The sequence below is a fragment of the Psychrobacter sp. Marseille-P5312 genome (assembly GCF_900291405.1).
Classification (GTDB): Bacteria; Pseudomonadota; Gammaproteobacteria; order Pseudomonadales; family Moraxellaceae; genus Psychrobacter; species Psychrobacter celer.
The window spans coordinates 1787816-1843725 of sequence record NZ_OLML01000001.1; the positions used below are offsets into that span (position 1 = coordinate 1787816).

At 46.6% G+C, this 55910-nt stretch carries 66 protein-coding genes, 1 tRNA gene and 1 pseudogene (2 of these 68 running past the window's edge); 57 read left to right on the forward strand and 11 right to left on the reverse strand.

Going from position 1 to position 55910, the window contains the following annotated elements; all coding sequences use genetic code 11:
• From trpA to C6W44_RS07685, 5 genes are all read left to right on the forward strand, one after another.
• Nucleotides 1-449 carry the 3' portion of a tryptophan synthase subunit alpha gene (trpA, locus tag C6W44_RS07665; RefSeq protein WP_105246560.1) on the forward strand. The gene continues 376 nt to the left of window position 1, outside the view, so only the last 449 of its 825 coding nucleotides appear in the window; its start codon lies beyond the left edge, outside the window; the stop codon is at nt 447-449.
• Nucleotides 450-766: 317 nt separating this feature from the next.
• Entirely contained in the window at nt 767-1744 is a 978-nt protein-coding gene (gene accD / locus C6W44_RS07670; RefSeq protein ID WP_198336862.1) for an acetyl-CoA carboxylase, carboxyltransferase subunit beta, read from the forward strand.
• A gap of 162 nt (nt 1745-1906) precedes the next feature.
• On the forward strand, nt 1907-3274 hold the full coding sequence (locus C6W44_RS07675) for a bifunctional folylpolyglutamate synthase/dihydrofolate synthase (RefSeq protein WP_105244898.1): 1368 nt from the start codon (nt 1907-1909) through the stop codon (nt 3272-3274).
• A 240-nt stretch (nt 3275-3514) separates the two neighbouring features.
• Entirely contained in the window at nt 3515-4735 is a 1221-nt protein-coding gene (locus C6W44_RS07680; protein WP_105244899.1) for a LysM peptidoglycan-binding domain-containing protein, read from the forward strand.
• A gap of 273 nt (nt 4736-5008) precedes the next feature.
• Nucleotides 5009-5539, forward strand: coding sequence for a DUF2726 domain-containing protein (locus tag C6W44_RS07685; RefSeq protein ID WP_105244900.1), 531 nt, complete (start codon nt 5009-5011; stop codon nt 5537-5539).
• Between the two features lie 54 nt (nt 5540-5593).
• On the opposite strand, the gene C6W44_RS07690 is transcribed toward C6W44_RS07685, so the two are convergent.
• The 5 genes from C6W44_RS07690 to gatC all read right to left on the reverse strand — a co-directional run bounded on the left by C6W44_RS07690 (nt 5594) and on the right by gatC (nt 10353).
• On the reverse strand, nt 5594-6538 hold the full coding sequence (locus C6W44_RS07690; protein WP_105244901.1) for a DUF1853 family protein: 945 nt from the start codon (nt 6536-6538) through the stop codon (nt 5594-5596).
• A 219-nt stretch (nt 6539-6757) separates the two neighbouring features.
• Nucleotides 6758-6834 (reverse strand) — tRNA-Pro (locus tag C6W44_RS07695).
• Between the two features lie 115 nt (nt 6835-6949).
• Complete coding sequence (gene gatB, locus C6W44_RS07700; protein WP_105244902.1) at nt 6950-8476, reverse strand: Asp-tRNA(Asn)/Glu-tRNA(Gln) amidotransferase subunit GatB; 1527 nt, start codon at nt 8474-8476, stop codon at nt 6950-6952.
• Nucleotides 8476-9972, reverse strand: coding sequence for an Asp-tRNA(Asn)/Glu-tRNA(Gln) amidotransferase subunit GatA (gene gatA, locus C6W44_RS07705; protein WP_105244903.1), 1497 nt, complete (start codon nt 9970-9972; stop codon nt 8476-8478). Before gatA ends, gatB begins: the two co-directional genes overlap by 1 nt.
• Before the next feature lie 66 nt (nt 9973-10038).
• Complete coding sequence (gene gatC, locus C6W44_RS07710; RefSeq protein WP_105244904.1) at nt 10039-10353, reverse strand: Asp-tRNA(Asn)/Glu-tRNA(Gln) amidotransferase subunit GatC; 315 nt, start codon at nt 10351-10353, stop codon at nt 10039-10041.
• Nucleotides 10354-10974: 621 nt separating this feature from the next.
• On the opposite strand from gatC, the gene C6W44_RS07715 reads away from it, so the two are divergent.
• The 33 genes from C6W44_RS07715 (at nt 10975) to rplQ (ending at nt 30997) form a co-directional block, all read left to right on the forward strand.
• Nucleotides 10975-12003 carry a rod shape-determining protein gene (locus C6W44_RS07715; RefSeq protein ID WP_083608617.1) on the forward strand — a complete coding sequence of 343 codons (1029 nt, stop codon included), beginning with the start codon at nt 10975-10977 and terminating at the stop codon, nt 12001-12003.
• A gap of 250 nt (nt 12004-12253) precedes the next feature.
• Nucleotides 12254-13108 carry a rod shape-determining protein MreC gene (gene mreC, locus C6W44_RS07720; RefSeq protein ID WP_105244905.1) on the forward strand — a complete coding sequence of 285 codons (855 nt, stop codon included), beginning with the start codon at nt 12254-12256 and terminating at the stop codon, nt 13106-13108.
• Nucleotides 13109-13182: 74 nt separating this feature from the next.
• On the forward strand, nt 13183-13668 hold the full coding sequence (gene mreD / locus C6W44_RS07725) for a rod shape-determining protein MreD (protein WP_105244906.1): 486 nt from the start codon (nt 13183-13185) through the stop codon (nt 13666-13668).
• A 198-nt stretch (nt 13669-13866) separates the two neighbouring features.
• Nucleotides 13867-14577: a Maf family protein gene (locus C6W44_RS07730; RefSeq protein ID WP_105244907.1), complete on the forward strand. Its 711-nt coding sequence runs from the start codon at nt 13867-13869 to the stop codon at nt 14575-14577.
• 154 nt (nt 14578-14731) lie between these two features.
• Entirely contained in the window at nt 14732-16375 is a 1644-nt protein-coding gene (locus C6W44_RS07735) for an Rne/Rng family ribonuclease (protein ID WP_105244908.1), read from the forward strand.
• Nucleotides 16376-16841: 466 nt separating this feature from the next.
• Nucleotides 16842-17153 carry a 30S ribosomal protein S10 gene (gene rpsJ / locus C6W44_RS07740; protein WP_010196670.1) on the forward strand — a complete coding sequence of 104 codons (312 nt, stop codon included), beginning with the start codon at nt 16842-16844 and terminating at the stop codon, nt 17151-17153.
• 47 nt (nt 17154-17200) lie between these two features.
• Nucleotides 17201-17839, forward strand: coding sequence for a 50S ribosomal protein L3 (rplC, locus tag C6W44_RS07745; protein ID WP_075102269.1), 639 nt, complete (start codon nt 17201-17203; stop codon nt 17837-17839).
• A gap of 14 nt (nt 17840-17853) precedes the next feature.
• The gene (rplD, locus tag C6W44_RS07750; RefSeq protein ID WP_075102270.1) at nt 17854-18456 is read left to right on the forward strand and encodes a 50S ribosomal protein L4; all 603 of its coding nucleotides are present in this window, start codon (nt 17854-17856) and stop codon (nt 18454-18456) included.
• Nucleotides 18453-18803 (forward strand): 50S ribosomal protein L23, encoded by a 351-nt coding sequence (gene rplW, locus C6W44_RS07755; protein WP_075102271.1) that lies wholly within the window; start codon nt 18453-18455, stop codon nt 18801-18803. Before rplD ends, rplW begins: the two co-directional genes overlap by 4 nt.
• An 11-nt stretch (nt 18804-18814) precedes the next feature.
• A complete protein-coding gene (rplB, locus tag C6W44_RS07760) occupies nt 18815-19645 on the forward strand; it encodes a 50S ribosomal protein L2 (RefSeq protein ID WP_100749084.1) in 831 nt (276 codons plus the stop codon).
• A gap of 12 nt (nt 19646-19657) precedes the next feature.
• The gene (gene rpsS, locus C6W44_RS07765) at nt 19658-19933 is read left to right on the forward strand and encodes a 30S ribosomal protein S19 (protein WP_058368265.1); all 276 of its coding nucleotides are present in this window, start codon (nt 19658-19660) and stop codon (nt 19931-19933) included.
• A 10-nt stretch (nt 19934-19943) separates the two neighbouring features.
• Entirely contained in the window at nt 19944-20273 is a 330-nt protein-coding gene (gene rplV, locus C6W44_RS07770) for a 50S ribosomal protein L22 (RefSeq protein ID WP_045446615.1), read from the forward strand.
• A gap of 3 nt (nt 20274-20276) precedes the next feature.
• Nucleotides 20277-20999 carry a 30S ribosomal protein S3 gene (rpsC, locus tag C6W44_RS07775; RefSeq protein ID WP_075102273.1) on the forward strand — a complete coding sequence of 241 codons (723 nt, stop codon included), beginning with the start codon at nt 20277-20279 and terminating at the stop codon, nt 20997-20999.
• Nucleotides 21000-21002: 3 nt separating this feature from the next.
• Nucleotides 21003-21416 (forward strand): 50S ribosomal protein L16, encoded by a 414-nt coding sequence (gene rplP / locus C6W44_RS07780; RefSeq protein WP_025644399.1) that lies wholly within the window; start codon nt 21003-21005, stop codon nt 21414-21416.
• Nucleotides 21416-21613, forward strand: a complete 198-nt coding sequence (gene rpmC, locus C6W44_RS07785) for a 50S ribosomal protein L29 (RefSeq protein WP_025644397.1) — start codon at nt 21416-21418, stop codon at nt 21611-21613. Before rplP ends, rpmC begins: the two co-directional genes overlap by 1 nt.
• Nucleotides 21610-21885, forward strand: coding sequence for a 30S ribosomal protein S17 (gene rpsQ, locus C6W44_RS07790; RefSeq protein WP_021813375.1), 276 nt, complete (start codon nt 21610-21612; stop codon nt 21883-21885). Before rpmC ends, rpsQ begins: the two co-directional genes overlap by 4 nt.
• A gap of 181 nt (nt 21886-22066) precedes the next feature.
• Nucleotides 22067-22435 carry a 50S ribosomal protein L14 gene (gene rplN / locus C6W44_RS07795; protein ID WP_010196702.1) on the forward strand — a complete coding sequence of 123 codons (369 nt, stop codon included), beginning with the start codon at nt 22067-22069 and terminating at the stop codon, nt 22433-22435.
• An 8-nt stretch (nt 22436-22443) separates the two neighbouring features.
• Nucleotides 22444-22761: a 50S ribosomal protein L24 gene (gene rplX, locus C6W44_RS07800; RefSeq protein ID WP_075102275.1), complete on the forward strand. Its 318-nt coding sequence runs from the start codon at nt 22444-22446 to the stop codon at nt 22759-22761.
• 21 nt (nt 22762-22782) lie between these two features.
• Entirely contained in the window at nt 22783-23319 is a 537-nt protein-coding gene (rplE, locus tag C6W44_RS07805; RefSeq protein WP_075102276.1) for a 50S ribosomal protein L5, read from the forward strand.
• 12 nt (nt 23320-23331) lie between these two features.
• Nucleotides 23332-23637, forward strand: a complete 306-nt coding sequence (rpsN, locus tag C6W44_RS07810; RefSeq protein WP_075102277.1) for a 30S ribosomal protein S14 — start codon at nt 23332-23334, stop codon at nt 23635-23637.
• An 11-nt stretch (nt 23638-23648) separates the two neighbouring features.
• Nucleotides 23649-24047, forward strand: coding sequence for a 30S ribosomal protein S8 (gene rpsH / locus C6W44_RS07815; protein ID WP_105244909.1), 399 nt, complete (start codon nt 23649-23651; stop codon nt 24045-24047).
• A gap of 220 nt (nt 24048-24267) precedes the next feature.
• Nucleotides 24268-24801, forward strand: coding sequence for a 50S ribosomal protein L6 (gene rplF, locus C6W44_RS07820; protein ID WP_105244910.1), 534 nt, complete (start codon nt 24268-24270; stop codon nt 24799-24801).
• Nucleotides 24802-24812: 11 nt separating this feature from the next.
• Nucleotides 24813-25163, forward strand: a complete 351-nt coding sequence (rplR, locus tag C6W44_RS07825) for a 50S ribosomal protein L18 (protein ID WP_075102280.1) — start codon at nt 24813-24815, stop codon at nt 25161-25163.
• 2 nt (nt 25164-25165) lie between these two features.
• Nucleotides 25166-25681, forward strand: a complete 516-nt coding sequence (gene rpsE / locus C6W44_RS07830) for a 30S ribosomal protein S5 (RefSeq protein ID WP_075102281.1) — start codon at nt 25166-25168, stop codon at nt 25679-25681.
• 20 nt (nt 25682-25701) lie between these two features.
• Complete coding sequence (rpmD, locus tag C6W44_RS07835) at nt 25702-25881, forward strand: 50S ribosomal protein L30 (RefSeq protein ID WP_071003155.1); 180 nt, start codon at nt 25702-25704, stop codon at nt 25879-25881.
• A complete protein-coding gene (gene rplO / locus C6W44_RS07840; RefSeq protein ID WP_075102282.1) occupies nt 25881-26321 on the forward strand; it encodes a 50S ribosomal protein L15 in 441 nt (146 codons plus the stop codon). The genes rpmD and rplO overlap by 1 nt, the downstream gene beginning before the upstream one ends.
• A gap of 19 nt (nt 26322-26340) precedes the next feature.
• Nucleotides 26341-27672, forward strand: a complete 1332-nt coding sequence (gene secY / locus C6W44_RS07845; RefSeq protein WP_178377954.1) for a preprotein translocase subunit SecY — start codon at nt 26341-26343, stop codon at nt 27670-27672.
• A 32-nt stretch (nt 27673-27704) separates the two neighbouring features.
• Complete coding sequence (gene rpmJ, locus C6W44_RS07850; RefSeq protein ID WP_011279805.1) at nt 27705-27821, forward strand: 50S ribosomal protein L36; 117 nt, start codon at nt 27705-27707, stop codon at nt 27819-27821.
• A gap of 251 nt (nt 27822-28072) precedes the next feature.
• The gene (gene rpsM, locus C6W44_RS07855) at nt 28073-28429 is read left to right on the forward strand and encodes a 30S ribosomal protein S13 (protein WP_075102284.1); all 357 of its coding nucleotides are present in this window, start codon (nt 28073-28075) and stop codon (nt 28427-28429) included.
• A 20-nt stretch (nt 28430-28449) separates the two neighbouring features.
• Nucleotides 28450-28839: a 30S ribosomal protein S11 gene (gene rpsK, locus C6W44_RS07860; protein WP_058368279.1), complete on the forward strand. Its 390-nt coding sequence runs from the start codon at nt 28450-28452 to the stop codon at nt 28837-28839.
• Nucleotides 28840-28887: 48 nt separating this feature from the next.
• On the forward strand, nt 28888-29529 hold the full coding sequence (gene rpsD, locus C6W44_RS07865) for a 30S ribosomal protein S4 (RefSeq protein WP_105244911.1): 642 nt from the start codon (nt 28888-28890) through the stop codon (nt 29527-29529).
• An 81-nt stretch (nt 29530-29610) separates the two neighbouring features.
• Nucleotides 29611-30618, forward strand: coding sequence for a DNA-directed RNA polymerase subunit alpha (locus tag C6W44_RS07870; protein WP_075102286.1), 1008 nt, complete (start codon nt 29611-29613; stop codon nt 30616-30618).
• Between the two features lie 19 nt (nt 30619-30637).
• Nucleotides 30638-30997, forward strand: coding sequence for a 50S ribosomal protein L17 (rplQ, locus tag C6W44_RS07875; RefSeq protein ID WP_105244912.1), 360 nt, complete (start codon nt 30638-30640; stop codon nt 30995-30997).
• Nucleotides 30998-31076: 79 nt separating this feature from the next.
• On the opposite strand, the gene C6W44_RS07880 is transcribed toward rplQ, so the two are convergent.
• A complete protein-coding gene (locus C6W44_RS07880; RefSeq protein WP_105244913.1) occupies nt 31077-31697 on the reverse strand; it encodes an L-threonylcarbamoyladenylate synthase in 621 nt (206 codons plus the stop codon).
• A gap of 395 nt (nt 31698-32092) precedes the next feature.
• Nucleotides 32093-32788, reverse strand: a complete 696-nt coding sequence (locus C6W44_RS07885; protein ID WP_105244914.1) for an elongation factor P hydroxylase — start codon at nt 32786-32788, stop codon at nt 32093-32095.
• Nucleotides 32789-33003: 215 nt separating this feature from the next.
• Here C6W44_RS07885 and C6W44_RS07890 point away from each other — a divergent pair, with 215 nt between their 5' ends.
• The 6 genes from C6W44_RS07890 to lysM all read left to right on the forward strand — a co-directional run bounded on the left by C6W44_RS07890 (nt 33004) and on the right by lysM (nt 37626).
• Nucleotides 33004-33597 carry a YceD family protein gene (locus C6W44_RS07890; protein WP_105244915.1) on the forward strand — a complete coding sequence of 198 codons (594 nt, stop codon included), beginning with the start codon at nt 33004-33006 and terminating at the stop codon, nt 33595-33597.
• Between the two features lie 319 nt (nt 33598-33916).
• Nucleotides 33917-34099: a 50S ribosomal protein L32 gene (gene rpmF, locus C6W44_RS07895; RefSeq protein WP_010196743.1), complete on the forward strand. Its 183-nt coding sequence runs from the start codon at nt 33917-33919 to the stop codon at nt 34097-34099.
• Between the two features lie 422 nt (nt 34100-34521).
• Nucleotides 34522-35490, forward strand: coding sequence for an ACP S-malonyltransferase (gene fabD, locus C6W44_RS07900; protein WP_105244916.1), 969 nt, complete (start codon nt 34522-34524; stop codon nt 35488-35490).
• Nucleotides 35487-36215 carry a 3-oxoacyl-ACP reductase FabG gene (gene fabG / locus C6W44_RS07905; RefSeq protein WP_075102292.1) on the forward strand — a complete coding sequence of 243 codons (729 nt, stop codon included), beginning with the start codon at nt 35487-35489 and terminating at the stop codon, nt 36213-36215. The genes fabD and fabG overlap by 4 nt, the downstream gene beginning before the upstream one ends.
• Nucleotides 36216-36491: 276 nt before the next feature.
• Entirely contained in the window at nt 36492-36728 is a 237-nt protein-coding gene (gene acpP / locus C6W44_RS07910; RefSeq protein WP_068034635.1) for an acyl carrier protein, read from the forward strand.
• Between the two features lie 388 nt (nt 36729-37116).
• Nucleotides 37117-37626: a peptidoglycan-binding protein LysM gene (lysM, locus tag C6W44_RS07915; protein ID WP_105244917.1), complete on the forward strand. Its 510-nt coding sequence runs from the start codon at nt 37117-37119 to the stop codon at nt 37624-37626.
• Nucleotides 37627-37828: 202 nt separating this feature from the next.
• On the opposite strand, the gene queG is transcribed toward lysM, so the two are convergent.
• Nucleotides 37829-39064, reverse strand: a complete 1236-nt coding sequence (gene queG / locus C6W44_RS07920; RefSeq protein ID WP_105244918.1) for a tRNA epoxyqueuosine(34) reductase QueG — start codon at nt 39062-39064, stop codon at nt 37829-37831.
• Nucleotides 39065-39149: 85 nt separating this feature from the next.
• Here queG and C6W44_RS07925 point away from each other — a divergent pair, with 85 nt between their 5' ends.
• A complete protein-coding gene (locus C6W44_RS07925) occupies nt 39150-40967 on the forward strand; it encodes an NAD(P)H-hydrate dehydratase (protein WP_227526389.1) in 1818 nt (605 codons plus the stop codon).
• A gap of 140 nt (nt 40968-41107) precedes the next feature.
• On the opposite strand, the gene C6W44_RS07930 is transcribed toward C6W44_RS07925, so the two are convergent.
• On the reverse strand, nt 41108-41614 hold the full coding sequence (locus C6W44_RS07930; protein ID WP_105244920.1) for a DUF4124 domain-containing protein: 507 nt from the start codon (nt 41612-41614) through the stop codon (nt 41108-41110).
• A gap of 1034 nt (nt 41615-42648) precedes the next feature.
• Between C6W44_RS07930 and C6W44_RS07935 the strand changes: the two genes are divergently transcribed.
• From C6W44_RS07935 to C6W44_RS07980, 10 genes and pseudogenes are all read left to right on the forward strand, one after another.
• A complete protein-coding gene (locus tag C6W44_RS07935; protein ID WP_199774512.1) occupies nt 42649-44361 on the forward strand; it encodes an acetolactate synthase 3 large subunit in 1713 nt (570 codons plus the stop codon).
• Nucleotides 44361-44858: an acetolactate synthase small subunit gene (gene ilvN, locus C6W44_RS07940; RefSeq protein WP_075102296.1), complete on the forward strand. Its 498-nt coding sequence runs from the start codon at nt 44361-44363 to the stop codon at nt 44856-44858. The genes C6W44_RS07935 and ilvN overlap by 1 nt, the downstream gene beginning before the upstream one ends.
• A 141-nt stretch (nt 44859-44999) precedes the next feature.
• Nucleotides 45000-46016, forward strand: coding sequence for a ketol-acid reductoisomerase (ilvC, locus tag C6W44_RS07945; protein ID WP_105244921.1), 1017 nt, complete (start codon nt 45000-45002; stop codon nt 46014-46016).
• 341 nt (nt 46017-46357) lie between these two features.
• The gene (locus tag C6W44_RS07950; protein ID WP_075102299.1) at nt 46358-46786 is read left to right on the forward strand and encodes a hypothetical protein; all 429 of its coding nucleotides are present in this window, start codon (nt 46358-46360) and stop codon (nt 46784-46786) included.
• 386 nt (nt 46787-47172) lie between these two features.
• A complete protein-coding gene (locus C6W44_RS07955; RefSeq protein ID WP_071003179.1) occupies nt 47173-47385 on the forward strand; it encodes a cold-shock protein in 213 nt (70 codons plus the stop codon).
• 211 nt (nt 47386-47596) lie between these two features.
• Nucleotides 47597-48160 (forward strand): DUF421 domain-containing protein, encoded by a 564-nt coding sequence (locus tag C6W44_RS07960; RefSeq protein ID WP_105244922.1) that lies wholly within the window; start codon nt 47597-47599, stop codon nt 48158-48160.
• Nucleotides 48161-48631: 471 nt separating this feature from the next.
• Nucleotides 48632-49381 (forward strand): electron transfer flavoprotein subunit beta/FixA family protein, encoded by a 750-nt coding sequence (locus C6W44_RS07965; RefSeq protein WP_075102301.1) that lies wholly within the window; start codon nt 48632-48634, stop codon nt 49379-49381.
• 155 nt (nt 49382-49536) lie between these two features.
• Entirely contained in the window at nt 49537-50469 is a 933-nt protein-coding gene (locus tag C6W44_RS07970) for an electron transfer flavoprotein subunit alpha/FixB family protein (RefSeq protein ID WP_105244923.1), read from the forward strand.
• Between the two features lie 276 nt (nt 50470-50745).
• Nucleotides 50746-51306: a hypothetical protein gene (locus tag C6W44_RS07975; protein WP_105244924.1), complete on the forward strand. Its 561-nt coding sequence runs from the start codon at nt 50746-50748 to the stop codon at nt 51304-51306.
• A gap of 21 nt (nt 51307-51327) precedes the next feature.
• Nucleotides 51328-51954: pseudogene (locus C6W44_RS07980) on the forward strand (cupin-like domain-containing protein); the annotation flags it as partial.
• A gap of 128 nt (nt 51955-52082) precedes the next feature.
• Here the strand turns inward: C6W44_RS07980 and C6W44_RS07985 are convergent.
• Nucleotides 52083-52883, reverse strand: coding sequence for a TrmH family RNA methyltransferase (locus C6W44_RS07985; RefSeq protein ID WP_105244926.1), 801 nt, complete (start codon nt 52881-52883; stop codon nt 52083-52085).
• Between the two features lie 100 nt (nt 52884-52983).
• Complete coding sequence (locus C6W44_RS07990) at nt 52984-53967, reverse strand: class 1 fructose-bisphosphatase (protein WP_105244927.1); 984 nt, start codon at nt 53965-53967, stop codon at nt 52984-52986.
• A gap of 394 nt (nt 53968-54361) precedes the next feature.
• Between C6W44_RS07990 and C6W44_RS07995 the strand changes: the two genes are divergently transcribed.
• Together C6W44_RS07995 and C6W44_RS08000 are read left to right on the forward strand one after the other, a co-directional pair.
• Entirely contained in the window at nt 54362-55435 is a 1074-nt protein-coding gene (locus C6W44_RS07995; protein WP_105244928.1) for an aspartate carbamoyltransferase catalytic subunit, read from the forward strand.
• Nucleotides 55436-55495: 60 nt separating this feature from the next.
• Nucleotides 55496-55910: the start of a dihydroorotase gene (locus C6W44_RS08000; protein ID WP_413772318.1), read on the forward strand. 797 nt of this gene lie beyond the right edge of the window; only the first 415 of its 1212 coding nucleotides appear in the window; the start codon lies at nt 55496-55498; its stop codon lies off the right edge, out of view.

Sequence of the window (55910 nt, forward strand, 5' to 3'; positions counted from 1 at the left end):
TTTTGATGGTGGATTTGCCGCCAGCGGAGGCGGGCAGTTTTACTCAGCATTTAACTGAGCACGCGATGAATGAGATTTTCTTATTATCGCCCACCACTTTGCCTGAGCGCCGTGAGCAAGTGCTGACCCACTGCGGTGGCTATATTTATTATGTGTCGCTCAAAGGCGTGACGGGCTCAGCGACGCTCGATACCGATGATGTCGCCATTCAAGTACAAGCTATCAAAGCAGAGACCGATTTGCCGGTCTGCGTGGGTTTTGGTATCCGTGATGCGGCCTCTGCCAAAGCGATCGGTCAGCATGCTGATGGGATTATCGTTGGTAGTGCGCTGGTACAAAACTTCGCCGATATCGATGCTAGTGATGCGGTGGCAGTGGCCAATGCTCAACAAAAAATCATGGCAAAAATGGACGAGCTGCGCGGTGCTTTAGACAGTTTGACAGTTTAACGGACGGTATCATAGGTAAGCGGTGAGTTGTTCAAGGTGTCCCTAGGGGTGATGAGCTGAGGCGACGGCGCGCTGGACGAATGACAAGGTTTATCATAACAGGGTTTATAATAACAATGTCTATAAAGACAGCACGAAATGGCTTTGCTAAATTTAGTTTACGTGTGTAAACTAACCTCACATATAAATTGTGACCGTCTCGCATGAGCGTACCTGCTGATGGCTGATATCATCGAGTGCTGTGACGATTAAGTTGATTTTATAAATGGACTCTTAGGGACAAGTAAACGAGCCAACTTGCCTGTAAGCCTTTGATAATGGCGAATACTATGACTGATACAATAACCAAAGCTGATATGACAACTCCAAACAATATCGAAAAAACCGCAACTGACAAACCCAGCGCCGAAAAAAACGGCAATGCTGCTGGCCAATCGTGGTTTAATCGCCCAATACCTGGTATTAAGCAGCAACTTACCGCTCCATTGACTGCGGTTGAGACTGAACCATCGACCAAGTGTAGCAACTGCCACTCGATGATTACCAATACCGCGCTGATTTTTAACTGTTATGTGTGCCCGCATTGTGACCATCATCTACCGATGAGCGCCCGTGAGCGTCTAAACTGGCTGCTCGATCAAGTAGATGGCGAGATGGGGCAAGAGTTCAATGCAAAAGATCCATTGAGCTTCGTCGATAGTAAGCCGTATCCACAGCGCATGAGCGAAGCACAAGACAAGACAGGCGAGTCTGAAGCGCTGATCGTGATGTATGGCAAGCTGCGCAATCTAGACATTGTCACTTGTGCCTTTGATTTTCGCTTTATGGGCGGCTCGATGGGATCGGTGGTCGGTGATCGGTTTGTACAAGCCGCTGAAAAAGCCCTTGAGGAAAAAATACCACTGGTTTGTTTTGCAGCCTCAGGCGGCGCGCGTATGCAAGAAGGCTTGCTGTCGTTGATGCAAATGGCGCGCACCGCCGCTGCGATTGAGCGCTTGCGATTGGCGGGCGTACCGTATATTGTGGTGTTGACCAATCCCGTCTATGGCGGTGTGACAGCCTCGCTGGCGATGCTAGGAGACATTCATTTGGCAGAGCCAAAAGCGATGATTGGTTTTGCTGGCAAGCGCGTGATCGAGCAGACGGTACGCGAAACCTTAGAAGAGCCGTTTCAGCGCGCTGAGTTTTTGTTAGAGCATGGGGTGGTGGATGAAGTGGTGCATCGTCATCAGCTGATCGATACCATTTATCGTCTGCTGGCAAAACTGTGTCACGTCACCAATGTGGATGCGTAACGCCGCACCGGTTATGGCGTTTATCGCATAGGCACAGCTACAAAACTGCTCTTAAAAATAGCATTTATCGTCAATCACGGTAAATGCTATTTTTGCTTTTTGGCTGGGTAGTTATATACTGTCTTCAGTTTTTATTTGATTCTTTTTTGATAGGTTTTCTTCATGTCTGACTCCTTAGTTGCTACCTCAAGTACGCCCGATAACCAGTCTAGTTTGACCGAATGGCTCAATTATATGCAGCAGATCCATGTGTCGGCGATTGACATGGGGCTGTCGCGCGTGTTGCCAGTGGCTGAGGCGCTAGGCTTGGTACAGTCCGCCAAAAACGATGCGTATGTATTTACTGTAGCGGGCACCAATGGTAAAGGCTCAACGACCGCAGTGATTGCGCAAATGTGCCAAGCAGCAGGGTATAAGACGGCGCTGTATCAATCACCGCATTTAAGCGTTTTTAATGAGCGGGTGCGCATCGATGGCGAGATGGTCAGCGATGAGACCTTAATCAATGCCTTTAGTAAGGTGGAGGTAGCGCGGCTGCAGTGCGATTTGACATTGTCGTTCTTTGAGATGACGACACTTGCTGCGTTATTGATATTTGCCGAAGCAAACTGCGCGGTATGGGTATTAGAAGTGGGGCTGGGCGGGCGCTTGGATGTGGTCAATATCATCGATCCTGACATGGCGGTGATTACCAATATCGGCATCGATCATATCGATTGGTTGGGCGACAATGTCGAGGATATCGGACGCGAAAAGGCAGGTATCTTGCGTGAGGATATCACGCTGATTTATGGGGCGACTACGATACCAGATAGCGTGCAGCAGGCGATTGATCAGCATCAAGCGCGCTGCTATCAGGTCGAGCAGGACTTTGCTTACCAAAGCCTCGACTCAGCCACATGGCAGTATAGCAATGCCGCTGTCACGATGCAGTTACCACGCCCAGCATTGTCGCTTATGAACACTGCCAATGCCTTATCGGCTGTGCTAGCCAGTCCATTAGATATCGATATCAGTGCCATCGAGCAGGCGCTGCAGACAGTCAAGCTGGCAGGACGGTTTGATTACCGCCATACCCAGCAGCGTCATTGGCTATTTGATGTGGCGCACAATGAGCAAGGTGTCGAGTTTTTATTGACGCAGCTTGTACCGCTTTGGCAGCAGCACCTCGCCGAGCAGCACGAGTCTAAAGACAGTCATAGCGGCAGCCAACCTGCCAGCATCAAAATGCTGTTTTCTATGTTAGGTGATAAAGATATCGACCATGTCGTCCAGCGCTTAAGCCAAGCTGGCTTGCCGATCAGCGAGTGGTTTATCGCGGAGATTGACTATCCACGTGCCGCGAGTACCGAACATTTATACAGCGTCCTGTCTCGCCATGTCGAGCAGACGCAGATACATCAGTTTGACAGATTAAAAGATGCCACGCAGGCGGTGATGCAAGCGAGCAGCGCACAGGATCTCATCGTGGTGTGTGGCTCGTTTCATACCATCGGTGAGGCATTAGCGGCATTGACCACCGATCAGTGATAATTGATGAAGTGACGACCCGTGATTGATTAAAAGGGCTTTGCTTTCGTGTTACGCTTAGCACAAGTGTGATAGCAGACAGCGCGAAAAATATGCTTTATAATCAAAGTGATTGAAATATAGCGTATAACGCCAAAAAACTGACGGATGGGTAAACTTTTAGAGCCTTGCCCGCCAAGGTCTTAAAGCGATAGCTGCGCCGCTCAATCAACCTTATTACCAACTAAGAGACGTAAACGGATGAACTTTTCGAGACAAGCCTTATTGGGCATTGGGATGATTATCGGCGGTAGCGTGATGCTATACGCTATGGTGCAACAAATCGGCGATAATAGTCAGCCTGCGCCGACCTCAGCGATGGTCGAAAGCTCAAGCACTGAGCAAACCACGCAGCCGCCATTGACAACAGACATCGAAACAGAAAAACGCATCTTGGCACAAAAACAAAAAGAGCGCGCCGCTCGCGTCGCAGAGCAAGAAAGACGTGCTCAGCAGTTTTTGCTTGAGCAAGAAGCCGCTGAAGCTGAAGCACTGGCCAAAGCGCGCGCAGAAAGCCAGCAATATATAACAAATACTACCGCTGCTGACGATAGCGACAGCGCCGCGGCTAAGAAAAAAGACGATACCGCTTCGGCGACAGCAAGCCTTGAAGGTACAGAAAGTTCTGAAAGTGCTGATAGCAATACGGCGCAAGCCGCCGCAGCCGAAAAATTAAAAACTGCCCAGCAGCAAGAAGCCAAACGTCAAGCCGCTCTCAAAGAGCAACAAGCCGCCAAAGAATTGGCACAGCGACAACAGCAAGCGGAACAAGCAAAGCAACAAGCAGAAGCTGAGCGTCAGGCTGCCGAGCAGGCCGCTGCAAAAAAGCAAGCGGCTGAAAAAGCTGCCGAAGCCGCCAAAAAAGAGCCGCCCAAATCCCCCACTGACTATGAAGTCAAACGAGGCGACGGCCTGATTAAACTTGCCAGACAGTATAACGTACCGGTGGAAGCGCTGGCTCAGGCAAACAATATGTCACCCTCGACCTCACTGCAGCTGGGTCAGACACTGACTATTCCCTCACGTAAACAAGTACAGCGTCTAGAGCGAGAAGCAGCGGCAGCCGAAAAAGCGCGTGAAGCGCAGCGCAAAAAAGAAGAAGCATTGGCAAAAAAGTCAGCAGAGGCCAAACGTGATGCGCAGCAAAAACTGCGTGATGCTCGCCAACAGGTCAAGGAAACCGATGCCAAAGGAAGCTTTGGGGTGCAAGTCGCACTTGCCAATGATCAGGCCAAAGCAGATGAATTGGCCAAAAAGTTTCAGGCAGCAGGGTATCAGGTAAAGACCAGTCCGACCAGTCGCGGTGTCCGCGTCATCGTCGGTCCTGAGCGCGGTAAAGTGGCAGCGCTGGCGCTCAAAGACAAGATCAACAGCGACCCTAAAGTAAACACCACCAGTGCTTGGGTATTATACTGGCGCTAAACCGCGACTAATGTATCGCCACTGGTAGTGAGTATAGACGCCTTCGCTGTTTCGATGATATGAGAAAACACGACACTAGATGTCGTGTTTTTTGTTTTATTGATTGCTCGGCTGGGTAGGTTTCGCTACCATGCTGCGCATTTATTCTGTTTTTGTATCACCTGTCAGCCTAAAAAGGTTGACCTGCCGTGATTATTCAAATGCCCAGCTATGCTTGTGAACCTTCGCAGCTGGAACTTGGGTAATCACTTGTTTATTTTATAAGGTAAAACCATGTCGTTTGGCGTTGTATTTTTAATATTGGCTGTTGGGTTTTTAGGGCTAATTACGTTACCAAAACTATCCTCAAAGCGTCAAAGCACCGAGCCTGAGCCAAAGCCTGTGCGCGGTGATGAGTTGGCCATTTGGCCATTTACACCGACGCCTATCATGACTGATACTGAGGTGATTTTTTTTAAAAAATTAAAAAACGCCTTGCCCGAGTATCACATATTTGTGCAGGTGCAGCTGTCGCGAATCATTGAAGCCAATAGCGATGAGACCTCCGAGCGTAGCTTTTGGTTTAACCGCATTTGTCGTCAGAGTGTCGATTATGTCATCGTCGATATCGACGCGCAGACCACCTTAATGGCTATCGAGCTTGATGATTGGACACATAGCAGCAAATCACGCCAAAAAGCCGATGACAAAAAGGACAAAGCCCTTGCTAGCGCAGGTATTCCTATCGTGCGCTTTCACGCTGAGCGTATGCCAAGCGCGGATATGCTCAGATATGAGCTGATGCAGGTGATTGAGACGTACTGATAATGATGGTTGTTGGTCGTGATTAAAACTGACCTCTCGGATTGAGGGTGCGGGCTACTCACACTGCCTCGGATAGATGACAATTGGTCTGTCACCTTCAAAATATAGCCCTGTCTTTGGCAGGCTCTTCTCTGACCAAGCCTGTGCAAGCGCTCGTCTGGCGTAACGGTCATAAAAGCTGCGTTTGGTAAACCACTCAATATAGTACGCGCGCCGCAGAGTGCCCGTATCGAGCGTCGCAAGACTGACGGCGTCGCTTTTATCACACCATTCATGCAGCGGAAAGCTGGGCGTTAGCCAATCTGGTTTATCAAAGCCATAGATATTGAGCGGCAAAAAAAAGCGGCCTTTGATAATACCGTAGCGTTTGTCGATTTTTACTTGCCCGTGATTAGCGGTATCGACCCACACAGCGCGGAACTGCTTGGTCTGCATGTGGGTCATTTTGCGCTGTAAGTTGTCATTGGAATTGATACCGACCCAGTTTGCAGGCTCAAACGGCGGTGCACCCATAAAAAACTTGATCGCCAGCTCCCAGTGTTCGGTCAGATTGTCCTGATGATTGTATAAAATCAGATCCAGCTCGCCCGTCGTCTGTTTGCCGTTATACAACTGCACATTGTTAGCAAGCGTCTCGTACGGATGTAATTTGCGCACAAAGCCATCTTCTAGCCAAAATGATAACAATCCCTCAAAGTGAAAACCTAAGCGATTGGGACTGGGACGTGCCAGTAGATATCGCGTCAGCGCCTGATACGCATTGGTGGTATCGAGTTCCTCTAAGCGTGCCTGATAGGCTGCAAACTGCTGCTGCCAAAAGTGCGCGCTATGGACCGACACGGTATGTGTGTTCTGATGCGGCGCAACGTCCAACCACTTTGTTAAGACAGTGGGGCAGGCCAGCACATAAGCCAAATCGCGCACATAAGGGCGCCGATAGGCTTCCCACGGTGCGGTATGTAGATAAGTAAACGGGCCATGAGCCGTCGGCTCGATCATAGGATAAACCATCATTACAGTGTACGTTTACCCTAGCGGCTCATGTACCAAAAGTCTATAGTCAATCGATGACGTATTATAAGTCTAAAGTGTTTGTCATCAATGAAGCGCTAAGCGCAATTACGAAGGCATCTTTGTAGTATTTAGTAAGAAGTTATTAACTATAAAAAAAGCCAACCATTGATAGCAATGGTTGACTTTTTCTTTAACTACGATGTTTGGTCGGAACGGCAGGATTTGAACCTGCGACCACCACACCCCCAGTGTGGTGCGCTACCAGACTGCGCTACGCCCCGAATGACTGACTATTTTACGCAAAATTAGGCATATTGCAAGGGCTATTTATCTTGCTACCCATTTGCCCCAAAATTTTACATATCCATAGCCAGTATGAGCGCCATATTAGCAGGGCTATCCCAGCAGCTCTTTTAAAATTTGGTTGACTTGCTGCGGGTTGGCGCTACCGCGGCTGGCTTTCATCACTTGCCCGACCAGACCATTAAAGGCTTTTTGCTTACCGCCTTTATACTCATCTACCATCGTTTGGTTGTTGGCGATGACCTCTTCGACCATGGCTTTGATAGCGCCAGTGTCCGTTTCTTGTTTTAGGCCCTTTTCTTCGATGATTTTATCTGCCGCATCATCGCCGTCGCCGCCTTCGCGCTCATATAAGGCGCTAAAGACTTTTTTGGCCAATTTGCCAGATAGCGTATCGTCTTTGATACGAGCCAGCATACCAGCCAATTGCTTGGCGCTGATAGGGGAGTGGGTGATGTCTTTATCGTCTTTATTGAGGGCGCCGAGCAGGTCGCCCATCACCCAGTTGGCTGCCATTTTGGCATCTTGCTGGCCCACTTCTGCCACCACAGCTTCGAAATAATCAGCAAGCTGACGGCTGCCTGTTAGGATGCGAGCATCGTATTCTGACAGATCAAGCGCTACCTCAAAACGGCCACGGCGAGCCACAGGCAGCTCAGGCATGGCAGCACGAATGCTGTCAATCGTATGCTGCTCGATACGGACAGGCAGTAAGTCAGGGTCAGGGAAATAACGATAATCGTTGGCGTCTTCTTTGGTGCGCATGGTGCGGGTTTCATCGCGCTCAGGATCATAGAGCATCGTTGCCTGCACGACTTTACCACCGTCTTCGATGATGTCGATTTGACGTTCGATTTCGCGGTTGATGGCGCGCTCGATAAAACGGAACGAGTTTAGGTTTTTGAGCTCAGTACGGGTACCGAGCTCGCCGCCAGGTTTGCGCACAGAGACGTTACAGTCGCAGCGGAATGAGCCTTCTGCCATGACCGCATCCGAGATACTCAGCCAAGTGACCAGTTGATGAATGGCCTTGATATAAGCCAGCGCTTCATCCGCTGAGCGCATGTCAGGCTCAGAGACGATTTCGATGAGCGGCGTACCCGCACGGTTGAGATCGACACCCGTCATGCCATCGACGGCATCGTGGACTGATTTACCCGCGTCTTCTTCTAGGTGCGCGCGGGTGATACCCATCCGTTTTGGGTATTCATTTTTTTCGCCTTCATTGACCACCACATCGATATAGCCGGTACCCACGATAGGGTTGGCCATTTGGGTGATTTGGTAGCCTTTGGGCAAATCAGGATAAAAGTAGTTTTTGCGATCAAAGGTGTTAAAAAGACCCAGCTCGGCATTGACGCCCATACCGAACTTCAGTGCGCGCTCGACCACGCCAGCGTTGAGTACCGGTAGCACGCCAGGTAAGCCTAAATCGACGATGTTGGCTTGGCTGTTTGGCTCGTGGCCGAAGTCAGTTGGGGCGCTAGAGAAAATTTTACTGTCAGTGTTTAGCTGGCAGTGAATCTCAATGCCGATGACCACTTCGTAACCATCAACAAACAATTCGGGACGAACGCTGTCGTTATGAGCGGTATTCTCAGTCGTAGTAGCTGTGTTCATTATACCGTCTCCTTTGCGACGAGTGAGTGTTGTAGATGATGATCGGTATGCTGCTGAAACAGATGAGCGGTCGTTAGCAGCTGACTTTCTTGCCAGTGCTTACCAATTAACTGTAAACCGATCGGCAGACCGTCTGAGGTCAAACCAACGGGCTGACTAAGTGCAGGCAGACCCGCTAGGTTGACTGCGATGGTATACACGTCGCCTAGGTACATGGTCGCAGGGTCGAGGTCTTCTGCCAGCTTGTAAGCTGCGGTCGGCGCGGTGGGACTGGCGATGACGTCACAATTGGCAAAAGCATCATCAAAGTCTTTGACAATTAAGCGGCGCACTTTTTGCGCTTTGGTGTAGTAAGCATCGAAATAGCCTGCCGATAGTGCATAAGTACCAGTGAGGATACGGCGCTGTACTTCAGGGCCAAAGCCTTCAGAGCGTGAGCGCGTGTATAGGTCAATCAGATCTTTTGGTTCTTCACAGCGATAGCCAAAGCGCACGCCATCAAAGCGTGATAGGTTGGAAGACGCTTCGGCAGGGGCAAGCATATAGTAAGTGGCCAACGTGATATCAGGATCGGTGATATTGACCTCGACGATGGTTGCTCCCAGCTCTTCGTATTTTTTGAGTGCGGCACGGGCGGCTTGTTCGACTTCGCGGTCGAGGCCTTTGCTAAAGTATTCTTTGGCGACGCCGATACGTAGTCCTGCAAAGGGTTTGTCGCCTGCAGCGGCCTCTGCATCATGGATGTCTTGTACATAATCTGGCATGTCGTGCTTGATGGAGGTGGCATCGCGCGGATCATGACCGATCATCGGCTGCAGCAGATAGGCACAGTCTTTGGCGCTTTTGCCCATGCTGCCGGCTTGGTCGAGACTTGAGGCATAGGCAATCATGCCAAAGCGTGACACACGGCCATAAGTGGGTTTGATGCCGGTGAGGCCACAAAACGAAGCGGGCTGACGAATTGAGCCGCCCGTATCACTACCGGTCGCCACAGGCACAAAACCGGCGGCGACAGCGGCTGCACTACCACCAGATGAGCCGCCAGGGACGCGTTCCAAATTCCATGGGTTTTGTACTGTGCCATAGTAAGAGCTGCTGTTGTCCGAGCCCATTGCAAACTCATCCATATTGAGCTTACCTAGGCTGATCATGCCCGCTTTTTCGATATTGGTCACGATGGTGGCATCATAAGGCGAGACAAAATTGTGTAGCATCTTTGAGCCACAAGTGGTCAGCACGCCTTGGGTACAAAAAATGTCTTTATGCGCCATGGGCACGCCAAGCAGGCGACGTTTATCGCCTTGGGCGCGCATCTCGTCCGCAGCTTTCGCTTGCGCGCGCGCCGTCTCAGGGGTGTGGGTGATAAAGCTGTTGATCTTAGTGTCTAGGGCGTCGATACGTTTGATATAGTGTTCGGTTAATTCTGCGCTGCTAAACTGTTTTTCTTGCAAGCCTGTAATCAGCTGCTCGGTACTTAATAGATGAATCTCAGACATAGGGTGTCGTCCGTCAAAGTGTTAATAGCATAAAATAAGATAAAGCCAATAAAGTCATGCAAGTCGTTATTCAATCACTTGTGGCACCAGATATAGGCCGTCTTCGACTGCTGGTGCGACCGACTGATTGCGTGTGCGATCGATATCATGTTTGGCGACGTCAGCACGCAGCTCTTGGCAGGCTTCATGGATGTTTGATAAAGGCTTGATGCCTGCGGTGTCGACATTGCTTAGCGTGTGCATCAGTTTTAACACTTTGCTGATGTCGTCCGCGTAGCTGCTCGCCGTGCTGTCATCCACGCCCAAACGGGCAAGGTTGGCAACTTCTAAGATTTCTTCACGGCTGACGTTGTTGTCAGACGTTGCTGGTTGCTGTGACATAGTTTCTCCAATGAAGGACAGTTTTGGTTAGTTTCAATTTGGGTGGTGTCAAGACGTGACCACTAAAAATAAGAGGATTGCTAAATAAGATTGTATCTTGAGTTGGCTTATTATAAAGCATCTGACCTAAGTTTACAGAGCACAGCATTTGATTGATGCATAATATCAACCAAGTTAAAATGATTTACAAAACTGACCGTATAGTTAGTGTTTCATTTTTAAATGCTCACCCATTGTTCGCTGAAATACGTTACAGTATGCACCTGCTACTGAGCAAAATCATCATCTGTCTGTAGCGCCTTGTTAGTTATTGAATTAAATGGTCTTTCATGAAGTCAAATGGTCTTGCTGACGATTTCAAACTTTGTAACAACTTTTAGCATTTAGGACCAAAATCCTGACTTACTGACGCAAATATCTATGTTTTTTTTTGAGCCAAATCGGTATAATTTGCCTCAGTTTTTTCATTTCATTATTATTGCTTAGGTTTGACTTGTTGCGAGGTTCAATTTTCGCCACAGGTAATGTCTATCGACGACCTGCTCAACACTGACGAGGAACGCCTCAGTCACTCTCATTCGCCTCATTCGCCTCATTTGTAATACGCTGGAAATATTAGTCATGAACCTGTTTGGATTTTTATCAAATAATATCGCTATCGACCTCGGTACTGCGAACACCCTCATTTTTATTCCTAATAAAGGCGTCGTGCTTGACGAGCCTACGGTGGTCGCGCTACGAAGTAATCGTACTCAAAACCCTACCGTCGCCGCTGTTGGTATCGATGCCAAGCAGATGCTAGGTCGTACACCTGCCAACATCACCGCCATTCGTCCACTAAAAGACGGGGTGATTGCAGACTTTGAGGTGACCCAAAAAATGCTAAAGCACTTTATCACTAAGGTAAAAGCCAAGCGTTTTATGGCGGAGCCAAATGTGGTGGTATGTGTGCCATGCAAGTCTACTTTGGTAGAGCGTAAAGCGATACGTGAGGCGGTGTCATCAGCGGGCGCCAATAAAGTATTGCTGCTTGAGGAGCCAATGGCAGCAGCAATCGGTGCTGGCATGCCTGTCCATGAAGCCAGCGGTTCGATGGTGGTGGATATCGGTGGCGGCACCACTGAGATTGCCGTGATTGCATTATCAGGCTGCGTCTATGCCGAGTCGATTCGTATCGGCGGCGATATGTTTGATGAGGCCATTATCACCCACGTACGCCGTACCCATGGCTGCGTCATCGGTGAGACGACGGCTGAGCGTATCAAACAAGAAGTGGGCTCGGCACTGAACGAAGACAGCCAGCTAGAGGTAGAAGTACGTGGTCGTAGCATGGCAGAGGGTGTGCCAAAGACCTTTACCGTCAATTCAGAAGAAGTGCAAAAAGCTCTTAGCGATCCATTAAGCGGTATCGTCAGTGCGGTCAAAGCAGCACTCGAGCAAACGCCACCTGAGCTATCATCAGACATCGCTGAGCGCGGTATTGTCTTGACAGGGGGCGGTGCGCTATTACGTGATTTAGACAAGCTTATCTCCAAAGAGACCGGTCTACCAGTGACAGTCGCCGAAGACCCATTGACCTGCGTGAGCCGCGGTGGTGGTATTGCGCTTGATTTTATCAATAACAAAAGCCTAAACATGATTTTTGTCTAAACAGCTTTAGCAGGCGCATGGCTGCGGTGGTACTAGTCGTGCGCTGATGAGGGCGGTAGAGCGCGTGGCAGTATCCATCATGTTCAAAAGACCCTAATAAGGGTATAGCTTTATAGTGAAGTGAAAAAAGGTGAAAGTAAGGTGGCCAGATGCGCGGCCTGTCATCTCAGTAATAAGTACAAAGTACGCTCAAGCCATGAAAAGCAAGGCCATATCCTTGCTTATTTTAAAATTGCTAATTAGACCTCTTATGATTCCAAGTATTTTTGCCCGTCAGCCGTTATCACTTCGTAAGACTGCCATTGTATTGATAGTCGCTTCGATACTGATGTGGTTTGATAGCAAAAACGCAGAGTGGTTTAACCCTGTCCGTAATACCAGCCATGCCGCCATGCAGCCCATCTATCAGCTGTCACTGTTGCCGAGTTATGCTCAGCACTGGGCTAGTGGTAGTTTGCAGTCCAAAGAAGCCTTGCGCCGCGAAAACATGCAGCTAAAATCACAGCTGATCCACGCGCAGGCCAAGCTGCAGCAGCAAGACTATATTTTGGCACAAAACGCTCGCTTGCAAGGCATTTTGTCGACCACCAAGCCTGAGCAGTTTGATCTTAATTTGGCGCAAGTGATTGGTACCGACACCAACTTGCTCAGGCAAATTGTGGTCATCAATAAAGGCGCGCAAGATGGCGTACAGGTGGGTCAGACGGTCATCGACGAAGATGGTATTTTGGGGCAAATCATCAATGTCTATCCCAACACCAGCCGATTGCTACTAATCACCGATGAGCAGCAGTCTGTGGCGGTGACGGTCAAACGTACCGGTCAGCGTGCCATCGTGACAGGCAAAGGCATCCCGACGTCTTTGAGCTTGGATTATGTGTTTAAAACCTCAGATGTGCGGGTGGGGGATGAGCTGGTGTCGTCAGGGTTGGGTGGCCGTATCCCAGCAGGGTATCGCGTTGGCCGTATCGCTCAGATCGAGGACACGCAGGCGGATAACTTTAGAAGCATCGAGGTCACACCTACTGCCAATTTTATTGACAATGCCTATGTACTGATATTGCAAGACAAGCTGATCAATAAAAACAATACCGTCATCAATTAGCCATCGCCTAAGCCTAAGAAAGTATCTCATCGTTTGGCGTTTGCAGCCGCTACGTCTCATTAAGGTAAGTGCTCATGTCGTATCCTGATTCTGAGAATGAAACAGTACTGCTGATTGCTGTCATTATTGTCAGTATCGTCGTGGCCTCATCCCTCAATGTCTATCCATTAAGCCCCAGTATGGCCACCTTGCGACCCATGGTCATGATTATGGTGCTGATTTTTTGGCTGTTGTTTCAGCCGCGCTATGTCGGTATCTTTACTGCCTTTACGGTGGGTATCATTGCCGATTTGTTGATGGATACCCATTTAGGTCAGCAAGCCTTTGCTGCTGTGCTGGTCGCTTTTGTTATCAAAGTCACCAGTATTTATGTCAGACAATTAAATACATGGAGCGCGTGGCTACTTGCCAGTCTTAGTTTGCTGATCTTTCAGTTGACGCTGTGGATATTGCAAATGTTTATCCAAAATGTGTTTGTCGTTCAGTCCGCTTTGTCATTAGTCATGAGTATTCTTAGCTGGCCTTTGGTGCTTTTGGTGCTACGTAAGTTTGCGCGTTGATACGTTGATACTGACGCATCCATGAGCGAGTCGATCACCCTATAAGACAAGCGTGCTCACTGTGCGTGCTGCTAGCAAAATATGCCCTCATGAAATGTTAAAACAAATCAACATGACCGTATTTATGACCTTATCTGCAAGCGTTGTCAGCCCACAAGTTTATACAATCAGACAAATTTATATAATAAGAGATGAATAATGGATATTATTTTAGCGTCCGGCTCGCCGCGTCGTCGTGAGCTGTTGTCTAGAGCGCAGCTGGACTTTACGGTCATGAGTGTCGATATCGACGAAACCCCGCATGCCAATGAATCCCCCAAAGACTATATCGAGCGCATGGTCACTACCAAAGCCGCCGCCGCGGTACAGCAGCTAAATGCTAACAGTAGGGAAGAGAATGTGGATAAAGACGTTGAGCCGCGTCTGGTGTTAACAGCCGATACCATCGGTGTCCTAGCAGACGGCAAAACGGTGCTGGTCAAGCCTACAAGCCGTGAGCAGGCGTATGAGATGTGGCAGCAGATGTCTGATACGGTGCATGAAGTATGGACAGCGGTGCAAGTGACCCTTATCGCCCGCTCTGCTCATCTGGTGCCCTGCGATAACGCCGCTGCGCATGCAACAGCCGCCCATGCACTCAAGCAGCCTGTATGGCAGGTCGTTTCTCAGCAGCAGCTCACGGAGCGCACGGCGGTGACCTTTATCCCCTTAACGGCGCAGATGATGCGTGAGTATTGGGACAGCGGCGAGCCTCAAGACAAAGCAGGAGGTTATGGCATTCAGGGGTTAGGCGCTGCTTGGGTGAGCCGTATCAACGGTAGCTATACCAATGTCGTCGGCTTGCCACTTGCGCAAACGTTGGCTCTGATCAATACCGTCAGCCAACACAGTAGTGCAAGCGTGTCGTGATAATCAGCTGCTGAGTTGTTTTTTTTACGCACACTTTTTATCCACATAATGACACGCTAGGATAATGGGCAAGCACAAGGCGCATTTGTTACACTGTAAGCCTAACAGGCGATGAACGTCGAATAAGAAAGCTGAGAGATAAGAGAAAAATATTATGTCCGAAGAGCTGCTGATTAATATTAGTCCAATGGAGTCGCGTGTCGCCGTGCTAGACAACGGCATTTTGGGCGAGATTTATATTGAGCGTCATCATAAATTGGGGTTGGTGGGTAATATTTATTTGGGTACAGTGGTGCGGGTCCTGCCAGGTATGCAGGCCGCTTTCGTTGATATCGGTCAGTCACGCACAGCGTTTTTACACGTCAACGATATGCAGCGCGAGCCGCGTCCGGCAGTAGATAAGACAAACGCAAACGCAATAGCCAAAGACAGTCATGCCCAAGCTGGTGCTACTGTCGATGGTATGGCCAATGAGCGCGCGATTAGCGATGATGGCGTGATTGGTGCGATGGACGATCTACCAGTGACGCCGCCTGTGGTCGAGGTGCAGAGTACAGAGGTCGTACCAGCCGCCAAGACCTTGATTCAGCACCGTTTGCATGAGAGCCAACGTATCCTTGTGCAAGTGACCAAAGATCAGCTCGGCAGTAAAGGCGCGCGCTTGACCACCAATATCTCGCTGCCTTCACGTTATTTGGTTTATCTACCATCGAGCGACCATATCGGCATCTCACAGCGTATCGATGGCGCTGATGAGCGCATGCGTCTAAAAACCGAGCTAACCTGTCTGATGCAGACAGTCAATCTCAAGGGCGGCCTGATTGCACGTACGGCCGCTGAGCGTGTACCAGTCGCAAAACTAGAAGAAGACATCTATTATCTGTTGCAGTTATGGCGGACGATCTGTGCACGCCGTCAAGAGATCAATCATCATCAAAGCTCAGAGCTTATCTATCAAGAATTATCCTTACCGCTACGCTCGATACGCGACTTGGTACATAGTGATACCGAAAAAGTCGTCATCGATAATAAGCAGGTGTATGAGCAAGTCAGATACTTTGCCAAAGAGTTTGTCCCCTTTATCTATGATCGCATCGTTCACTACACGGCAGAGCAATCACTGTTTGATGTGCACCGAGTCGAAGATGATCTGAGAGATGCGCTCAAACGCCGTGTCGATCTCAAATCTGGCGGCTATTTGATTATCGATCAAACCGAAGCCATGACGACCATTGATGTCAATACCGGCTCTTTTGTCGGTGGTCGCTCATTAGAGGATACGGTCTATAAGACCAATCTTGAAGCCACCCATGCCATCGCCCGCCAACTACGATTGCGTAATCTGGGCGGTATCATTATCCTCGACTTTATCGATATGCTCGAGCAGCAGCACAAAGATGACGTATTGACCAGTCTGCAAGAGCAGTTGGCGCAAGATTATGCTAAGACCAAAATCACCCAAGTCAGTGAGCTGGGGTTGGTTGAAATGACGCGCAAACGTACCCGTGAATCGCTGGGGCAGCAGCTCTGTGAGCCGTGCTCTACCTGCCAAGGGCGCGGCTTTGTTAAGACCGCTGAGACCGTCTGCTTTGAGATTTTCCGCGAAATCATGCGCTGCGCTCGCACTTATAACTCTCCAAAAAAGTTTACCGTGGTGGCTCATGCCGCTGTGATCGATTTACTGCTCACCTCAGAATCAGATACCGTCGCTGATTTGGAGTATTTATTAGGTCGGGTTATCACCTTCGATGTCGAAAACCTCTACACTCAAGAGCAGTATGATATCGTTTTAGACTAGTGAGTGAATTGAATACAGACCCTAGAATAACAGCCATTATTGAGAGGTTTTATTGATGTTTTATCAGGGTGTAAAAGAGACTTCAATAAAAATATTATCGATAAAAACGCTTGTTTATAAAGGGTAAAATCTCAAGCGCCCATTGATATTACTCTTGCAATGACCAAAATTCTATGTATAATACACACCACTGAATTATATATGCGCAGCCAATAAAACAGCTGGCGCTATGACAGCTAGAGCATCGTTTCTAGCACTATTTCATTATGCCTTTGCTGACATCCATAAAAGTGGAAGGGTTGGCGGGGCTTTAAATTATTTTGCTTTTAGCACGCTGCTGGTTCTCTCGAAGAACAGATTCTGCAAAGAATGGGAAGCCGCTTGAAGTAAATCTTTAACCAAACGGCTTTTGATCATAGTCTTGCAGCGCAAGAATGACAAAGGCACATATTAGGAGCTTGCTGGCATGGCTAACCAGAGAATCCGTATCCGTCTCAAGTCATTTGATCATCGTCTGATTGATCAGTCGGCCCAAGAGATTGTCGATACTGCAAAGCGCACCGGTGCGCAAGTTTGTGGTCCTGTACCGTTGCCGACTCGCATTGAGCGTTTCAACGTTCTAACCTCACCACACGTCAACAAAGACGCACGTGATCAGTACGAAATTCGTACCCACAAGCGTATGGTTGATATTGTTCAGCCTACTGACAAAACTGTGGATGCGCTAATGAAGCTTGATTTAGCGGCGGGTGTTGACGTTCAAATTGCTTTGGGTTAATGCAAAACACACCCAACCCATTAATATAAGATATAAAGAGGTCTAAAATGGCGATCGGTTTAGTCGGTAAAAAATGCGGCATGACCCGTGTCTTCACTGAAGCAGGCGCATCTATCCCTGTCACAGTGGTTGAGGTCGATGCAAACCGCATTACTCAAGTAAAAAATACTGATGTAGATGGTTATCAAGCCATCCAAATCACCACAGGTACCCGTCGTGACAGCCGCGTAACGGCCGCACAAAAAGGTCACTTCGCGAAAGCTGGCGTTAAAGCTGGCCGTGGTGTTTGGGAATTTCGTGTCAATGATAGCGAACTTGAAGGTCGTGAGATTGGCGGTGAGATCCTAGCTGACTTGTTCGAGCAAGGTCAGATGGTTGATGTCACAGGACAAAGTAAAGGTAAAGGCTTTCAAGGCGGCGTAAAGCGTCACAACTTTAGCATGCAAGATGCGACTCACGGTAACTCAGTATCTCACCGTGCCCTTGGTTCAACTGGTCAGAACCAGTCACCAGGTAAAGTCTTCAAAGGCAAAAAGATGCCAGGTCAAATGGGTAACAAGCGCGTTACCGTTCAGGGCCTAGAAGTGATATCAGTGGATGCCGAAAAAGGGTTACTTGTCATCAAGGGTGCTATCCCAGGTGCCACCGGTGGCGATGTCATCGTACGTCCGTCAGTCAAAGCCTAAGCAAGGGGATTAACGTGGATTTAAAAACAGTTACAGGTGCGGCGGTTGAGCTTTCTGATACGGCTTTTGGTCGTGAATTCAACGAAGCATTAGTGCATCAGGTCGTCACCGCATATCTTGCAGGTAGCCGTCAAGGTACACGTGCGCAAAAAACCCGTGCCGAAGTTTCTGGCGGTGGCATTAAGCCATGGCGCCAAAAAGGTACTGGTCGCGCTCGTGCAGGCTCTATTCGTAGCCCAATCTGGCGTTCAGGTGGTCGTGCATTTGCTGCAAAACCACAAGATTGGTCACAGAAAGTAAACCGTAAAATGTATCGCGGTGCGATGCAGTGTATCCTAGCCGAATTGATTCGCCAAGAGCGTTTGATTTTGGTAGAAGAGCTAAGCGTTTCTGAGCCAAAGACCAAAGAGCTGATTGCAAAGTTAAATGAGCTTAATGCACCTCGTGCACTCATCGTCACCAAAGAAGTTGACGAAAATTTATACTTAGCCGCTCGCAACATTCCACACGTCAATGTACTTGGTACAAACGAAGTGGATCCAGTGAGTTTGATCGCATTTGATAAAGTGATCATGTCAGTTGAAGCTGCGAAACAATTTGAGGAAGCACTAGCATGAATAACGCAAGACTTTATCAGGTCTTAAGAGGGCCTGTATTCTCAGAAAAATCTCAAATGCTTGGCGACTCACTTGGTGTGCAGGTATTTAAAGTTGACTCTAACGCTACTAAGCTAGAAGTCAAAAAAGCAGTTGAGATGATGTTCGAAGGTGTTGAAGTTACTAAAGTGAACACTTTGAATGTTAAAGGTAAGACAAAGCGTTTTGGTAAGAGTATTGGCCGTCGTAACGACTATAAAAAAGCCTATGTTACCTTAAAAGCTGGTCAAGATGTACAAATGGCTGATGCTGGTGAAGAAGTTGCAAACGCGACTGATTCTACTAGTGAAACAGCGAACAACGAATAAGGATTACACTCATGCCTATCGTAAAAGCAAAGCCAACATCACCAGGCCGTCGTTTTGTTGAAAAAGTGGTGCATCCACACCTTTACAAAGGTCGTCCTTATGCAGCGCTTGTCGAATCAAAAAGTAAGTCAGGTGGTCGTAACAATAACGGTCGTATAACCACTCGTCACGTTGGTGGTGGTCATAAGCACCATTATCGTGTTATCGATTTCAAACGTACTAAAGACAATATCCCAGCGACGGTCGAGCGTATCGAATACGATCCTAACCGTACTGCTCATATTGCACTACTTAAGTACGCTGATGGCGAACGTCGTTATATTATTGCACCAAAGAAACTAGCTGCTGGCGATACTGTACAGTCAGGCGAAACTTCTCCAATCCGCCCAGGTAACTGCTTACCGCTAAAAAACATCCCATTGGGTACTGTGATTCACAATATCGAGCTTAAAATCGGTAAAGGTGCACAGATTGCTCGCTCTGCGGGTGCTAGCGTTCAGCTACTAGGCCGTGATGGTATCTACGCAATTCTACGTCTACGTTCAGGCGAGACTCGCCGTGTACACGTGAACTGCCGTGCGGTTATCGGTGAAGTATCTAATACTGAAAATAACTTGAAATCACTTGGTAAAGCCGGTGCTTCACGTTGGCGCGGTGTTCGTCCTTCAGTTCGTGGTGTTGCTATGAACCCGGTTGATCACCCACATGGTGGTGGTGAAGGTCGTAACAAAGGTCGCCATCCTACTAGCCCTTGGGGTCAGAAGTCTAAAGGACTTAAAACGCGTCACAATAAGCGTACTGACAGTATGATCATCCGTCGCCGTCGCGCCAAGAAGAAATAAAGGAAGAATTTCATGCCTCGTTCATTGAAAAAAGGTCCATTCATAGACGCGCATTTGTTTGCCAAAGTTGAGAATGCTATTGACACCAACTCTCGCAAGCCAATTAAGACTTGGTCGCGCCGCTCGATGATTCTGCCACAAATGGTTGGCCTAACTTTATCTGTTCACAACGGCCGTACTCACGTACCGGTTATCGTAAGCGAGCAGATGGTTGGTCATAAACTAGGTGAATTTGCCCCGACTCGTACATATCGTGGTCATGGCATTGACAAAAAAGCTAAGAGATAAGGTGCTTACCATGGAAGTAACTGCAAAATTACGCGGTGCCGCCATATCGGCACAAAAAGTTAGACTCGTTGCTGATGAAGTTCGTGGCAAATCGATTGAGCGTGCTTTGGATATCCTAACGTATAGCAACAAAAAAGGTGCTGTGTTTGTTAAGAAATGTCTTAACTCAGCCATCGCCAATGCCGAACACAACAACGGCTTAGATATCGATACTTTAAAAGTATCAACCATCTACGTTGATGAAGGCATCACGCTAAAACGTATCCTACCACGTGCTAAAGGTCGCGCTGATCGTATCAGTAAGCGTACTTGTCACATCACTATAAAGGTAGGAGAATAAGTTATGGGTCAAAAAGTACATCCAATCGGAATTCGTCTTGGTGTTGTAAAAAAGCATAATGCAAACTGGTATGCTAACCCTAAACAATACTCAGAATACCTCATCAACGATATTCAAGTTCGTGAGTATCTGCGCAAAAAGCTAGACAACGCGATGATCAGCAACATCATGATCGAGCGTCCTACTGGCGCAGCTAAAATCACCATCGCCACTGCGCGTCCTGGTATCGTGATCGGTAAAAAAGGCGAAGATATCGAAAGACTTCAAAAAGAATTGACCAAAATCATGGGCGTACCTGCTCAGGTCAACATTGAAGAAATCACATCGCCTGATCTAGATGCACGTTTGGTAGCAGACGGTATCGGTAGCCAGCTTGAGCGCCGTGTTATGTTCCGTCGTGCCATGAAGCGCGCCGTACAAAACAGCATGCGCTCTGGTGCTAAAGGTATTAAAGTTGAGCTGTCTGGCCGTCTTGGCGGTGCTGAGATTGCTCGTACTGAATGGTACCGTGAAGGTCGTGTGCCATTGCATACACTCCGTGCTGATATTGACTATGCGTCAATTCGCGCCGAGACAACTTACGGCACCATCGGTGTTAAAGTTTGGATTTTCCGCGGAGAGATCCTTGACGGTATGAACAGTGTTTACAATCCCGTCAACGAAGAGAAGCCTCGTGCGCCAAAACGCCGTGGTCGTGGAAACCGTCGAAACTCAGACAGAGGTTAAACTATGTTACAGCCAAAACGTACCAAGTTTCGTAAAATGCACAAAGGTCGTAACACAGGTCTTGCTCATCGTGGAAGCACCGTTGCATTCGGACAAATTGGTCTAAAATCACTGACGCGTGGTCGTATGACAGCTCGTCAAATTGAAGCAGCACGTCGTACCATCACTCGTAAAATCAAGCGTGGCGGTAAAATTTGGATTCGTGTATTCCCAGACAAACCAATCACCAATAAGCCTCTAGAAGTACGTATGGGTAAAGGTAAAGGTCCTGTCGAGTATTGGGTATGCGAAATCAAACCTGGTAAAGTGCTATATGAAATCGAAGGGGTCTCAGAAGAGCTTGCTCGCGATGCATTAACGCTTGCTGCGGCAAAACTGCCCTTTAAAACTACCATTGTTAAGCGGACGATAATGTAATGAAGATCAGTGAATTACGTGATAAATCATTAGAAGAACTGACCCAGTTACTTGATGAAAAGCAACTTGATGCTTTCCGTATTCGTATGGCTAAAGCAACTGGTCAGTTGGGTAATACCCATGAAGTACGTGCAAATCGTCGTACGATTGCTCAGCTTCAGACTTTGATTAACGAGAAACAACGAGGCGACTCATGAGCGATAACAATCAAACAGCTACCAATGCTAGCGTATTGACAGGACGAGTTGTCAGCGACAAGATGGACAAATCCATCACAGTTTTGATTGAGCGTCTGGTTCGTCATCCTTTGTATGGCAAACAGCTTCGTCGTTCTACAAAAATCAAAGCTCATGATGAGAATAACGTTTGCCAACAAGGCGACCTTGTCCGCATCAAAGAAACGCGTCCAATCTCAAAAACTAAGTCTTGGACTTTAGTTGATGTGGTTGAAAAAGTAGAAAAAATCTAAGTAAATTGCATTAAAAGCCAGAAGCTGTTAAAATAGCCGCCTTTTTAAGGATGCTGATTGCGCCCGTCGCATATCACTCACATTAAGAGTAAGTCGCGGTTATTTATAAAAAATGCCGTCTACTCATACTGTGCTAGCGGCAGCAACTGGTTTTTATTGCTCATACGTGTGGAGTAACGCTATGATTCAGGTTGAGTCAATGCTGGAAGTTGCAGACAATAGCGGTGCAAGGCGAGTTCAGTGCATTAAAGTACTGGGTGGTTCTCATCGTCGTTATGCATCAGTTGGCGACATTATTAAAGTAACGGTTAAAGAAGCCATTCCGCGTGGTCGTGTCAAAAAAGGCGACGTGATGAATGCAGTAGTTGTACGTACCAAAAAAGGCGTTCGTCGTCCTGATGGTTCTGTCCTGCGTTTTGATGACAATGCTGCGGTATTGTTGAACCAAAATAAAGCACCGATTGCAACTCGTATTTTTGGACCGGTAACTCGTGAACTACGTGGTGATCAGTTTATGAAAATTGTATCACTAGCACCAGAAGTATTGTGAGGTAATCCATGTCAAAATTACGTAAAGGCGATACAGTTATCGTGATTGCTGGGAAAGACAAAGGCAAGCAAGGTACTGTACAAGCTGTAAAAAATGATCGTATTAAAGTTGAAGGCATTAACATCGTCACCAAGCACCAAAAGCCAAATCAGGCGACTGGTACTGAAGGTGGTATCGTTAAGCAAGAAGCTTTTTTGCATATTTCAAATGTCGCAATCTTAAATGCGCAAACCCAAAAAGCAGATCGTATTACTTATCAGTTTGACGAAGACGGCAACAAACAACGCGTCTATCGTTCAAACGGTGAAGTAGTGGCGACTGCGTAAGACACTAAGGGTGTAATGGTAATGGCAAGATTAAAATCTTTATATAACGATAAATTAAAACAGCAAATCAAAGAAGAGCTTGGTTTGGCAAACGTGATGCAGGTGCCTAAAATCACTAAAATCACATTGAACATGGGTGTAGGCGGCGCGTCTCAAGACAAAAAATTGCTTGAAGGTGCTGTGTCTGACATGACCGCTATCGCTGGTCAAAAGCCTGTTATCACCAAAGCGCGCAAATCAGTTGCTGGTTTTAAGATTCGTGAAGAATGGCCAATTGGCTGTAAAGTAACGCTACGCGGTGAGCAAATGTACGAATTTTTAGATCGTCTCATTGCCATTGCAATTCCTCGTATTCGTGATTTCCGCGGTTTTTCGCCTAAAGCCTTTGACGGACGTGGCAACTACTCATTGGGTATCAAAGAACAAATCGTATTCCCAGAAGTAGATTTTGACAAGATCGATCGCATCCGCGGTATGGATGTGACCATCACCACGTCAGCAGGTACTGATGAAGAAGGTCGTGCGTTGCTTAAAGCATTCGGCTTCCCATTTAAATAAGGTAAAGACGTTATGGCAAAGAAGAGCATGATTAACCGCGAATTAAAACGCGAAAAAATGGTTGCTAAGTATGCTGAAAAGCGTATCAAGCTAAAACAAACTATTAGTGATATCAACGCATCAGACGAAGAGCGTATGGACGCGATGTTAGAGCTACAAGCACTACCACGCAACGCCTCACCAGTACGTCTACGCAATCGTTGTGCTATCACCGGTCGTCCTCACGGTTACTTCCGCAAGTTTGGCTTATCACGCAATATGCTGCGTGAGCGTGTCATGCAAGGCGATGTGCCTGGTGTTCGTAAAGCAAGCTGGTAAGGAGTAACTACATGAGTATGCAAGATACCGTTGGGGATATGCTAACCCGTATTCGTAACGCACAAATGGCCAATAAAGTGTCGGTAGCAATGCCGAGCTCTAAACTACGTAAATCAATCGCTGATTTATTGGTTGCTGAAGGTTATGTGGCGAGCGCAGTTGTGACAGAAGAAGAAAACAACAAAGCGACACTAACTATTGAGTTAAAATATTTCGAAGGCCGCCCTGTCATCGAAACGATCCAACGTTATAGCCGTCCTGGTCTTCGCCAGTTCCGCGGCAAAGACGCTATCCCTACTGTTAAGCAAGGTATGGGTGTTGCTATCGTATCAACCAGTCAAGGCATCATGAGCGATCGTGCTGCACGCGCTGCTGGTATCGGTGGTGAAATCGTCGCATTCGTTGCCTAATTAGCATTTGTTGCTTAGGTAATCGGACGATAAAGTCTACTTGAACCCATTAAGCTTGTCGTGATTTATAGTGGTATATGACAAGCTTAGAAAGCTAAACATCAGATTTTAATAAAATTGTATGGTGTTTAACGGGGACAATTATGCTAAACTAGCAGGCTTTTTAGCCTGTTAGTTTTTTCGCTAATAAAAGCAAGTTAATTTTTTAAGGAATATTCCTATGTCTCGTGTGGCTAAAGCCCCAGTGACGCTGCCAAACGGCGTAAGCGTTACTTTGAACGATCGGCAGGTCGAAGTTAAAGGCAAGAACGGCACTATGTCTTTACGCCTGCATGAATTGGTCGAGCTGAAACAGGAAGATGATGCTATCATTTTCTCACCTGCAGTCGATTCAAAAGAAGCTATGATGCACACAGGCACCATGCGCGCACTGTTAAACAACTATGTGACAGGCGTGAGCGAAGGCTTTGAAAAACGTCTTCAGCTAATTGGTGTTGGTTATCGCGCACAAGTTACTGGCAACAAAATAACCCTAAACGTTGGTTACTCACATCCAGTAGAGTATACGCTACCTGAAGGTGTGTCAGCTGAAACCCCAACGCAAACTGAAATCGTTTTAAAGTCAAACGATAAGCAGCAGCTTGGTCAAGCAGCGGCTAATATCCGTGGTTTCCGCCCACCTGAGCCTTATAAAGGTAAAGGTATTCGTTATAGTGACGAGCATGTGATTCGCAAAGAAGCTAAGAAAAAATAAGGTGAGTTGAAATGTTTGATAAAAAAGCAGCTCGTCTACGTCGAGCAAAGAAAACCCGTGCGCATATCCGTCATCTAGGCGTTCATCGCTTAACGGTTAACCGTACACCAAGACATATTTATGCCCAGATTATCTCTCCAAACGGTGGTGAAGTGATTGCTCAGGCATCTACCTTAGACAGCAGCTTACGCTCTGGCTCAACTGGTAATGTTGATGCAGCAACGTCTGTAGGCCAAATGATCGCAGAACGCGCAAAAGCAGCTGGTATTACGAAAGTTGCCTTTGACCGTAGTGGTTTTAAATATCATGGTCGAGTAAAAGCTTTGGCTGAAGCTGCTCGCGAAAACGGATTGGAGTTTTAATCATGGCTAGAAATGATAAAAATGATAAAAATGAACAGACTGACGGTCTAGTAGAACGCTTAGTTACCGTTGATCGTGTTGCAAAAGTAGTTAAAGGTGGTCGTATTTTCTCATTCACTGCCTTGACGGTAGTGGGTGATGGTAATGGCCGTGTTGGTTTTGGCCGTGGTAAAGCACGTGAAGTGCCAGCTGCTATTCAAAAAGCACTAGAAGCTGCTAAGCGCAACATGATTACTGTTGAGCTAAATGATGCAACTTTGTATCATCCGATCAAAGCACGTCATGGTGCTAGTAAAGTCTTTATGCAGCCTGCATCTGAAGGTACTGGCGTAATCGCCGGTGGCGCAATGCGTGCGGTATTAGAAGTTGCTGGTGTCAAAGATGTTTTGACTAAATGTTATGGTTCTACCAACACTGCTAACGTTGTTCGTGCAACGTTTAACGGTTTACGTGATATGTCAACTCCAGAAAAGATGGCAGCAAAGCGTGGTAAATCTGTAGACGAAATCTTGGGTTAACTTAGACTAGGTGAGTTACGATGAAAAAAATGAAAGTCACTCAATTTAAATCGGGTGCCCATCGCCTAAAGAGCCACAAAGCGAGCTTGAAAGGATTGGGTTTACGCCGTATTGGTCATAGTGTGGTCGTTGAAGATACTCCTTCAACCCGTGGTATGGTTAATCGCGTCAACTACATGGTAAAAGTGGAGGAAGCGTAATGGGTCTTAGATTAAATGAATTATCACCAGGTGTTGGCGCAAAGAAAACTGCCCAACGTCGTGGTCGTGGTATCGGTTCAGGTCTTGGTAAGACTGGTGGCCGCGGTGTAAAAGGCCAAAAGTCTCGTTCAGGTTCTAGCATTCGCTCAGGATTTGAAGGTGGTCAAATGCCTTTATATCGTCGTCTACCAAAATTCGGTTTTACCAGTAAAATGGCAATGACAACTGCAGAAGTTCGTCTGTCTGAGCTGAACAAAATTGAAGGTGATGTGGTTAGCATTGAAACACTAAAAGCAGCCAACCTTATCCGTCACGATATGAAACGTGCTCGCGTTATGCTATCAGGCGAAGTTACTAAAGCTTATACCTTCAAAGGTATCAAAGTAACAAAAGGCGCCAAGCTTGCAATCGAAGCTGCTGGTGGTAGCATCGAGGAGTAGTAACGTGTCAAAACAATCAATGACCTCAAGTGGTATACCGCTCAATCCATTTGCCTTCATACGCAAGTATGATGAGCTATGGACGCGTTTGTTATTTTTGATTGGCGCATTGATTGTTTATCGTTTAGGGTCGCATATTCCAGTACCGGGTATCAATCCGGTCAACTTGGCTGATCTGTTTTCGCGCAACGAAAACACCATTTTGAGCATGTTCAATATGTTTTCAGGTGGTGCGCTAGAGCGTATGTCGATCATGGCACTTGGCATTATGCCATATATTTCGGCATCGATTATTGTACAGATGATGTCTGCAGTATTGCCATCGCTTGAAGCCCTCAAAAAAGAAGGTGAAGCAGGACGACGCAAGCTAAACAAGTATACCCGTCAAGGAACGCTTGCTTTGGCTCTAGTACAGTCATTAGGAATGTGTGCTGGCTTAATCAGCCAAAATCTTACTTTATCTACCGGCCTGACTTTTTATATTCCAGCGGTTACTTCGCTGGTAGCAGGCGCTATGTTCTTGATGTGGCTTGGTGAGCAGATTACAGAGCGCGGTGTCGGTAACGGTATCTCAATGCTGATTTTTGCCAGTATTGTAGCCGGTACGCCAGGTATGATTTCGCAGTCTATCGAGCAGGTCAATCAAGGTCAGATGAATTTGATTGTACTGTTTATTTTTGTGTTACTAGGCATCGCGGTGACCGCTGGTATCGTTTATATTGAACGTGCCCAGCGCCGTGTCCCTGTCAATTACGCACAGAAACAGCAGCAAGGGCGCAAGATTTATGCTCAGCAGCAGTCACATTTGCCGCTGAAATTAAACATGGCAGGGGTTATTCCCGCCATTTTTGCCAGCTCTTTATTGTTGTTTCCAGCCAGTTTAGGGCAGTGGGTCGGTCAATCAACAGATCCTACTTTTACACAAAAAATATTACAAAATATGGCATTGGTACTGTCGCCAGGACAACCGCTATATTTAGTACTGTTTGGCGCAATGATTATTTTCTTCTGTTATTTTTATACGGCATTGGTCTTTAGCCCGCGTGAAGTAGCAGAAAACCTTAAACGTAGTGGTGCGTATATCCCAGGTATTCGCCCCGGACAACAAACTCAGCGTTACCTCGATCATGTATTAAACCGACTGACCTTTATTGGCGCGATGTATATGACGGTTATTTGTTTAATGCCAATGGTCGTCCAGTCATCGTTTGGTGTACCTTTCCAGCTTGGTGGTACGTCTTTGCTGATTATGGTGGTTGTGGTAATGGATTTCATCTCGCAAATTCAAGCGCATTTGATGACCCATCAATATCATGATCAGACGTTAATTCAATCGCCCACTCAACCTTAAATGAGCGGTACGATATCTCAAAGGAGCATGCTATGAAAGTTCAAGCATCAGTTAAAAAGATTTGTGGTAGCTGTAAAGTTGTGCGCCGTAAAGGCCGTGTACATGTTATTTGTACAGCAGAACCTCGCCACAAGCAACGTCAAGGTTAATATCTAGTAGCAACAAACCCTCGGTTTTGTTACTATATCAATTAATACTTGAAAAATAACGGCGGATGCGATATCATCCGCCACTTGCCGTAGTTTATGCAAAACTTTTATAATACTGTCGATGAATAGGCTTGTTGATGAGTCAAAGCAGCGATAGTCATTATAAAAGCTTTCGTATTGACAGCAACAAATCTGAAAAATACAGCCTTATTGATAAATAACGCTTATTTTTCTTTAATGGAGAGAAATCAATGGCTCGTATTGCCGGCGTAAACATTCCGGATAATAAGCATGCTGTTATTTCACTAACTTACATCTTTGGTGTAGGCCGTACCACTGCTCAGAAAATTTTAGACGCAGTTGGCATCGCTCCTACTACTAAAGTCAGTCAGTTAGATGATACACAGTTAGATGCTATCCGTGCACAAGTTGCAGAATACATGACTGAAGGTGATCTTCGTCGTGAAGTGTCTATGAATATCAAGCGTTTGGTTGATCTAGGCTGTTACCGTGGCATCCGCCATCGCCGTAACCTACCTGTTCGTGGTCAAAACACCAAAAACAACGCTCGTACTCGCAAGGGTCCGACACGCCCTCTCAAAAGATAATTAACTTAGGAAGCTAAAAGATGGCTAAAGACACTCGTAGTCGCAAAAAAGTGACTCGTCGTTCAGTATCGGAGGGCGTTGCCCATATCCATGCGTCTTTTAATAACACCATTGTTACGATTACCGATCGTCAAGGTAATGCACTGGCTTGGGCCACTTCAGGTGGACAAGGCTTCCGTGGTTCACGTAAATCTACACCATTTGCAGCCCAGGTTGCAGCTGAAGTTGCTGGTAAAGCCGCTCAAGAATATGGTGTTAAGAATATCGATGTTTTGGTCAAAGGACCAGGACCGGGTCGTGAGTCTGCGGTAAGAGCACTAGGTGCATTGGGTTATAAAGTAAACAGCATTTCTGATGTAACCCCAATCCCACACAATGGTTGCCGTGCGCCGAAAAAGCGCCGCGTCTAATATTAAAGACGAAGCTTTTTATCATAAGAGCTTATAGGAGACATAACAATGGCCCGTTATATTGGACCAAAACTCAAATTATCACGTCGTGAAGGCACAGACTTAGGCCTTAAGTCTGGTGTTAAGCCATATGACGTAAAAACAAAGAAAGCTGCTCGTCCACCTGGTCAACATGGTGTGAGCCGTAACAAAAGCTCAGAGTACTCTTTGCAGTTACGTGAGAAACAAAAAGTTAAGCGTATCTACGGTGTACTAGAGCGTCAGTTTGCGAACTACTATAAAGAAGCTGCTCGTAAGCGTGGTGCTACTGGTGAAAACCTACTAGCCATGCTTGAGAGCCGTTTAGACAACGTAGTATATCGCATGGGCTTTGGCTCAACTCGCGCCGAAGCACGTCAGCTAGTCAGCCATCGTGCTGTTATGGTCAAAAAAGCTGGCCGTGATGAGTTTGTTCGTGTGAACATTCCATCAATTCAGTTGCAAGATGGTGATGTCATCGCTATCCACGAGAAGTCTCGCGAACAGCTACGTATCAAAAACGCTATCGAACTAGCGACTCAGCGTGGCATTCCAGAATGGTTAGATGTTGATCACAGCAAACTACAAGGCACGTTTAAACAAGCGCCTGATCGTATTGATCTACCTGCTGACATCAACGAAAGCTTGATCGTTGAGCTATACTCTAAGTAAATGACGTACCGCTCAATGTCATAATCATGGCGCTGAGCAATGAACGTTAATTAAACCAGTTTAATAAATCGAGGTGACATCATGATGCTAAATGCAACTGAGTTTCTAACGCCGAATGCCATTAATGTGGATACGGTGAATGAAACGATTGCGAAAGTCACGCTCGAACCGTTAGAACGCGGCTTTGGGCATACCCTCGGGAATGCTCTACGTCGCATCTTGTTATCTTCATTACCTGGTGCTGCAGTCATTGAAGCTGAGATTGATGGTGTTGACCATGAGTACTCAACGCTTGAAGGACTACAAGAAGACGTACTTGACTTGCTTTTGAACCTAAAAGGCTTGGCGATTACCCTTCATGACCAAAATGAAGTATTTTTGACCTTGGATAAACAAGGTCCAGGCACTATTACTGCTGCAGACATCACGCTACCGCATAATGTCGATATCATCAATCCAGATTTGGTGTTGGGTACATTAAGTGACCGTGGTCATCTTAAGATGCGTTTGCGCGTAGTAATGGGTCGTGGATATGAGCCAGCAAACCAGCGCCGTGAAGATGGTGACACCAAAGCAATCGGACGCTTAAAGCTTGATGCAAGCTTTAGTCCTGTGCTACGTGTTGCTTATCAGGTTGAGAACGCTCGCGTAGAGCAGCGTACTGATCTTGATCGTCTTATCGTTGAGCTTGAAACTAATGGCACTATAGATCCAGAAGAAGCAATTCGTAAAGCAGCCACTATTTTACAACAACAGATTTCTATCTTTGTTGACCTAGAAGCTGAAGAAGCGCCTGAGCCTGTGAAAGAAAAAGAAGAGGTCGATCCGGTGCTATTACGCCCTGTGGACGATCTTGAACTAACGGTTCGCTCAGCCAACTGCTTGAAAGCTGAAAACATTTACTATATCGGTGATTTGGTACAGCGTTCAGAGACTGAACTACTAAAAACCCCAAATCTTGGTAAGAAATCATTGACCGAAATCAAAGACGTGCTAGCGTCTAAAGATTTAGAGCTTGGTATGCGCCTAGACAACTGGCCGCCAGCTGACCTTCGTGTCGATGATCGCTTTTCTTATCGTAGCCGTTAAACTTTAAGGATTTTTGACTATGCGCCATCGTAAGAGTGGAGTCAAGCTGGGTCGTACCGGCAGTCATCGTAAGGCAATGTTTCAGAACATGACCAACTCATTGTTTGAGCATGAACTGATCAAAACTACTTTGCCAAAAGCTAAAGAATTGCGCCGCGTTGCTGAGCCATTGATCACTTTGGCTAAAGAAGACAGCGTTGCTAATCGCCGTTTGGCATTTAGCCGTATGCGTAGTAAAGCTATGGTCGGTAAGCTATTTGGCACGTTAGGTCCTCGTTACCAAACGCGTCCAGGTGGTTATTTACGTATCGTAAAATGTGGTTATCGTGACGGTGACAACGCGCCAATGGCTTATGTAGAATTGGTTGATCGCGACTAATTTTGCATTGACGATATAATGTATAAAAAAGGCTTCAATTCAATTGGAGCTTTTTTTTATGTTTCGAGTTTGTCGCTGATTACAATAATAATGAATCAACATCGGCTGCACCTTGTCTGATGGTTTCAGGCATCCCACCAGTCATATCTACAATGGTCGTCAGCTTGGTGGTCTTGATACCGGCATTGATCAAACCATCAATTTGATTGCTTAATAACTCCTCGATTTCAAAGGGATCATCAAGAATGTCATCACGCTCAGGCAGTATCAATGAGCTGGTCAAAATTGGTTCATCCATGGCTTCTAATAATGCTTGAGCGATAGGATTGCTTGGTACACGGATACCAATGGTTTTTTTCTTAGGATGCGCCAGTTTTTTGGGGACATCTTTTGTCGCATTTAGGATAAAAGTAATTGGGGCTGGGGTATGCGCTTTTAGTTGTTTATACTGAGCATTGTCTACGGTCGCATAGGTGGCAATCTCGCTTAAATCGCGACAAAGTAAAGTAAATTGGTGTTTGTCATCCAGTGCGCGGATTTGCTTAAGTTTGTCCAAGGCTTCTTTTGCGCCCAAACGGCACCCAAAAGCGTAGCTGGTATCGGTAGGGTAGATGATTAGTTGATCTTTGCGCAACAGCTCGGCTGCTTGAGCGATCAGACGAGGTTGCGGATTGTCGGGATGAATATAAAAAACTTGCATAATCGTTCCTTATTTTATAATTATAATAGTATCGATGATCGGTACTACGTCGCCTTATTGTGAGTCATACTACGGGTCAATGACTGCTGACGCGGGGTGTGATATGGGGTGATAAAGACAAGTACAGAGTAACCCTTATGGCTATTAATACTTGTATCAAACCCATACCTTATAAAGGCGCTTTACTGGTTTAGTATAACGCAAGGCAAATATAAGTTTAGTGGCAGGGCGTTACGATGCGTAGAAAATCGTTAACGGTTTATGATGATATCAAAAGCGCCTGCTTTATTTTAGCCACGCTTATGGTGACTTTATAGACGATACTGCGTGAGATAAATACCAGCAGCACAGAGCACATATACTATGTGTCCGTTTTATTTAAGGTGAATTATAAATTAATTGCACACGCACAAAAAAGTATGCAATAAGGTTTTAGCATCGCGTGGCAGAGTATGAGGGCGGGCGATATAGTCCTCAGCTTGCTGATATACGTCGAGTGCAAAGGTGCTACCGCTGGTATCGAAGTCCGCAAACAAGTTGTCTTGTGACACTCGAAACACGCGCCCACATGCTAAGGTGAATAAACACTCTAGGGCTTGCGGTTTGATCTCTACGCGCTCAAACGCTTGCTGCTGCGCTTCACTACGGCCATCTGGGGCATACCAGTAGCCAAAGTCTGCCAACTGCCGACGTGCCTCACCAGCGATGCACCAATGGCTAAGCTCGTGCAGGGCGCTGGCAAAGAACCCATGCGCGAACTCAATTCTCGCTGGTAGAGTGGCTGTTGCAGGGAAGTATTCTGGCTCACCCTGACCACGAACCAATACAACCTTTTGATGCGCAAACACTGTATTAAACAAGTCAATCAGCCAATCAGTCACCGCTTGTTCACTATCTGCTACTGAAGGCTGCTGGTCACTGTCTACCTTTTTAGTAGATATTTTTTGCCAGCCCTCTTGCCAGATTGAGAGGTGCGCGTTTGTCATGATTGATGATGGCGCATTATCTGGGTGGCTAGAGGCTATTAAGCGGCTCAGACGCTGACGTAATATCGGCGCATAAATACGGGGCTGAAGGGTAGAAAAATCCATTGAATGGGTAAAACAAGTCATAGATCGGGTATAGAGTAAATAGAGAATAAAGACAAAAGACCTTGTGAGCGAAGGCCAAGCGGCAGGGTGAAGCGGTAATGCGGTAAATATAGCCGGTATCAAAAAATAGTAACATACTAGCGCTGGCACCCCTCGGTGCTTTCCGTTAGTATGGCAGGCAATATTATACACCGTTTTGATGAATGAGGCCGCGCATGTCAAACACTTTAGAAAATAAGCCGTCAGCAAATAACACTGACCATAAAAAAGCGTCCGTATCAAGTGTTATGCCTGAAAATATCTCGTTAGATAAATGGGCCGACAGTGGGTTTGAGTGGGCAGGAGAGGTGGAACCACGCAGTTTTGAGCGTTTGGCTGCCATATTGACCACAGAGCATGAGCAACAAATAATACAGCTAAATACTCAATTATACCGTCATAATAATGTGCTGCATCTCGCCTTTACCTTGGCGGGCGATATCTGGCTCACCTGTCAGCGCTGTTTGCAGCCAATTGCCATTGATTTGTCTGATGATTATGACATCGCGTTGTTGGATGATGACAGCCAAATAAGCTTGGTCGATGAAGAGCAAGATTATTTATTACTTGATGAAATCATTCCTGAGCAATCACCAGAAAACTTGCTGCCATTAAAAAAGCTGGTAGAAGATGAGATATTGCTCAAAACACCCATGGCCCCTAAGCACGATGATTGTGAAATGAGTGTTGAGCAGTTTGGTGAGATTCCAGAGGAAGAAGAAAACGAAAATCCTTTTGCAGCATTGGCATCGCTCAAAGGCAAACTATAACCGCGGTGGCAGATGAGCCTATGGCAGATTATGATGCCTTTTATCCGCTTTCTATCAAAGAGTGAAAGGCAGGGCTTTATTAATCCATCAAACATGCGTATAATGTCCGGTTTATTGCATTCTAGCAACAAGTTGCTTGCTGATAGAAGCTGACTGGGCAAATTTTCTATCGATTTTAGACGTAGTCAGCACTTTATGTAGGTGGCAATCTATTTAACCAATGATGCTTAAGACTTAGGTTGTTGTGATTATATAGCCTCTGTCAGTATCGACTAAAGCTGAATTTTAAGCTTATCCCTTTAAGTATAGGAGCTATATCATGGCTGTTCAAAAAAGTCGTAAAAGCCGTTCTCGTCGTGACATGCGCCGTTCACACCATCGTATGGAAGTGGCTGAGCTAAGCGTAGATGCTACCACTGGTGAAAAACATCGTCGTCATCACATGACCAAAGATGGTTTCTACCGTGGCCGTCAGTTATTTAAGGTCAGTCAAGACGCTTAAGTCGTTGGTTCTATAATGGTCAATACAAAATAATGATAGTACAGGTGACTATCATTATTTTTGTGTCGCTGTTATGAAGCAATTCGCTTTAAGCCAAAAAAAAGCCAAGTTATTTCGCTATCATAAATTATGTGGCTGGATAACTTGGCTTTTTGCTATCGTTTTTTAGACTTTTTGTCTAAAAAGCGTATGATGTTACTCTCTTTTGTAGACAAGCACCGATGCAGCTACCATCCATTAAGTCAGGGTTTTGCTCAGCTTTGCCGCACCACCTACTATGATAATAGCGTGTGTCAGTGTATAGTTTACGAATGTTCCGTTTTTTAGACCAAACGTCAAATCAACGGCTTTATACAGTATTTAATAATATAATAACCCCCATTGATTTAGGGATATTTCCAATTAAATAAGGAATATTGGTTATGGCCTCTGTACCCGATATGGTAAAAAAGCAGCCGACTCGTATGGCGGTGATTTTTCCTGGACAAGGATCGCAAGTAGTCGGGATGACTAGCGAGCTTGCTGACATCTACCCAGAGATTCGTGAAACCTTTACCGAAGCCAGCGACGCGCTTGGCGAGGACTTATGGGCAATCTGTCAAGACGAAGAAAAGCTCAATCAAACCCAATATACGCAGCCTGCGCTACTGACAGCAAGTATAGCAATTTGGCGTATCTTACAACAAAAAATCACCACGGCGCCTTGCTACCTAGCGGGTCACTCGTTAGGTGAGTACAGCGCCCTTTGCGCCGCTGAAGTGATCTCACTTGCCGATGCCGTCACCTTGGTGCATAAACGCGGCCAGTTGATGCAAGAGGCTGTGGTCGGTGTAGATACCGCTATGGCAGCTGTGTTGGGGTTAGAGGATCACCGAGTCGAAAACCTCTGTGAGCAAGCGACCGAGCATGTCGATGATGCCATCGTGGGCGCTGCTAACTTTAACAGTCCAGGGCAAGTGGTCATTTCGGGCAACGCAGCTGGGGTGAATGCCGTTATCGATAAAGTACAAAATACGGGCAAAAAATCCATACCTTTGAAGGTCAGTGTACCGTCTCACTGCGCATTGATGGCACCTGCAAGTGACGCCCTAGCCGAGATATTGGCAGGTATCAAGTTTGATCAAGCCACCATTTCTGTGATTCAAAATCGCCATGCGCGCGTTGAAACCAGTGTCGCTGGCATCAAACAAGCACTGACTGAGCAACTAAGCCAACCGGTCTTGTGGTCACAGACCATGCAAGAGCTGGCTGATAAACAAATCAATGTATTAATCGAATGCGGCAGTGGCAACGTACTCAGCAACTTGGCCAAGCGCCAAGCACAGCCGATTACCAGCTATCCTACAGATAAGCCTGCTCGTCTAGATAAGTTAATGGAGGTGTTATTATGAGCCGCACAATTACCCTAGTCACTGGTGCCAGTCGTGGTATCGGTAAAGCTGTCGCCAAGCGGTTTGCAAAAGAAGGACACTTTGTGATTGGCACGGCGACCACCGAAAAGGGCGCTGAGCTGATTGATGAGTATCTACACGATACCGGTGGTATCGGCCGCGTATTAGACGTCCGTGATACCGCGCAAATCGAAAAGTTATTTGAAGAGATTGAAAGCGTCTACGGTGCCGTACAAGTATTGGTCAACAATGCAGGTATCACCCAAGACGGGTTGCTAATGCGTATGAAAGACGAGGATTGGGAAAACGTCGTCGATACCAACTTAACCTCAGTCTATCGTATGAGCAAACGTGCGGTACGCGGCATGATGAAAGCACGCCGTGGACGTATCATCAATATCACCTCTGTGGTGGCGCAGATGGGTAATGCAGGTCAGTCCAACTATGCTGCTACCAAAGCGGGTGTCGAAGGCTTTAGTCGGACGCTGGCGCGCGAGATTGGCTCAAGACAGGTGACCATCAACTGCGTCGCACCAGGTCTGATCGAAACGGACATGACGGACGAGTTGGACGAGCGTTTGCTCAACTCGATGCTAGACGCTGTCCCTATCAGCCGTTTGGGTCAGCCAGAAGATATCGCTGCTGCTGTACACTTCCTAGCCAGCGATGAGGCCAGCTATATAACTGGCGCGGTCATTCCAGTCAATGGCGGGATGTATATGTAAAGTGACCCACAAGTGTTACATAGAAATAATAAAAAACTGTGTGAACGAGTGTAAACTATAATAAAGGGTGTTATAATGACGGACACTTTTATGTCAAAGCACTGTATCATGACAGGACTTTAGTAGACATTAGACAGACTGTATCAGGTGTCATAGAGTACTCAGACGGCGATGTCGCTGATCTGGCAAATCCCATTTTATATACCCTGCTATAGAGTGTAGACTGCACGCTATAGCAGTTTATTAAAAATAATAGATGATAAAGGAGCAATCTACATGAGCAACGATACCGAGCTAAGAGTTAAATCAGCTGTGGCTGAGCAATTGGGTATGAACGTTGAAGACATCAACAACGACGCCTCATTCATGGAAGATCTAGGTGCAGATTCACTAGATTTGGTTGAATTGGTAATGTCATTTGAAAGTGATTTTGGTATCACTATCCCTGACGAAGACTCTGCAGAGTTGACGACGGTTCAAAAAGCAATCGATTACGTACAAGCCCAGCTATAATGCTGTAGTCATCTGATTGGCTCAGCCAGTCTAAAAAGCCGCTTGCCCTATGGGTTGGCGGTTTTTTTGTGCTTGTCGCATTTCATATATGGACTTCAATGGTACATTTGAGTGTTTAACAATCTCAAAGTATTAACATATACTTTATGAAATTAACATTACTCAACATACTCTTACTATTTAAATGAAGCGTTTTTGTTATACTCAAAATGTCTACGTGATGCAGACATCGTTGTATATGGCTTGATGCTGTGTATGAATTAATTGCATATGAAGTCATCGTATTAACGTTTATATACGAGGAAGATGACTGACATCACTGATAGTGAGACATTATCTACAACAATAACGATGCATAACAAATAACAATAGTTCAAGGAGTAGTTAGATGGGTATTTTTAGTTTTGCAAAAGACATCGGCGAAAAAATCTTTAACCGTGATGATGCCAAACATGACGCCAAATCAGAGACCAAAGCAGATGCCAACACCCCAGTACAGAGCACTGAGCCTTCTGCCCAGTCAGTAGCCAATATTTTGCTTCGCCGTATTCAGCAGCAAAATCTGAATATCAGCAATCTAAAGATCAAATATAATGGTACGACAGATACTGCAGAAATCAGCGGTAATGCCAAAACACAAGCAGACCGCGAAAAAGCCATTATCGCCATCGGTAACGTGCAAAATGTAGCAAAAGTCATCGATAATATCGATATCGAAGAAGATGCTCCAGAATCAACCATGTATACGGTAAAATCTGGCGATAGCTTATCGAAGATTGCCAAAGAAGTGTATGGCTCATCTGGGGATTACATGAAGATTTTTGAGGCCAATAAGCCCATGTTATCTGACCCAGACAAAATTTACCCAGGCCAAGTCTTACGTATTCCAAAACCTTAACGTGATAGCTTAATACAATAGGCAGATAAGCCTGAGATTACTGTATTAAAAAGATTGCTCATTCAAGAAAAAGCGCCTCTTATATAAGAGGCGCTTTTTCTTGGGTAAGAGGTTGTCGACATCACTGGTTAACGTTACCTGACTAAGCAGCGACTCGCCATAAGAAGTGACTAACCATAAGCAGCTGTGATGAGACAGGATATTAAGCATCAGTATCGCTGAGCTTTTGTTGTTGTTCAGCGATTGCCCAATGTATATGCTCGTCTAGCATGGCGTTATGGGTCTGCAGCTTAGCCTGCAACTGGGTAATGACCTCTTGACTGCCGTTGGCATTGCCAAGTGCAATCGCGATATTGCGTAAAAAATTAACGTAGCCTGTGCGTCTAAGCGGGCTGCCTTGAGTTTTTTGCATAAAATCCGCTTCTTGCCATTGCCACAGCTCAAGCAAACTGCTGTTGTCAAGACTGTGCCGCGGTGCAAAGTCTTCGACAGTTGTAATATTGGCATAACGGTTCCACGGACAGATGAGCTGGCAGTCATCACAGCCAAAGACGCGATTGCCAATGGCGCGGCGATATTTTTCATCAATGATACCATCATGTTCGATGGTCAAATAAGAGATACAAGCAGAGGCGTTTAGCTCATAAGGCGCGACAATGGCCTGAGTGGGGCAGACATCAATACAAGCGCTACAACTGCCGCAATGCGACTTGACAGGAGCGTCGTCTGGTAGCTCGAGACTGATGAACAGCTCTCCTAGTACAAAAAAAGAGCCTGCTTGTTTGTTGAGTAGCAAAGTATGTTTGCCTGTCCAGCCAAGACCAGCGGCATCTGCGATTGGCCGCTCAAAGATGGGGGCTGAGTCACTAAATGGCCGAAAAACAAACTCTTGCGCCGAGCCGATATTCAGGTGTTGCCATTCAGGAAGCATGGCTTCGATTTGTAATGCCAATTGCTTTAGACGACTGCGCATGGTTTTATGATAGTCGCGCCCTCGTGCATAACGCGCTATGATGCCTTGATTGGGAAAATCGTTATCAGCGACTGTCCGCGGCGTAGGCGTTTGCGTCAAATAATCCATACGCACACTAATAATGGTTTTGGCACCTTCTACCAGTTGATCGGGGTGAGCGCGCAGATGGTGATTATTGTGCATAAACTGCAGCTGTCCTTCATAGCCTTTTGCCAGCCACTGCTGTAGCTGCGTCATCTGCTGAGCAAATAACGGATGATGCACGGAGAGAAAACCACAGTCCCCAAACCCCAACGTCTGTGCTTGAGACTTAATCCACCGCTTGACATCCTCGGCACTTGTGAATGGTGAGTCACTTTTGATGTCGATTTTTTTGCTAGGTACCTGCGATAGGTGAGCAGGCGTCGCAGCCGCTGTCTGGCCGTTAGAGGTGTCGGGTAAGTCGGATTTTGAGAGAGTAGACATAAAGAATAATAAAAATCAAAGAAGTATCGCTATGATAAGGCAGTGAGTATGGAGTGCAAGCATAAAAATGAATAAAGGAGCAAATATGAAACCAGATTGTCATTTAGCAGCATTAGCGTCAATAATGCCCAATGAGACCACGGCACTGTATAACAGTGATCAGGTCTATGCCATGGAGCAGGCTTGGTTTGCACAAGGGCATGATAGCTTTGGGCTTATGCAGCAAGCAGCGTGGCAGATGGCGCAGTATATACAAAAGGCACATGAACAAAAATGCGCGACGGCCTCTATTAACGGTACACCTGCCCGTCGCCATAGGTATCAGCAGCGGGCAAGTATCTGGGTAGGTAAGGGCAATAATGGCGGTGATGGCTGGCTCCTTGCGCATTATCTACAGCGCATGGGCTGGCAGGTACAGGTCGTGACAGTTGGTTTTAGTAAAGACGATCTTGAGACAGATAGCTCTAAAATACAGGATACTGATATAAATAGTGCGACATCTATCTCTGATGCCGAAAGCGCAAAACAAATAGCATTGGCAAAGGGGTGTCGTTATCAGCGCTTTGAAGAGATGTGCGCTGAGTGGGACGCTAGCTCTGATATCGATGCTGATGCGAGTACATGGCAAGCGAGTGGTTATGCAGCGGATGCTGATGTCTATATCGATGCAATCTTTGGCATTGGGTTGGACCGTGCGCCAGCAGGCATCTACCAAAGCGCTATTTATTGGTTTAACCAATTGGCCAGATGCTATAAGCCGTTTGTGATTGCGGTGGACATTCCTAGTGGTTTGGTCGCGGCGACAGGTGAGGTGTTTGCTGGTGCCGCGATACAGGCAGATATGACTCTGTGCTTGGTGGCGCGTAAGTTTGGTCTGCATACCAAAGACGGTATGGATTATAGTGGCCAAGTCGTCGACATCGCGCTGATACCTTATGCGCTGGAGGATAACGCTCTTAAACCGGTAGCAGAGCTGGTCACAAGTGCGTACGCTCTAACCCCTCGCCAGCAAAACAGCTATAAAGGCAGCTATGGCCATGTGCTCATCATCGGTGGCAACCGTGTGGATGGCTCGCAAGGGATGGGCGGTGCGGCGATACTATCAGCTTCTAGTGCCATGGCAACGGGAGCAGGTAAGATCACTGTGGCATGTCATGAAGCTTTTCATGCAGCCTTGCTGACCTCACTGCCTGATGCCATGACGATAAACTTACATGATGCTGATGGGGTAAGGCAATTGCTTAAGGGAGCCAGCGTCATCGCTATCGGTATGGGCTTGGGACGTGATGATAAGGCCAAAAAATTATTTGTCTGCTATCTAAAAGCTGCCATTACAGAAAAAAAACCAATCGTCATCGACGCTGATGGCCTGTATCATCTGGCGGATTTGCATAAGGAGCGTCACCCGCTTATCGCCGCCTTGCAACAGCATAGCGCCCATCACTCAGTCTGCCTAACACCGCACAGTGGTGAAGCCGCAAAGCTATTAGGTATGGAAGTCAGTCAAGTAGAGAGTGACAGATTGGCTGCTATTAGACAGTGTGCGACAGATTATGGTGGTGATTGGGTATTAAAGGGGGCAGGGTCATTGGTGCTAGAGCAAAGAGAGCAGCAGGCACAGATTTATGTCTGTGCGGCAGGCAATGCAGGCATGGCGACAGCAGGCATGGGCGATGTCCTATCTGGTCTGATCGCTGGACTGCTGGCGCAAAAGGACTTGATAAGAGAGTCGCGCGGTCTACAGCAAGCAGTGCTTCTACACGGTATGGCAGGCGATATGTTGATCAGCCAAACCGATAAAACGGCGTTATTGATTGGTCAACGAGGGCTACAGGCGCAAGATATGCCGGTGGCCATTCGTCATGTCATGCAGGAACTTACCGTCAGTGATGACAGCTGGTAGTAAGATCAACAATAAGACCGATAACGCTATAGGTAGGGCGTGTCCTCAATTGAGTCGATAGTCATCTAAATGGGCGAGAGCTGAAGGCACGCCCCAATCCACTGGCATAAGCGGCGAACCGCAATGCCCAGAGCGTCAGTTTATAAGGCTGCAGAGTTACCACAATATTGATCGATTGCTTGCTGCACCCGTTCACGTTTTAGCTCAATCTCTCGGCCATCCAAATATTGACGTTTGCCATTGGCATCCATTTCATAGATACGGCCACCGACATTGAGGTTGGTCAAGTTATTACGTAGTGACTGACAACGCTGTGCATTGGCTTGTGCCTCTTGCTCTTTGATGCGAGCCTCTAGCTGTGCCACGCGTTGCTGCTCGGCGGTCTGAGCATTGCTACTTTGACTGGCATCTGTTTTTCCGGCCATTTCTCCTGCGTTGTTTTGCCGTCCATCGCTGCGAAACTCAATCAACTCGACATTTTTGCCATTTTGCGGTGCATGTTGGCTATATTTTACCTCACCATGCGCGCCGATAGACTTATACACTTGAATAGCATGACTGGCGCTCATCGACAGCATTAGCATACCTGCCATACTCGCACTGACAAGGAGTTTGGTAGCAGTATATTGTGAAAACGCATATGCCATAGCAGAGTTCCTCTTAAGCGGCAAAATAAAAATATTGGTATAAATATAACACTTTAGTATTTGGATGATACTAAAAATGTACCGAAGTTTGATTCTATCAAATAATTCTTATCAATGTATATTATTTAATAACCAATAGTTAGGGATAGGGGATATAAGTTTTTCTTGACAATAGCTGATAAACCATCGAATATAAGGACAGTTGATTGGTCAGTGAGCGGCTTTTATGATATTGCCGTGGCACTTGAGGACAAGGACCACAGGTTACTTATCGGTAGCTTGCACGGTTTTGTTTTCTTTGTGATGATGTGTGTTGTAAGGGTGGTCAGGAAGACCATCACAAATCACAAAATACATTGTCTCCGGACTTATCTGTCTACAATGACTAAGATAAACTTGTTATTTGAACCCTACTAAGTGTTATGCTTACGTTTGTCTCAAAAACGGCTTGATATGTAGTGATAATACGAAATCAATAGTCGGTTATAGGACTTAACGACCTTGTTATCCGCCACTAACCATGAGTGCTATCTGATTTGTTTATGATGATTTATGTATATTGTGTCAACGCCTTTGCATTCGTTAGTCTGACAGATGCTAAGTTTTGAAAACAACGGTTTTTAAAACAAAGGTTTTGAGAACAGCTGCTTGGTAATCCCCTTCAATAATAAGATTCTTTTATAGATGCACTCGTATCTTGTCATCGTACATCGATAACTTCCTGTCACAAACTGACCTCAATACCTTGCTGTATTTGAGTCTGATGCTGTGTCCAAACAGTATGACTTACGTATGGTGGGCACACATTCTTGATATGGATAAGAGTTGGCGCTTGTTTTATGGTGCTAAAAATCACACCAGTCGGTAATGGTTTTTATTATAAAACACCGCAATTCTCGCCGCAAAAAAAGGTGATGACAGTGACGCAAACCACGCAAAGTCCGAATATGACCGGACATACCCAGACGGGTAATGCCGCAAAAAACTTCGAAGAAAAACAGCAACGTCTTGCAGAGGGTAGTGCGCAGCCAGTGATGCTATCTGGTGCTGAGATGTTGGTGCAATCGCTGACCGATGAAGGGGTTGACTATATTTTTGGTTACCCAGGTGGCGCGGTACTTCATATTTATGATGCTTTGTTTCAACAAGACGCCATTGAGCATATTTTGGTACGTCATGAGCAGGCCGCAGGTCATATGGCAGATGCCTATTCACGCGTGACAGGCAAGACAGGGGTGGTGCTCGCCACCTCAGGCCCTGGTGCGACCAACACGGTGACGGCCATCGCAACCGCCTTTATGGATTCAGTTCCGATGGTGGTGATTTCAGGTCAGGTGCCAAGCAGCTTGATTGGTGAAGACGCTTTCCAAGAAACAGATATGGTTGGGGTATCACGCCCTATCGTCAAGCACAGCTTTCAGGTGCGCCATGCCAGCGAAATCCCGATGATCGTCAAAAAAGCCTTTTATATCGCCCAGTCTGGACGCCCAGGTCCTGTGGTTATCGATGTGCCAAAAGACATGACGGCTCCTAGTGAAAAGTACGCTTACGAGTATCCTGCTGAGGTATTCTTGCGCTCGTATCAGCCATCACAAAAAGGCCATAGCGGTCAAATCAAAAAAGCGGTTGAGACCCTATTATCAGCGCAGCGCCCTGTCGTCTATGCTGGCGGCGGTGTGATTTGGAGTAAGGCCCACGCAGAGCTGACCGATCTTGCTCATCGTTTAAACTTACCTGTGACCAATACCTTGATGGGGCTTGGCACCTTCCCAGGCTCCGATCGTCAGTTCTTAGGTATGCTAGGTATGCATGGCACTTATGAGGCCAACATGACCATGCACCACGCGGATGTCATCTTGGCAATTGGCGCACGCTTCGATGACCGCGTGACCAATAACGTCAAAAAATTCTGTCCAAATGCGACGATTATCCATATCGATATCGATCCGGCTTCCATTTCTAAGACGATCAATGCCCATATTCCAATCGTCGGGGATGTCAAGGCGGTCTTGACAGATATGCTAGGTATCATCGGTGATGACAAAGAGCTTGAGCAGCACGCCTTGCAAGATTGGTGGTCACAAATCAACGAGTGGCGTACGCGTCATGGCTTGCGCTACGATACCAGTACCGATGAAGGTATCAAGCCGCAAAGCGTCGTCCAAGCACTGTGCAAAGTGACAGATGGCAAAGCCATTATCACCAGTGACGTCGGTCAGCATCAGATGTTTGCCGCTTTGTATTACACCTATGATGAGCCGCGTCAATGGCTAAACTCAGGTGGTCTTGGCACCATGGGTGTAGGACTGCCTTATGCAATGGCGGCCAAGCTTGCAAGGCCTGAGCGCGATGTGGTGTGCATCACTGGTGAAGGCTCTATTCAGATGAATATCCAAGAGCTATCGACTTGCTTGCAATACAATCTACCTGTCAAAATATTAAACCTAAACAATGCTCAGCTGGGTATGGTTAAGCAGTGGCAAGACATGCTGTATGAAGGCCGTCACGCACAGTCTTATATGAATTCACTACCAGATTTTGTGAAGTTGGCAGAGAGCTATGGTCACGTCGGTATCAAAATCACCGATCCTGCGACGATGGAGGCTCAGTTGGCCGAAGCCATGGCAATCAAAGACAGACTGGTATTTATCGATGTTTATGTCGATCGTCATGAGCATGTATATCCAATGCAAATCGCGGGTCAATCCATGCGTGATATGTGGTTAACAAAAGGGGAGCGCACCTAATGCAACAACAACATCTGATTTCGGTATTGATGGAAAACGAAGCGGGTTCGTTGTCGCGGTTGGTCGGCTTGTTTTCCCAGCGTGGCTATAACATCGAGACGCTAAACGTCGCGCCCACTGATGACCCAAGTATCTCGCGTCTGACCGTGACGACCATTACCTCACCTGAGCGAATCGAGCAAATCACGAAACAATTGCATAAATTAATCGAAGTGGTTAAGGTACTGAATCTGACGGATAATGTCCATGTCGAGCGTGAGCTGATGCTGATCAAAGTGCGCGCGACTGGCAGCGTACGCGAGGAAATTAAGCGTAGTGCTGATATCTTCCGCGCACAAATCGTGGATGTGACATCCAATCTATATACCATCCAAATCGTCGGTGATAAAGCCAAGCTCGACGGCTTTATCGATGTGATTGGCCGCGAGCGGATTATGGAAGTGGTTCGCTCAGGCGTCATCGGTATCGCACGTGGAGAAAAAACCCTAAGTCTTTAGTCGGCAGTAGTGACTAATACTGTAAACAATGTAGTTTATTATCAACAGCGCGCTCATCTTAGCCCACACTCTACGAGAATGGTTGAAGTAGGAGCGCTTACTATCCATGGCACGCCATGATTGAGGAAAAGGACTCTATTTATGAACGTTTATTATGATAAAGATTGTGATCTATCGATTATCCAAGGCAAAAAAGTGGCCATCATTGGCTACGGCTCACAAGGTCACGCCCACGCGCTGAACCTACAAGACTCAGACGTCGATGTCACCGTGGGCCTACGTGCCAACTCGGGATCATGGAAAAAAGCTGAAAATGCTGGTCTAAAAGTCGCTGAAGTCGAAGAAGCGGTAAAAGCGGCCGACGTTGTCATGATTTTGACGCCTGATGAGTTCCAAAAAGAGCTTTATAATGAAGTAATCGAACCCAACATCAAAGAGGGCGCTACCTTAGCTTTCGCGCACGGTTTTGCCATTCATTACAACCAAGTAGTGCCGCGCGGTGATCTTGATGTCATCATGGTCGCACCAAAAGCGCCAGGTCATACTGTTCGCTCAGAGTTCACCAAAGGCGGCGGTATCCCTGATCTTATCGCAGTTTACCAAGACGCATCCGGTCAAGCCAAGCAGTTGGCGCTATCTTATGCAGCAGGCGTGGGTGGTGGCCGCTCGGGTATCATCGAGACGACGTTTAAAGATGAGACAGAAACCGATCTATTCGGTGAGCAAGCAGTGCTTTGTGGCGGCGCAGTAGAGCTGGTCAAAATGGGCTTTGAGACGCTAACTGAAGCAGGTTACGCGCCAGAAATGGCCTATTTTGAGTGCTTACATGAGCTAAAGCTTATCGTCGACCTCATGTATGAAGGCGGTATCGCTGACATGAACTACTCAATCAGTAACAACGCTGAATACGGCGAATACGTCACTGGTACAGAGGTCATCAACGAGCAATCACGTGAAGCCATGCGCAATGCCCTAAAACGCATCCAGTCTGGTGAGTACGCGAAAATGTTTATCTCTGAAGGCGCGACCAACTACCCATCAATGACTGCCCGTCGCCGTAACAACGCTGAGCATCAAATCGAAATCACTGGTGCCAAACTGCGTGCTATGATGCCATGGATCGGTGGTAACAAGATCATCGATAAAGACAAAAACTAAACCAAAGCACTAAGCCTACGCTTACTTATAAGTAGCTATACGCGCTATCTTTATACTGGCTGCGTGAGACAAACCCATGTTATCAATAGATAGCGTGGGTTTTTTGTAGGTGGGTATGGGCTAAGAATACATGATATGGGTTGAAAAACAAAAAACGCTACCCAATATAGGCAGGCATTACGGTCTTAATTATGGTGGCTAATAGTGATGATAATCGGTGCGTATAGCAGTTAGCTGCCGCGCATTTTTTGTTGATGGTTGCCGCCATCAGTATTGTGTTTTTTTGTCTTTGTCTTATTGTCGCAAAGTGCTTCTTTTTTCTAGAATACAGGTTGTCTGTTGTGCAAATATCTTATCCTGACTGGCTAACGCCGCAATTCGTTTACATTACTCTGAGCGCTGTGGTAGCAGTTTTGATTTGGATAGAAGGGGAGATGCTCAAAAAAACAGACGGCAAACTGCCCAAATCAAAGTTTTTTCAGATCAGCTCATTATTGGATACATCGTGGTTTTTTGTCTCTGTCGTCATGCTTTATGCCATAGACCTAACGCCACTGGCCATTACCGTCCCAGCGGCCTATGGTATCTATACCACCTTTGGCTGGGTCTATGGCACACGCCTGCTCAAACGTAAGGGTATTCCAGACTCACCGCAGGATCTGGTGGTTCCGGCCAAATACATCGCTTATAGCCAGTCGTTTTCATTGATATTTTTTGCGCTTTGTTTATTGGTACTAAGTGCGCCATGGCTCCCGATATCGCAGGGGTAGGGAGCTATTTAGTTATCTCGTTAGAAAGATGATTAGAAGAATAAAAGGATGGCCAAGTAAAAGTAACGTCAATCGTAACGAAAGCAGTTGATGTTATTATTGATAATTCCTTTGTTATCAAATTATTATGTTGTATCAGTACTGCCGGTGATCATTGGTTTTTATTCCTCATAACTATTTACAAAAATCATCAATTTAAGCTGTTGCCGTTAGGAAAAGCTGTTATAATCGGCTTGTACCCAGAGGATTTAAAGCAATAACTTTGCTTTATTTAACAGGAGCTTGGTGGTTTTTGCCAGTCCGCTGCAACAAAAGTCATTTGGGTATATATCAATTAATCGGTGACGACACCAGTCTCGCCAACAGTTAAAGAGTTAGGAAAATTTATGTCAGATAAAGTTGAAGGCACTGTAAAGTGGTTTAATGAAGCTAAAGGTTTTGGTTTTATCGCTCAAGACAACGGCGGACAAGACGTATTCGCTCACTACAGCGCCATCCAAGGTAGCGGTTTCAAAACTCTAGCCGAAGGCCAAAAAGTGTCGTTCATCTTAGGTGAGGGCAAAAAAGGTCCACAAGCTGAGCAAATCGAAGCACTATAATCTCTTTTCTGTTTGGGCGCACTGATGTTCAGTACGCTCGATGACAGTTAGAGTGACGATATGCATAAACTTTTTGTTTATAAAAACAATAAAAATACTGTTTAGACTTTAAAAAAAAGCAACCTCTTATCAGGTTGCTTTTTTTGTGGGGTTTGTTTTTCGGTTATTTGCGATATAGGATTGATTGAGAATAGCGATATAAGGTTGATTTATGAAGTGGCAGACATGGTTTTCGATCGATTGGCAGCAGCTGGTGGGCATATCTTTATCTGCTGCGGGGTTTTATGTGGGCTTGATGCTCTTTACTCGCTTGATGGGGCTGCGCAGTTTTTCAAAACTATCTAGCCACGACTTTGCCATGACGGTTGCTATCGGTAGTATTTTAGCCTCTACGGTGTTGTCTGATTCGCCATCACTGATGCAGGGTCTATTTGCTGTGGCGGTGTTATTTGTCATGCAAGGGCTGATTTCTATGATCAGGCGTAAGGTCAAACCACTCAAATCGTTGATTGACAATAAAGCTATTATATTGATGGCTCACGGCGAGTATTTTGCAGACAACTTGGCCGAGGCAAATTTAAGCACCAGTGATGTACAAGAAGTGCTGCGCAAAAACGGCCTAAAGTCCAAGACAGAAGTGTTTGCGGTGATTATGGAGACGACAGGAGACATGAGCGTCATCAAAAACAACGATGTCCCGCCTGACTGGGCGTTGTTTGATGACATACGTGACAGCGAGCTGTTGATGAGACCGAGCCACCATGAGTCAAGCTAAGCTCAGGCTGCTTTGATGAGCAATGGCGTGCCAAACACTGGTAGGGTAAGAAGTCATAACAAAGCCTTAAGCAAGCTGTATGCTAGCAATGCTATAACGGAGTGAAGAATAAAGCTTGAGGTCAAAAAAGGAAGAGGACATCAGGGGGATTGTGCGTTTATAAACTATTTATTATAGAATGGTGACAAATTTATGACGCATTATTCACGGCGTTGTCTTGACCTTGGGCCTGTGCTCACGCAAGATACGTAGGTCTGATAATAGCGGCGGGCTTAGCCTTAGTGGATTTTATTAATAAGAAATATGCGACAAATATGCGTTTTGGTATTGTTTCATCTCTCTTAATTAACTACTATCTATTGACGCAGTATAAACCTTGAGTAGTATTTTGAACGACAGTTTGAATAACCATGAACCTTTGGTTCTTAACTGGCAATTTTTTAATTCATAACATTAATAAACGAGGAACGTATGAAAGCATTAGTAGCGGTCAAGCGTGTCATTGATTACAACGTAAAAGTTCGTGTAAAAGCTGATAACTCTGGCGTTGATTTATCAAACACCAAGATGTCAATCAACCCTTTTGACGAGATTGCAGTAGAAGAAGCAGTTCGTCTAAAAGAAGCTGGCGTCATTGACGAGATTATTGTTGCCTCTATTGGTCCTAAAGAGTCACAAGAGCAGATTCGTGCGGCCTTGGCACTGGGTGCAGATCGTGGTGTTTTAGTATTGACTGACGACAAGCCATACCCTCTACAAGTCGCTAAAATCCTAAAAAATATCGCCGAAAGCGAAAGCACCGATATTATTCTTTTGGGTAAACAAGCGATCGATGATGACAACAACCAAACAGGTCAGATGCTGGCGGCATTGATGGGTATCGGTCAGGGCACCTTTGCATCAGAAGTAAAAGTCGAAGGCGATAAAGTAAACGTCACTCGCGAAATCGATGGCGGCTTGCAGACGGTTGCGCTTGATTTGCCAGCAGTCATCACCACTGACTTGCGTTTGAATGAGCCACGTTATGCCAAATTGCCAAACATCATGAAAGCGAAGAAAAAACCGCTTGATGAAAAAACGCCAGCTGATTTTGGTGTAGATATGGCATCTAAGCAAGAGATTATCAAAGTCGTACCACCTGCTGAACGCAAAGCTGGTATCACAGTGGGCTCTGTTGATGAGTTGGTCGATAAGCTAAAAAATGAAGCAAAAGTAATCTAATGTCTCAATGACTGGATACTTCGCGGCGGCACATTGTGTACAAGGCTACGTCTATAAAGCTGCGTCTATAAAGACAAGTCATAGGGCCATATAGACCACGTTGTACACAAACCCCTTCATTAATCGATGATACGAACAAATAAAGGATTAAAACAATGGCAATTTTGGTATATGCAGAACATGACAATGCCAGTCTAAAAAAGGCAACTTTAAACACCATCGCAGCAGCAAAACAAATGGGCGATGACGTTCATGTATTGGTCGCAGGTAGCGGCGCGCAAGCAGTCGCTGATGAAGCAGCAAAAGCTGAAGGCGTGACCAAAGTATTACTGGCAGACAACGCAGCATATGAGCACCAATTAGCAGGTAATGTGGCTCTATTGGTTGCTGATGTGGCCGGCGATTATAGCCATATCGTTGCTGCAGCGACCACCACTGGCAAAAACTTTATGCCACGTGTGGCCGCATTGCTAGATGTGAGCATGCTCTCTGAAATCTCAGCAGTCGTAGATGCGCAAACCTTTGAGCGTCCTATCTATGCTGGTAACGCGACCGCTACCGTGAAAACATCAGAAGATAAAGTGGTCGTTACGGTTCGTACCACAGCGTTCGATCCAGTAGCTGCTGAAGGCGGCTCGGCGACGGTTGAGACTATTGACAGTGTGCAAGAGACGGGCAAAGCAAGCTTTGTCAATGAAGAGATGGCGCAATCTGACCGTCCTGAGCTGACGTCAGCGAGTATCGTTGTCTCTGGTGGCCGTGCATTGGCAAACGGTGAGAACTTCACCAAATACATCGAGCCATTAGCTGACAAGCTAGGCGCTGCGGTTGGCGCATCACGTGCCGCTGTGGATGCAGGCTATGTACCAAACGATATGCAGGTCGGTCAAACCGGTAAGATCGTTGCGCCGCAGCTATATATCGCAGCTGGTATTTCAGGTGCAATTCAGCATTTGGCCGGTATGAAAGACTCTAAAGTCATCGTGGCGATCAACAATGACCCAGAAGCGCCAATCGCTAGCGTTGCTGATTACTTCTTAGAAGCAGATTTGTTTGAAGCGCTTCCTGAGCTAACCAGCAAAATCTAAGCTTATATGACTAAGCACTTGTCTGTGCTTATACATAGTTAATGGTAAGTTAAAGGCCTTCGGTTTCTTGGATCGGAGGCTTTTTTATGAGTGTTTTATCACAACTGCAAAAGACGATAATGTCGTGATGATTGGCTGATAACATGCTATGTTATACGGCTGAGAGGTAACGATAGCAGTGATGACGCTGTCTATCAATGGTTTCATAAATCAAAGGCTTTATAAAACCAAAGCATCAATCAAGGTACGAGTAATCTAAAGGATTAGAAGATACCAATGAGTGCAGCACTAAATACGGCAACAGCTTTGCCCCAAGAGTGGCAAGAGTGGGTAATGACCAATATCATGCGCGGCGTACAAACAGATGCCATCATCGACACCCTAAAAAACCATCGCTTTTCTGATGCTCAGATCAAAGCTGCGTTAAGCGACGAGCCAGAGCTGGCAGCGAATGAGAGCAAGCAGACCATACGCAAGCTGCCAAATAATTGGAAAGAGTGGGTCGCTAGCAATTTGCTTGCAGGAACGAGTAAGGCGGGCATAGTTAAGACGCTGGCGCAACAAGGGTTTAGCAGCGCTGAGATTGCGCTAGAGATACAAACCGCGAGCAAAAGCCCTTATCTACGAGCAGCGGCAAAAACCGCTCAGACCCTCAAAAAACGTGAATGGCTACTTGCGACTTGTGACCACCTCGCGCGGTTAGATCCTGGCTATAATCAGCAGCTTGATGTCATCGATACGCCGGCTTTTGAGGAGTTTATTAAAAACTACTACAGCAAGCACAAACCCGTCGTGCTCCAAAACGGCATCGAGCATTGGCCAGCGCTCAAAAAATGAAGCCCACAATACTTTGCTGAGGTCTTGGGCACGGCTGAGATTCAAGTACAGTTTGACCGTGAAAGTGATGCGTTGTTTGAACGCCATTCTGATAAATACCGCAAATCGATGCGCATGTCTGAGTTTGTCGATATGATAGAAAATGATGGCGAAAGCAACAATTATTATATGACTGCCAACAATACACAGCAAAATGTCGATGCCATCAAGTCTGCATTTGCCGATATTGGGGATTTTGGAGACGGCTATCGCCAGCTTTTCGCTGATGATCCAGCCTTTAGCACGTATTTTTGGATGGGACCAAAAGGTACCTTTACGCCGTTACACCATGATTTGACCAATAACATGCTGGTGCAAATCTATGGCCGCAAAAAAGTCACCTTGATTCCAGCGTGGCAAGTGCCATGGATGTACAACGATTTGCATGTCTATAGTGAAGTGGATTTTCCTAATGTGAATCTAAAAACTCACTCGCTAATGCAGCATGTCACGCCTGTTGAGGTGACGATTGCGGCAGGCGATGCGTTGTTTATTCCGATTGGATGGTGGCACTGCGTGAAAGGATTGGATAAGTCCATTAGTATCAGCTTTACCAATTTCAATGCACCGAACAGCTATGCAGAAGGCTTTAAAAAAGCACAGGGCTGAGTGGCATCATAAAGGTTTTTCGGTTTTGTGACTTCAACGAAAAAGGACCGATAACCCACTGCGTTATCAGTCCTTTTTATGCGTATCTCGAAAGCTGAGGCACGCGTTTTAGCACAAAGACAGGTGGGCTAAAGGGTAGCGTATTTTCGTTGACGTAATGTCTCATATAGGCATAGTGAGCCTGCGATGGCGACGTTGAGGCTTTCTTGACCATTGGGCTGTGGTAGGGCAATGGGCGTGGCGCATTGCATCAGCTCGGCAGACACCCCTTGACCCTCATGACCCATAATCCAAGCGATAGGCTGGGTCAAATCGTGCTGATAAATAAGCGTATCAGTGTGGGAGCTGGTGGCAAATAACGGCGCTTGTACATGATCTAAAATGTCTTGAATACTCAAGCCTTCATAGATATGTAGGGCAAACTGTGCGCCCATACCTGCTCGCAAGGTCTTAGGCGACCAAGCCTGCGCCGTCGCGCTGGTACATAAAACATGAGGGATACCAACCGCTGCTGCTGTGCGTAGCAAGGTGCCCACATTGCCACTGTCTTGTACGTCATTGAGGATCAAACAATCCTCTGCAAGCATCGGTAAGCTGGGCGTGGGTATGGTAATCAGCGCCATGATGTCGATACCCGTACCAAGACTACGAATACTCTCGTACAGCGAGTCTGATAGCGTTATGATCGGCGTATGACTTGGTAGGCGTGTCAATAGTTGCCCAACCTCAGGATGCGTATGCGCTGATTCAGCCAGCAGGATTTGGGCAAACGGATAATCACTACGCAATGCAGCATCAATCAGATGTACGCCTTCGAGTACGGTCTGGCTGTGTTTTTTGCGCTGGCGGGCTTGCGTCAACAAACCTTTGACCAGCTTGACGGTATTATTCTTATCTGAGGTAATCAGCTCGGTGGGATTTGCTACCATAATAGATCGCTTAGAGAAAAATATAAGTGAAGCAATCAGGATAAGGTGCGATTAAACAAAACAAGCGTTATCCTGATTGCGATAAACCGATGGGTGAAGCTTATGAGTGAGCGTGCTGTACGTGCAAGTCTTTGACATAGTTGACTTCGTTTTTGCTGCCTAATACCACCGGCACACGCTGGTGAATGTCAGTCGGCTCGATATCCAAAATACGGTTGATGGCATCTGTCGCCGCGCCGCCTGCCCGCTCAATCAGCAAACTCATCGGATTGGCTTCATACATCAAACGCAGCTTACCTGCCTTGTTAGGGTATTTGGTGTCGAACGGATAAGTAAAGAGACCACCGCGGCATAAAATGCGATGAACATCGCCGACCATTGCAGCGACCCAGCGCGTATTAAAATCACGGCCGCGAACGCCCGTCTTGCCCGCGATAAGCTCATCGATATATTGCTGCATCGGCGCCAGCCAGTAGCGATAGTTTGAGCTATTAATAGCATATTCGCTGGTATCGGCGGCGATTTGCACATGGTCATTGATAAGAATATAGTCGCCACTGTCTGGGTCTAGGCTAAACATAACCACATTATCAGCGATGGTCAGTGCCAGCACCGTAGAGGTGCCATATAGCAAGTAACCGGCTGCCAGCTGCTTATTGCCCGCTTGCAAAAAGTCACTGTTTTCGCTGTTCTGCCCTTGACGCTCATACGGTAAGATAGAAAAAATGGTGCCAACCGCCATGTTGATGTCGATGTTTGATGAGCCGTCGAGCGGGTCAAACAACACCAATAGGCTGCCATTTGCATTGGCAGGGGTGGTATCATCTAACTCTTCTGAGGCGACGCCTGCGCAGTGAGTGTTTTTTGCTAAGGCGTCTAGCAGTAAGTCATTGGCCAGCACGTCTAGCTTTTTTTGCTCTTCGCCTTGGACGTTTTGATTGCCCGCTTCGCCCAAGATATCGGCGAGCGCGCCTTTTTTGAGCAGCCCAGAGATGGTCTTGCCCACCTCCGTCACGGTGGTGATTACGTCGCTAAGCGCAGGGTCTTTAGCATGCGCGTCTAGATAATTTGCTAAGGTGCTCATAAGGCTTCCTGATAAGTTATATGAAGAGATAAAATAAAAAACGGATCATGATAAAAAGATGTCGTGGCCATGGCTCAACGGCTAAGCAAATTTTGAAATAGCTGATAGCGCGTCTTTGTCCTGACCATAAAATCAGCTACACTATGTGCATTGTTAATGATTTATGGTTTGACTCGGCGGCGTCCTGAAGGCGACAAGATATCTCACCGATAAGACGCTTGTGTCATTAGGGTAAATTGTAGCAAATAAGCGCTAAAAAGTCCCCGTGTCTGCCCATGCCAGCACCAAATGATCGAATAAAAACCAATAAAGACTGACGGGCTGTGTATTATGGTCGTATCTTATACAGTCCTTTATATAACCTCATATCAACTCACAATAAAGACGTGTCCTTATGCCAAACTCTATCGATAGTTCCTTAACGCAGTCGGTCTCACCCACTGATTATGCCAAGTTTGACCCCAATACCATTCATCAAAGGCTCAATAGCTCATTGAGTCGTCCGCAGCTCAATGCAGACAATCGTATTCGTCACTTTTTGGGCGTAGAGGGACTCAATAAGGCTCAGCTGCAAGCAATCATCGCCAAAGCAGAGACTTTTTTTGATGAAAATGGGCAATTGATTAACCGTCCTGAGCTTGACGGCTATACGGTGATGAACTTATTTTTTGAACCATCGACGCGTACCCGTACGACCTTTGAAGTGGCCGAAAAACGTCTTGGTGCCAATGTGCTCAATATCGATATCGAACGCTCTAGTACCAAAAAAGGCGAGAGCCTACGCGATACCTTGTGGAATCTGCAAGCCATGACGGCAGATATCTTTGTGGTGCGCCATTCGGCCTCGGGTGCAGCGCACTTTATGGCGACAGAGGTGACGCCTGATATTGCTATCATCAATGGTGGGGATGGCTGGCATGCGCATCCGACTCAAGGTATGCTCGATATGCTGACGATTCACCGCGAAGCACCGCGGCCGTTTGAGGCGCTATCAGTAGCCATTATTGGTGATATCAAACACTCTCGGGTAGCTCGCTCGGACATCAGTGCGCTGCAGACCTTAGGCGTAAAAGACATTCGTGTCTGCGCACCGCGTACCTTACTGCCAAAAGGTATTGAACGGTATGGTGTCAAGGTCTATGAAGACATGAATGCGTGCGTCAGCGATTGTGATGTCATCATGGGCTTGAGAATTCAAAATGAGCGTATTGGCTCGCCGCTACTGGCATCATCTAGCGAGTACTACAAACATTATGGCATCACCCCAGAGCGGGTGGCATTGGCCAAGCCTGATGCCCTCGTCATGCACCCAGGGCCGATGAACCGCGGGGTAGAGATTGCCTCAAGCGTGGCTGATGGCGCTCAGTCGGTCATCTTAAAGCAGGTGAATAATGGTATTGCGATTCGTATGGCGGTGTTGGCATTGGCCATGGAAGGTCAGCGCGCCCATCAGGCGTCTCGCCTATAAAGCCCAAACGATTATTTTACTCTTTTTTATTTTCATTTTATCGATACGGTAATAACGCTCATGTCTACTACACTCAATACAGATGCGCCGATATTTGACCACCTGCCGGCCGCCATCAAACAATCATTACCAAGCACTGTCTATGATAAGCTCGCAAGCTTAGAGGCGGGGCGCGAGATGTGGCTGCTCCCACCATTGGTCGATCTGTGCGCGCGTTTGCGCGAGCCAGGTCAGCAGCAGCATGGCACCTTACAGTCAGAAGGGTCGGCGGCGCGTGGCAATGGGTTTTTGCATGTGGTCATTCCGCCTGACACGACCCCCATTTTAGAAAACGGCTCATTATTAAAAGGCCTACGTGAGCGTGCGCTGAGCGATGGTGGCATTCATTTGCATATTTTAGGCGCATTGACAGCAGGTCTAGAAGGTGAGCGCCCTTCTAACATCGCTGGCCTAAAAAAAGGCGGCTGCATCGCGG

Coding starts and splice junctions, on each gene's coding strand:
- accD (WP_198336862.1), top strand. CDS start 767: ATGGCGAATACTATGACTGATACAATAACCAAAGCTGATATGACAACT.
- C6W44_RS07675 (WP_105244898.1), top strand. CDS start 1,907: ATGTCTGACTCCTTAGTTGCTACCTCAAGTACGCCCGATAACCAGTCT.
- C6W44_RS07680 (WP_105244899.1), top strand. CDS start 3,515: ATGAACTTTTCGAGACAAGCCTTATTGGGCATTGGGATGATTATCGGC.
- C6W44_RS07685 (WP_105244900.1), top strand. CDS start 5,009: ATGTCGTTTGGCGTTGTATTTTTAATATTGGCTGTTGGGTTTTTAGGG.
- C6W44_RS07690 (WP_105244901.1), bottom strand. CDS start 6,538: ATGATCGAGCCGACGGCTCATGGCCCGTTTACTTATCTACATACCGCA.
- gatB (WP_105244902.1), bottom strand. CDS start 8,476: ATGAACACAGCTACTACGACTGAGAATACCGCTCATAACGACAGCGTT.
- gatA (WP_105244903.1), bottom strand. CDS start 9,972: ATGTCTGAGATTCATCTATTAAGTACCGAGCAGCTGATTACAGGCTTG.
- gatC (WP_105244904.1), bottom strand. CDS start 10,353: ATGTCACAGCAACCAGCAACGTCTGACAACAACGTCAGCCGTGAAGAA.
- C6W44_RS07715 (WP_083608617.1), top strand. CDS start 10,975: ATGAACCTGTTTGGATTTTTATCAAATAATATCGCTATCGACCTCGGT.
- mreC (WP_105244905.1), top strand. CDS start 12,254: ATGATTCCAAGTATTTTTGCCCGTCAGCCGTTATCACTTCGTAAGACT.
- mreD (WP_105244906.1), top strand. CDS start 13,183: ATGTCGTATCCTGATTCTGAGAATGAAACAGTACTGCTGATTGCTGTC.
- C6W44_RS07730 (WP_105244907.1), top strand. CDS start 13,867: ATGGATATTATTTTAGCGTCCGGCTCGCCGCGTCGTCGTGAGCTGTTG.
- C6W44_RS07735 (WP_105244908.1), top strand. CDS start 14,732: ATGTCCGAAGAGCTGCTGATTAATATTAGTCCAATGGAGTCGCGTGTC.
- rpsJ (WP_010196670.1), top strand. CDS start 16,842: ATGGCTAACCAGAGAATCCGTATCCGTCTCAAGTCATTTGATCATCGT.
- rplC (WP_075102269.1), top strand. CDS start 17,201: ATGGCGATCGGTTTAGTCGGTAAAAAATGCGGCATGACCCGTGTCTTC.
- rplW (WP_075102271.1), top strand. CDS start 18,453: ATGAATAACGCAAGACTTTATCAGGTCTTAAGAGGGCCTGTATTCTCA.
- rplB (WP_100749084.1), top strand. CDS start 18,815: ATGCCTATCGTAAAAGCAAAGCCAACATCACCAGGCCGTCGTTTTGTT.
- rpsS (WP_058368265.1), top strand. CDS start 19,658: ATGCCTCGTTCATTGAAAAAAGGTCCATTCATAGACGCGCATTTGTTT.
- rplV (WP_045446615.1), top strand. CDS start 19,944: ATGGAAGTAACTGCAAAATTACGCGGTGCCGCCATATCGGCACAAAAA.
- rpsC (WP_075102273.1), top strand. CDS start 20,277: ATGGGTCAAAAAGTACATCCAATCGGAATTCGTCTTGGTGTTGTAAAA.
- rplP (WP_025644399.1), top strand. CDS start 21,003: ATGTTACAGCCAAAACGTACCAAGTTTCGTAAAATGCACAAAGGTCGT.
- rpmC (WP_025644397.1), top strand. CDS start 21,416: ATGAAGATCAGTGAATTACGTGATAAATCATTAGAAGAACTGACCCAG.
- rpsQ (WP_021813375.1), top strand. CDS start 21,610: ATGAGCGATAACAATCAAACAGCTACCAATGCTAGCGTATTGACAGGA.
- rplN (WP_010196702.1), top strand. CDS start 22,067: ATGATTCAGGTTGAGTCAATGCTGGAAGTTGCAGACAATAGCGGTGCA.
- rplX (WP_075102275.1), top strand. CDS start 22,444: ATGTCAAAATTACGTAAAGGCGATACAGTTATCGTGATTGCTGGGAAA.
- rplE (WP_075102276.1), top strand. CDS start 22,783: ATGGCAAGATTAAAATCTTTATATAACGATAAATTAAAACAGCAAATC.
- rpsN (WP_075102277.1), top strand. CDS start 23,332: ATGGCAAAGAAGAGCATGATTAACCGCGAATTAAAACGCGAAAAAATG.
- rpsH (WP_105244909.1), top strand. CDS start 23,649: ATGAGTATGCAAGATACCGTTGGGGATATGCTAACCCGTATTCGTAAC.
- rplF (WP_105244910.1), top strand. CDS start 24,268: ATGTCTCGTGTGGCTAAAGCCCCAGTGACGCTGCCAAACGGCGTAAGC.
- rplR (WP_075102280.1), top strand. CDS start 24,813: ATGTTTGATAAAAAAGCAGCTCGTCTACGTCGAGCAAAGAAAACCCGT.
- rpsE (WP_075102281.1), top strand. CDS start 25,166: ATGGCTAGAAATGATAAAAATGATAAAAATGAACAGACTGACGGTCTA.
- rpmD (WP_071003155.1), top strand. CDS start 25,702: ATGAAAAAAATGAAAGTCACTCAATTTAAATCGGGTGCCCATCGCCTA.
- rplO (WP_075102282.1), top strand. CDS start 25,881: ATGGGTCTTAGATTAAATGAATTATCACCAGGTGTTGGCGCAAAGAAA.
- secY (WP_178377954.1), top strand. CDS start 26,341: ATGACCTCAAGTGGTATACCGCTCAATCCATTTGCCTTCATACGCAAG.
- rpmJ (WP_011279805.1), top strand. CDS start 27,705: ATGAAAGTTCAAGCATCAGTTAAAAAGATTTGTGGTAGCTGTAAAGTT.
- rpsM (WP_075102284.1), top strand. CDS start 28,073: ATGGCTCGTATTGCCGGCGTAAACATTCCGGATAATAAGCATGCTGTT.
- rpsK (WP_058368279.1), top strand. CDS start 28,450: ATGGCTAAAGACACTCGTAGTCGCAAAAAAGTGACTCGTCGTTCAGTA.
- rpsD (WP_105244911.1), top strand. CDS start 28,888: ATGGCCCGTTATATTGGACCAAAACTCAAATTATCACGTCGTGAAGGC.
- C6W44_RS07870 (WP_075102286.1), top strand. CDS start 29,611: ATGATGCTAAATGCAACTGAGTTTCTAACGCCGAATGCCATTAATGTG.
- rplQ (WP_105244912.1), top strand. CDS start 30,638: ATGCGCCATCGTAAGAGTGGAGTCAAGCTGGGTCGTACCGGCAGTCAT.
- C6W44_RS07880 (WP_105244913.1), bottom strand. CDS start 31,697: ATGCAAGTTTTTTATATTCATCCCGACAATCCGCAACCTCGTCTGATC.
- C6W44_RS07885 (WP_105244914.1), bottom strand. CDS start 32,788: ATGGATTTTTCTACCCTTCAGCCCCGTATTTATGCGCCGATATTACGT.
- C6W44_RS07890 (WP_105244915.1), top strand. CDS start 33,004: ATGTCAAACACTTTAGAAAATAAGCCGTCAGCAAATAACACTGACCAT.
- rpmF (WP_010196743.1), top strand. CDS start 33,917: ATGGCTGTTCAAAAAAGTCGTAAAAGCCGTTCTCGTCGTGACATGCGC.
- fabD (WP_105244916.1), top strand. CDS start 34,522: ATGGCCTCTGTACCCGATATGGTAAAAAAGCAGCCGACTCGTATGGCG.
- fabG (WP_075102292.1), top strand. CDS start 35,487: ATGAGCCGCACAATTACCCTAGTCACTGGTGCCAGTCGTGGTATCGGT.
- acpP (WP_068034635.1), top strand. CDS start 36,492: ATGAGCAACGATACCGAGCTAAGAGTTAAATCAGCTGTGGCTGAGCAA.
- lysM (WP_105244917.1), top strand. CDS start 37,117: ATGGGTATTTTTAGTTTTGCAAAAGACATCGGCGAAAAAATCTTTAAC.
- queG (WP_105244918.1), bottom strand. CDS start 39,064: ATGTCTACTCTCTCAAAATCCGACTTACCCGACACCTCTAACGGCCAG.
- C6W44_RS07925 (WP_227526389.1), top strand. CDS start 39,150: ATGAAACCAGATTGTCATTTAGCAGCATTAGCGTCAATAATGCCCAAT.
- C6W44_RS07930 (WP_105244920.1), bottom strand. CDS start 41,614: ATGGCATATGCGTTTTCACAATATACTGCTACCAAACTCCTTGTCAGT.
- C6W44_RS07935 (WP_199774512.1), top strand. CDS start 42,649: ATGCTATCTGGTGCTGAGATGTTGGTGCAATCGCTGACCGATGAAGGG.
- ilvN (WP_075102296.1), top strand. CDS start 44,361: ATGCAACAACAACATCTGATTTCGGTATTGATGGAAAACGAAGCGGGT.
- ilvC (WP_105244921.1), top strand. CDS start 45,000: ATGAACGTTTATTATGATAAAGATTGTGATCTATCGATTATCCAAGGC.
- C6W44_RS07955 (WP_071003179.1), top strand. CDS start 47,173: ATGTCAGATAAAGTTGAAGGCACTGTAAAGTGGTTTAATGAAGCTAAA.
- C6W44_RS07960 (WP_105244922.1), top strand. CDS start 47,597: ATGAAGTGGCAGACATGGTTTTCGATCGATTGGCAGCAGCTGGTGGGC.
- C6W44_RS07965 (WP_075102301.1), top strand. CDS start 48,632: ATGAAAGCATTAGTAGCGGTCAAGCGTGTCATTGATTACAACGTAAAA.
- C6W44_RS07970 (WP_105244923.1), top strand. CDS start 49,537: ATGGCAATTTTGGTATATGCAGAACATGACAATGCCAGTCTAAAAAAG.
- C6W44_RS07975 (WP_105244924.1), top strand. CDS start 50,746: ATGAGTGCAGCACTAAATACGGCAACAGCTTTGCCCCAAGAGTGGCAA.
- C6W44_RS07985 (WP_105244926.1), bottom strand. CDS start 52,883: ATGGTAGCAAATCCCACCGAGCTGATTACCTCAGATAAGAATAATACC.
- C6W44_RS07990 (WP_105244927.1), bottom strand. CDS start 53,967: ATGAGCACCTTAGCAAATTATCTAGACGCGCATGCTAAAGACCCTGCG.
- C6W44_RS07995 (WP_105244928.1), top strand. CDS start 54,362: ATGCCAAACTCTATCGATAGTTCCTTAACGCAGTCGGTCTCACCCACT.